Raw genomic sequence first — 57,671 nt, 5'->3', positions numbered from 1 at the left:
TCGGTGCTCCACTCGCCGGCGAGGAACCCCGCGGCCAGCGCCCTCGCGAGGTCGGGTCTCACCGGCCCGACCCGGTGGCGGCGCTCGAGGAGCCGGGGTGCGGCAGCGTGGCTCGACCTGTCCCGTCGTGCGCGCGGGGTCCTGCAGCGGAGCGCAGCGACTCGCGCGCGGTGCCGTGCCCGGACGTGCCGGTGGTCCCCGGGGTAGCCCCGGGGAGGCGGGCCGGTGTCACGCACCGGTCCACCGTCTCGAGGTCACGCTGCCGCACGCCGCGACCCTAGCCGCGACGCCCCGGGGGCTGGCTCAGGCGTGCCCGTCGAACATCGAGGTGACCGAGCCGTCCTCGAAGACCTCGCGGATGGCGCGCGAGACCAGCGGGGCGATCGAGAGCACCGTGAGCTTGTCGAAGTGTCGGTCCTCGGGGATCGGCAGGGTGTTGGTGACGATGACCTCGGCGGCCGGGCTGTTCTTGAGCCGGTCGACGGCGGGGTCGGAGAGGATCGCGTGGGTCGCGGCGATGATGACGCCGGCGGCCCCGTCGGCCATGAGGGCCTCGGCGGCCTTCACGATGGTGCCGCCGGTGTCGATCATGTCGTCGGTGAGCACGCAGATCTTGCCGGCGACCTCGCCGACGACGCGGTTGGCGACGACCTCGTTGGCCACGTCGGTGCGGCGGGTCTTGTGGATGAAGGCCAGCGGGGCCCCGCCCAGCTTGGCCGACCAGCGCTCGGCGACCTTGATCCGCCCGGCGTCGGGCGAGACGACGCACAGCTGCTGGTCGCCGTACTTCTCCATCACGTAGTCGGTGAGGATCGGCAGCGCCATGAGGTGGTCGACGGGGCCGTCGAAGTAGCCCTGGATCTGGTCGGCGTGCAGGTCGACGGCGATCAGCCGGTCGGCGCCGGCGGTCTTGAAGAGGTCGGCCATCAGGCGCGCCGAGATCGGCTCGCGGCCGCGGTGCTTCTTGTCCTGGCGGGCGTAGCCGTAGAACGGCATGACCACGGTGATCCGCTTGGCCGAGGCGCGCTTGAGCGCGTCGACCATGATCAGGTGCTCCATGATCCACTCGTTGATCGGCGCGGTGTGGCTCTGCAGCACGAACGCGTCGCAGCCGCGCACCGACTCCTCGTAGCGGACGTAGATCTCCGAGTTGGCGAACTCGTAGGCCGAGGTCGGCACGAGGTCGGTGCCGAGGATCTCGGCCACCTCCGCCGCGAGCTCGGGGTGGGCCCGCCCACTGAAGACCATCAGGTTCTTCTCGGTGGTCTTCTTCATTCCGGTCACGGCGCTGCCTTCGTCTCGCGGGAAGGGGGACGACGAGCAGTCTGGCCCAGACCGGCCCCGCTCCCCAACCCCGGGTCCATCGTGGTCCTCGGGCGTGTGCGACACCTCTCGTTCACCCCGGCGACGCCTCAGGGCCCCTCGGGCCGCGCCGCCTCCGCGGCCTCGGCCTGGGCGGTCCCGGCGCGGCGCTGCCGGGCCCAGCCCTCGATCACGCGCAGCGGCCCGGCGCTGACCGCGAGGGCGCCGGCGGGCACATCGCCGCGCACGACGGTGCCGCCGCCGGTGGCGGCGCCGTCGCCGATGCTCACGGGCGCGACGAAGGTGTTGTTGGAGCCCGTGCGGGCGTGGCGGCCCACGGTGGTGCGGTGCTTGGCCACGCCGTCGTAGTTGGCGAAGATCGTGCCGGCGCCGATGTTGGTGCCCTCGCCGATCTCGGCGTCGCCGACGTAGGACAGGTGGGGCACCTTGGCGCCGTCGCCGAGCACGGCGTTCTTGGTCTCCACGAAGGCCCCCACCTTGGCCTCGAGGCCGAGCCGGCTGCCGGGGCGCAGGTAGGAGAACGGGCCGACCGTGGCGCCGGCCCCGACGACGGCCAGCTCGCCGTGGGTGCGCACGACCCGGGCGCCCGTGCCGACCTCGCAGTCCTTGAGCGTGGTGTCGGGGCCCACCACGGCGTCCTCGGCGACGACCGTGGCGCCCAGCAGCTGGGTGCCCGGGAGGATGGTCACGTCGGGCTCGAGCACCACGTCGGCGTCGATCCACGTGGTCTCGGGGTCCATGACGGTGACGCCCTCGCGCATCCAGCGCTCCACGATGCGCCGGTTCAGCTCGCGGCCCAGGGCGGCCAGCTGCACGCGGTCGTTGGCGCCCTCGGTCTGGCGCACGTCGTCGATGGCGTAGGCACCGACCATCATCCCGCCGTCGCGGGCGATCTGGACCAGGTCGGTGAGGTAGTACTCCCCCTTGGCGTTGTCGTTGCGCAGCCGGGGCAGGGCCTCGACGAGGAAGTCGCCGTCGAAGGCCATGATCCCGGAGTTGATCTCGCCGATCTCGCGCTGCTCCGGGGTGGCGTCCTTCTCCTCGACCACCGCGACCACGTCGCCGAGCGCGTCGCGCACGACGCGGCCGTAGCCGAACGGGTCGGGCACCAGGCCCGAGAGGATGCTCACCGCGCGCTGGGCGGCCTCGTGGTCGGCGGCGAAGCGCCGCAGCGACTCCCCGCTCAGCAGCGGGGTGTCGCCGTAGGCGACCAGCACCGTGCCCTGCGGGCGCGCCTGCGCCGCGACCAGGGCGTCGACCGCGACCCGCACGGCGTGGCCCGTGCCGTGCTGCTCCTCCTGCACCGCCAGCACGGCGGAGGGGTGGATCGAGGTGATGTGGGGCCCGACCTGCTCGCGCTGGTGGCCCACCACCGCCACGACCTGGCGTGGCTCGAGCGCGCCCACCGCGGCCAGGACGTGACCGATCATCGAGCGACCCCCGATGGGGTGCAGGACCTTCATGGTCTTCGACCGCATCCGGGTGCCGCCGCCTGCGGCGAGGACGATGACGGTGACGTCGTTCAACGGTGCCTCCATGCTCCCCGGGTAGGAGTCGAACCTACGTCGCTAGTCCTGATTCAAAGTCAGGCGGGCCCTGCCGGCAGACCAACCGGGGATAGGTGCCACAGGGTAGGGCCCCCGCCGAAGAGCGTCACAACCTGCCGGTCTCGCTACGGTGGCCGGGTGGACCTGCCCGTGATGCCGCCCGTGCGGCCGATGCTCGCCAAGGCCGTCGACGGCGTGCCCGACCCCGCCGCCCAGGGCGGGCTCTCCTTCGAGCCCAAGTGGGACGGCTTCCGCTGCCTGGTCTTCCGCGACGGCGACGAGGTCGAGTTGACCTCGCGCAACACCAAGCCCCTCACCCGCTACTTCCCCGAGGTGGTCGCCGCGGCGCGCGAGCAGCTCCCGCCGCGCTGCGTGCTCGACGGGGAGCTCTTCGTCGCCTCCGGGGGCCGGCTGCAGTTCGAGGTGCTCCAGGAGCGCATCCATCCCGCCGCCTCCCGCGTCGAGCTGCTCTCGACGACCACCCCGGCCTCCTTCGTCGCCTTCGACCTGCTCGCCCTGGGCGAGGAGTCCTACGTCGACCGCCCCTTCCGCGAGCGCCGCGCGGCGCTCGAGCAGGCCCTCGCCGGCCTCGTCGGCGGCGGCGGGCCCTGCCACCTGACCCGCACCACCACCGACCGCGCCGAGGCCCAGGGCTGGTTCGAGCAGTTCGAGGGCGCGGGCCTCGACGGCGTGGTGGCCAAGCCGCTCGGCGCGGCGTACGTCGAGAACGGGCGCACCATGCTCAAGGTGAAGCATGTGCGCACCGCCGACGTGGTGGTGGCGGGCTACCGCGAGCACAAGACCTCCACCCCCGAGGCGCCGCTGCTGGGCAGCCTGCTGCTGGGCCTGTGGCACGAGGGCCGCCTCCAGCACGTCGGGGTCAGCGCCAGCTTCACCGCGGCGCGCCGCGCCGCGCTGGTCGAGGAGCTGCGACCGCTCGTGTGTCCCGTCGAGGAGCACCCGTGGGGCGAGTGGCAGGAGTGGGCGGTCGCCAACCCCGACCGGGTGCCCGGCACCCAGAGCCGCTGGAGCGCCGGCAAGGACCTGTCCTTCACCCCGCTGCGCCCCGAGCGGGTGCTGGAGGTCAAGTACGACCACATGGAGGGCAGCCGCTTCCGCCACACCGCCCACTTCCTGCGCTGGCGCCCCGACCGCGACCCGGCCTCCTGCGGCTACGACCAGCTCGAGGAGCCGGTCGGCTACGACCTCGACAGCGTGCTCCAGGGCTGAGCGGGGACCACTCCCGCGGACCACTAGAGTCGCAGGATGACGCAGACCCCGGGCGGCGCACCCGCCGACGAGACCGTCCACCCCGACTACGACGTCGTGCTGCTCGTCGAGCAGGCGCTCAGCGCCGCCGACGCCGCCCAGGTCAGGTCGCTGCACGAGGCCCTCGAAGAGCCGGTGGTCTACCACGTGCTGCTCCCCGTCGACGACGCCCCGGCCCGGGTGCAGGCGGCCATGGGCTCCCTCGGCGGCGCCGAGCCGCTCGCCTCGCCCGCCGTGGTGCTCGACGAGGACGACCTCGAGGTCGTCGAGCAGGAGGCGCTGGGTCGCAGCGAGCGCGAGCTCGCCGACACCCTGGCCCACCTGCGGGCCTCCGGGGTCACCGTGCACGGCGAGCTGGTCACCGCTCCCCCGGTCGACGCCCTGGCCGCCAAGGTCGCGGCCGTCGACGGCCGCGAGGCCATCATCCTCACCAGCTCCCACGTCGTCGCGGAGTTCTTCCACGTCGACTGGTCCTCCCAGGCCCGCCGCAAGCTGGGGGTGCCGGTGCTGCACCTGCTCGAGCACGAGACCTTTGACGAGCAGGCCGGCGGCGGCGAGGGCGCCACCCTCATCTGAGCCACCCCTCCCCCGCCCGACCCCCGATTTTGTTGCCGAACTGTGGATTTCGCTTGGACGTCCTGTTCGCCCGCCGGCCGTAGTGTTCTTCTTGTCGGAGCGGTCCGGGGGGACCGACACCGACAACCACGATCCGAAGCGACGCAGCACCGCGATTCTGGGGGGAACGCGGTCACGACGCCGAGGTGAACAGGTCCGGGACTCCGGGGGGAGTCCGACAGGTCGCCGGGGGGCGACCAGGACCAAGATCAGAAGACCCGCTCGGCCACCGGCCGAGCGGGTCTCTGTCTTCTCAGGGGCCTGTCTCTCCAGGGGCCTGTCTCTCCAGGGGCCTGTCGTGTCAGGGGAGCACCGCGGCCCGGACCACCATCACGTCGGGCAGGTCGCTGACCACCGGGCGCCACGTCTCGCCGCAGTCGAGCGACCCGAAGACGGTGCCGTTGCGTGCGCCGACGTAGAGCCCGGCGCGCTCGTGGGTGTCGGTGCACATCGCGTCGCGCATCACCGCGACCCAGAAGGGCGCGGGCAGGCCCTGGCCGTGACCGGTCCAGGTCTCCCCCGCGTCGCGCGAGCGCCACACCAGCGCGCGGCCCTGCGGCGGGAAGCGGCCGTCGCCGCCGCCGAGGGGGAAGACGAAGAGCGTGTCGGGGTCGTGGGGGTGCACGACCACGGGGAAGCCGAAGTCGGAGGGCAGCCCGTCGGCGATCGAGGTCCACCGGGTGCCCTCGTCGTCGGAGCGGTAGACCCCGCCGTGGTTCTGCAGGTAGAGCCGATCGGGGCGCGCCGGGTGGCGGGCCACCTTGTGGACGCACTGGCCGAACTCGGGGTACTGCTCGCCCTCGGGCAGGAACTCCGCGCGCAGCCCCTCGTTGGCCGGCACCCACGAGGCGCCGCCGTCGCGGGTGCGGTAGACCCCGCCCGTCGAGATCGCGGCGACCAGGGAGTCGGGGTCCTCGGGGTGCGGCAGCAGGGTGTGGAAGGCCTGGCCGCCGAAGCCGGCCCCCCACCGCTCGCGGTGGGGGTGGTCCCACAGCGCGTCCACGAGCACGAAGCTCTCCCCGCCGTTCTGCGAGCGCCACACCGCCCCCGGCTCGGTGCCGGCCCAGACCACGCCGGGTGCGCTGCCCGCCACCAGCTGCCAGACCCGCTCCACGGCGGCCTCGCGCCGCTCCTCGAACCGCACGCCCCCGTCGGGACCGGCCTGCCAGGTGGCACCCAGGTCGTCAGACCAGGTCACGCGGGGACCCAGCCACATCGAGGAGGCGCCGGCGAGCAGCCGCACCCGGCCCTCACGGGTGTCGACCAGGCAGGAGTAGACCTCGTCGGTCTCGACGTGCGGCCCCGTGAAGCGCCACTCCTCGCGCTCGGCGTCGGAGCGGCCGATCCACAGCCCCTTGCGCGTGCCCACCATCAGGACGGTCTCGGACATGCTCGGATTCCTCTCGTCGACGGGTCGGTCACTACCGTGACCCGGTGAGCGGGCGGAAGTCATCGGTGCGGCGCGTGTCGACCTCGCCCGTGCTGCTCGTCCTGGTGGGCATCGCCTCGGTGCAGCTGGGCGCAGGGGTGGCCAAGAGCCTCTTCGACGAGGTCTCCCCCACCACGCTGGTGTGGCTGCGCCTGGCCTCGAGCCTGCTGATCTTCGCCGCCGTCGTGCGCCCGCGCCTGCGCGGCCACAGCCGCGGCGACTGGCTGGTGGTGCTCGGCTTCGGCCTCGCGCTCGGCACCATGAACTGGGCGATCTACCAGTCCTTCGCGCGGATCCCGCTCGGGATCGCGGTCACCATCGAGTTCGTCGGGCCGCTCAGCCTCGCGCTGCTCGGCTCGCGGCGGGTGCGCGACCTGGCGTGGGTGGGCCTCGCCGCCGCCGGCGTGGCGCTGCTCGGCCTCGACACCGACGGCGTCACCTGGGCGGGCGCCGGGTTCGCGCTGCTGGCCGGCGCCGCGTGGGCGGCGTACATCCTGCTGAGCGCGCAGACCGGACGGCGCTGGGAGGGCGTCGACGGCCTGGTGGTCGCCAGCCTCGTCGCGACCCTGCTGCTCACGCCGTACGTCGTGGGACCGGGGCGCGGCGACCTCGACAGCGCCTGGGTCCTCGCCGTCGGCGCGGCGGTGGGGCTGCTCAGCTCGGTGGTGCCCTACAGCTGCGAGCTCGTGGCGCTGCGCTCGCTGCGCCCGGCCGTCTTCGGGATCCTGATGAGCCTGGAGCCGGCCGCGGCGGCGCTCGCCGGCATCGTGGTGCTCGGCGAGCTGCTGAGCGCACCGCAGTGGCTGGCCATGGCGTGCGTGGTCGTGGCCAGCATCGGCGCCACCCGCAGCGGGCGCCCGCTGCCGGCGCCCGTGCCCGACTGAGGTCTGACACGGTGTCGCGGGCACGGTTCATCCCCCCGACACACGGCCTTGACGTGGTCGTCGCGCCACCGCACTAGGGTCGGGGCCACCGCACCACCCAGGATTCGTCAGCAGGAGCCGCCCATGCGCACCCGGATCCCCCACCAGGTCCTCCAGCCGCTCGCCCGCGCCCGTCGCTGGCCGGTCGAGGCCCAGCAGCGGGCCTGCCGCAACGCGATGGTCGCGAGCACCGCCCTGGCCCGCACCCGCGCCGAGCGCGACGACGTCGAGGAGTTCTTCGCCGCCCGCGCCCGGGCCGCCGAGCCCGACCCCGACGCCCGGCACGCCTGACCGCGCGTCGCACGTCACGCCCCGCGCCGCGCGATCCTGCGGCATGATCGGGTCATGCCGATCTCCCGCGCCCGCACCGGGACCGCCTCCTCGCTGAGCTTCCACGAGGTCCTCTCAGACGACGGGACGCGCCTGCGGGCGTGGACCAACGACCCCGAGGGCGCCTTCCCGGGGCCCACCGTGCTGCTGTGCAACGGCCTGGGCACCAACCCCTGGTCGTGGCCGGCGCTGCTCGAGCCCGACTGCGGCGTGCGGGTCATCTCGTGGAACCACCGCGGCACCGGTGGCTCGGCCCGCCCCGTCGACACCGACCGCGTCGGCATCGAGGAGTTCGTCGAGGACGGGCTGTCGGTGATGGACCACTTCGGCGTGGACCGCGCGGTGCTCATGGGGTGGTCGATGGGCGTCAACACGATGTACGAGCTCGCCTTCCGCCACCCCGAGCGGGTCGCCGGGCTCTTCGCCGTCGCGGGCGTGCCCGGCGACACCTTCGCGACCATGCTCGGCCCGCTGCACCTTCCCCACCCGCTGGCGCGCCTGCTCACCGTCAACGTCTCGCGCGCCATGCGCCTGGCCGGCCCGCTGCTGACCCCGATCTCGACGCGACTGCCGATCGGCGAGAGGGCCGTGGCGCTGCTCAGCCACAGCGGCTTCATGCTGCCGGTGCACGACCTCGAGGCGACCGCGCTCACGGTCAAGGAGTTCCTCACCACCCCGCTGGGCTGGTACTTCCACCTCGCCCTGCGCACCTCCGAGCACGGGCGGGTCTCGCTGCGCAACATCCGCGTGCCCGCCGCCTTCGTCGCCGGCACCTGGGACGTGCTGGCCGGCGCCCGCGACATGGCCAGCGCCGCCGCCCGCATCCCCGGCGCCACCTACACCGAGATCGCCGGCAGCCACTTCCTGCCCCTCGAGCACCCCGACCGGGTCCACACGCTGCTGCGGGAGTTCCTCGCCACCGTCGAGGGCAAGGCACCGCGGCGCTGAGCGGCCACGTGCCGATCTGGCTCCAGGCCGGGGGGTGGGGGCTCGTCGCGGGCGGGGCCCTCGTGCTCGGCGCGGCGATCGCGTGGTTCGTCACCGTGCCCCGCGCCGTGGTGGCCACCGTCATGGCCTTCGGCTCCGGCGTGCTCATCTCGGCGCTGGCCTTCGACCTCGTCGAGGAGGCCGAGGCGGGCGGCGGTCTGGGGGCCACCGTGCTCGGCTTCCTGGGCGGCGCCGCCGTCTACACCCTCGCCAGCGCCGCCCTGGCCCGGCGGGGTGCTCGGCACCGCAAGCGCTCCGGTGACCAGCAGCCCAGCGAGGAGGAGCAGCAGGGCAGCGGTGCGGCCATCGCCGTCGGCGCCCTGCTCGACGGTGTGCCCGAGTCGGTCGTGCTGGGCCTGAGCCTCCTCGGCGGCCAGGGCGTCGGGGTGCCCGTGCTAGCCGCGATCGTCATCTCCAACCTGCCCGAGGGCCTCTCCAGCGCGTCGGGCATGCGCCGCAGCGGGCGCTCCGCGCGCTACGTCTTCGGGGTCTGGGGCGGCATCGCCGTGGCCAGCGGAGTCGCGGGCCTGCTCGGCGCGCTCCTGCTGGGAGGGGCGCCCGCAACGCTGATCGCGGTCATCACCGCGCTGGCCGCCGGGGCCATGCTCGCCATGATCACCGACACGATGATCCCCGAGGCCTTCGAGAGGGCGGGCACGTGGACGGGCGCCGTGGCCACCCTCGGCTTCGTCGTCGCCTTCGTCCTCGACCGCGTCTGACCCGGTCCGGTCAGCCCTGCGGTGCCACCTCGGCAGGGGCGACCCGGCCGGTGACGAGGCTGCGCCGCGCGGCGCGGCGCAGGGTGGTCAGCACGGCGGGACCTAGCACCAGCACGGCGACGACGTTGGTCACCGCCCGCACGGTGTCCCACCCGGCCGTGGAGGTGAGCAGCGTGTAGACCACGAAGGTGTGCAGGTTCTCCAGCACCGGGGCGCCCGGCTCGAAGGCCAGCTGGAGCTCCTGGCCGGGCACGTAGACGCCGGTCAGGAAGGGCCAGCTGGAGAGGTTCATCAGCAGCCCGTAGACGTACGCCGCGACCGCGGCGTAGACCGCCAGCAGCACGAGCTCGCCGCGGCCCGTCACCCGTCGTGGCAGCAGCCCCGCGCCCATGCCCACCCAGGCCGAGCAGATCATCTGGAAGGGCAGCCACGGCCCGACGCCCGCGGTGAGCAGCGCGGAGGCGAAGAGCGAGGTGCAGCCGAGCACGAAGCCGAAGCCCGGCCCGAAGACCCGCCCGGCCAGGATGATGAGGAAGAAGACCAGCTCCACGCCGCCGGTGCCCGGGGAGACCCCCCGCACCACGGCCACCACCGCGCTCAGCACGCCGAGCACCGCCAGCACCCGGGGGTCGAGACCGCCCTCGCTGACCTCGGCGAGCACCACGGCCACCACCACCGGCAGCAGCACCAGGAACACGAACGGCGGGTCGACCCGCTCGCCCGCGGGGGCGTCGAGCAGCAGCGGCCACAGCAGCATGAGCAGCCCGGCGACGCCGGCCACGACCAGGACCGCCGCCGTGCGCCGCGAGACCGGCACCGCGGCGGGCCGCGCCGGCTGCGGGGCGCGCACCCGCGGGGTCGTCGAGGAGCTCACGCCGTCACCGGCTCGCCGGGGCCGGCGGCCAGCGCGGCGACGACCTCGTCGACGCGCAGCCAGGGCGCGCCGAGCACCTTGGTGACCTGCGGGGCGAAGGCGGGCGACTCGGCCACGACCCGGCGCACGGGGCCGGCCGAGACGACCTCGCCCTCGGCCAGGACGACCACGTCGTCGGCGGCCTGGGCCACGAACTCGACGTCGTGGGTGGCCACCAGCACGGCCTGACCGCCCGCGGCGAGGTCGCGCAGCACCCGGGCGAGCACGTGCTTGGCGGCGTAGTCGAGACCGCGGGTGGGCTCGTCGAGCAGCACGACGCGGGGCCGGGCCACCAGCACCACGGCGAGCGCGAGCGCGAGGCGCTGGCCCTCGGAGAGGTCGCGCGGGTGGGAGTCGTCGGGGATGCCGGGCACGAGGCGGTCGAGCAGCGCGCGGCAGTCGCCCGGGGCGCCGTCGACGTCGGCGGCCGCGCACTCCTCGGCCACGGTCTCGAGGTAGAGCAGGTCGGCGGCGGTCTGGGGCAGCATCGCGACGTGCCCGCGGCGCCGGTCGGCCGGCAGCCGGCCGGTGTCGACGCCGTCGACCTCCAGGTCGCCGCCGCGGCGGGCGCGGCTGCCCTGGAGGGTCCACAGCAGGGTCGACTTGCCGGCGCCGTTGCGCCCCATGAGGCCGACCACGCGTCCGCCGAGCAGGGTGAGGTCGACCTCGCGCAGGGCGACGGTCTGGCCGTGGGCCACGGTCACCCCGCGGGCCCGGGCGGCGCGCGCGGCGTCGGGGGCGACCGGGGCCGGCGCGGCCGGCGGCTCCGCGAGGCGCTCGCGCAGCGCCCGCACCCGCCGCCGGGCGTCGCGCACGCTCAGCGGGAGCGGGTCCCAGTCGGCGGCGCGGCCGAGCTCCACGAGCGGGGGCGCGACGGGCGAGGTGGCGAGCAGCTCGGAGGGCTCCCCCACCCGCACCCCACCGTCGCCGGTGAGCAGCACCATCCGGTCGGCGAAGGGCACGACCCGCTCGAGGCGGTGCTCGGCCAGGAGCACCGAGACCCCCAGGTCGTGCACGAGGCGCGTGAGGGTGGCCAGCACCTCCTCGGCCGCCGTGGGGTCGAGGGCGGAGGTGGGCTCGTCGAGCACCAGCAGCCGCGGGTGCATCGTGAGCACCGCGCCGATGGCGACGCGCTGCTGCTGGCCGCCCGAGAGGGTGCGCAGGTCGCGCCCGCGCAGGTCGGCGATGCCGAGCAGGTCGAGGGTCTCCTCGACCCGGCGGCGCATGGTCTCGCCGGGCAGGCCGAGCTGCTCCATGCCGTAGGCCAGCTCCTCCTCGACGGTGTCGGTGACGAAGCCGGCGGCCGGGTCCTGCCCGACGTAGCCGATGGCGTGGGCGCGCTCGCGGGGCGGGTCGTGCACGATCGAGCGGCCCTCGAGCAGCACGTCGCCGGAGAGCACCCCGCCGGAGAAGCGCGGCACCAGGCCGGTCACCACCCCGAGCAGGGTCGACTTGCCCGCGCCGGTCGGGCCCGAGACCAGCACCAGCTCGCCCTCCTCGACCTCCAGGTCGACGCCGTGGAGCACGGGCCGGGCGGCGCCGTCGTAGGCGAAGCCGATGTCGCGCAGCGCGATCACGCCGTCACCACCCGGGGGGCGGTGACCCGCGTCGGCGGGCTCGCCACGGCGCCCAGCAGCGCCACCCCGGCGCCGAGGAGCACCGCCAGGCTCACCGTCGGCACGGCGTCGAGGCGGGGCAGCGCCACCAGCGGCTGGTGGCGCGCGACCCACTGGCCGAGCACGGCCACGACCACGCCCGCGGCGACCACGAGCAGCTCGGGGGTGCGCCAGCGGTCGGGGCGGTAGCGCGAGCGCTCCACGCGCCGGCCGGCGCTGACCGTGCCGAGCACGGCCACCGCGACGCCGAGCAGCAGCATCGGCGTGGCCAGCCAGCGGGGCGCCTCCTGGTCGAGGCCGGCGTAGACGCCGACGCAGACCCCGCACAGGCCGGTGAGCATGAGCGCACCCGTGACCCGGCGACGCGCCGGCGAGGCGTCACCGGAGCGGCCGTAGCCGCGGGTGTCCATGCCGGCGGCCAGGGCCAGGGAGCGCTCGAGCGCGTCCTCCAGCACCGGCACCAGGAAGCGGCGCAGCGACCCCACCCGCCCGGCCGCGGGCGCCGCGCGCAGCGACTGCGCGGCGCGCACCCGCTGCACGCTGTCGGCCAGCTGGGGCAGCACCGAGACCGCGACCACGAGCGCCGTGCCGACCTCGTAGAGCGCCGGGGGCACCGAGCGGAGCAGCCGCTTGGGGTTGGCCAGGGAGTTGGCCGCGCCCACGCAGATGACGATCGTGGCCAGGCGCAGGCCCTCGTAGGCGCCGGCGAGCAGCGACTCCAGCGTCACCGGCCCGAGCAGGACGATGCCGGCCGCGGCCTCGGGCAGCGGCACCGCGGGCAGGTCGAGCAGCACCGTGCCGTTGGACCCGCCGCCGAAGACGACCCGGAACACCACGCGGATGACCACGATGGCGACGCCGAGCCACACGTAGAGCCGGAACGACGCCCCCCACGGCTGGTCGGAGCGGCGCAGGCCCACCGCCAGGGCCGCGACCCCCACGAGCAGCAGCAGGCTGAGCGGGTTGGTGGTGGCCGAGGCCGCCACGGCGAGACCGATCGCCCACAGCCACCAGGCCACGGGATGGAGGTCGCGCGCGAGACGGCCGCGGCTCACGCCTGCGGCCCCCCGGCGGAGCGGCGGCGTACGGCGAGCACGACACCGGCCACGGCCAGCAGCCCGGCCACGGCGCTCAGCCCCACCCACGCGGGCAGGCCGTCCGCGTCGGCGGCCGCATCGGCGTCGTCGGCGGAGTCGGCGGCGGCGTCGGCCAGCACCTCGGCGCCCGAGGGCTCGGCCGAGCCGCTCGCCGAGGGGCTCGGCGACGCGGAGGCGTCGTCGCGCTCGCCCCGCCCGCCGCGACTCTCGCGCCCGGGACGGTCCTCGTCGCGGGCGCGCTCGTCGGGGCGCCGGTCGCCCGATCGCGCGGAGCGGTCGGACCCGGCCGCGCCGGTCGTCTCGGACGGGCCATCGGGGTCGGCCGTGGCGCTCGGCGCCGGGGTGGCCGCGGGCGCTGAGGGCGCGGGGCCACCCGCGCCGCCGTCGGCCGAGCCGCCGCCGGAGCCCCCGGAGCCGCTCCCGCCGGAGCCGGCGCCGCCTCCGGAGCCACCCGCGGGCTCGTCGTACCGGGCCGGGGCGACACCGGGCTGGTCGCTGCCGCTGCCGTCGACCCACGCGAAGGCGACCGAGCCGCCCTCGGGCACGGTGAGGCCGGAGACGCCGCGGGTCGCGTAGGTCCACGAGCCCGACGTGCCGTCGGAGACCCACAGCGACCAGTAGGCGGTGGCCGGCGGGGTGCGCTGGCAGGTCTGCTCGGCGGGCTTGCCCTGCACGGTGCAGACGAAGTCGCCCTGGCCGGCGACGTAGGCCAGGTCGACGCCGGCGGCCTCGAAGACCTCCTGGGCCGAGTCGCCCCCGCCCCCGGGCACGCAGAGCTGGGCGATGCCGCCGCCGAGCTCCTTGAAGTCGACGACGGCGCTGGCGCCCTCGCCGCCGGTGCACGACGCGGCCGAGGCCGGGGCCGGCACCAGCGCGGGGCCCGTCGCCACCGCCGTCAGGACGGCGGCGGCGACGGCACGCAGGACGGTGTGGGCGCGCACGGTCAGCGCACGACCCGGACGGTGGCCTCGCCCGTGCGGTCGGCGAACTGACCCTTCGCCCGGAGCGTCGCGAGTCCCAGCGCCCCGCTGACGCGCACCTCGGTGACGACGCGGCCCTCCTCGTCGGCGCGGGCCACGCTCTTGGAGCCGCGGAACGTCACCACGGTGCGCTCCCCGGGCACGAGACCGGAGACGGTCACGACGTGGGACCCACCCCGCTCGGCGCGCCGGGCGGTGTCGACGCCGAGGGTCTTGGGGCCGAGCACACGCACGTCGACGGAGCCGACGACGCCGCTCTCGCCCCGCACCTCGTAGGTGGCGGTGCCGGCGCGCTCGGGGCTGACGGTGAGGCCGACCGAGCCGTCGCGACCGGCGGTGGCGCCCGCGGTCTCGCCGCGGCCGGCGCCACTGCCGGTGAGGCAGAGCTTGGCGCCCGGGGCCAGCCCGGTGACCTCCACGGTGAGGGCGCGGCCCTTGCGGGCGAGGTCCTTCGCGGCGACGGCGTCCTCGCCGGTGTCGGTGGAGGAGGCCAGCGCGGGCGCGGCCTGGGCGGTGGCGCGCAGGAACTGGCCGCGGTCGGCGGGGCGGACGCCGTCGGTGCGGGCGCCCTTCAGGGCCGTGTCGTCGTAGGCCACGGCGCCGAGGTCGGCGTCGTCGAAGCGGTTGCAGTCGCCGACGCCGGCGACCTGGCGAGCCCGCAGCCAGGCCGCGGCGTCGGCGGCGGCGCCGGCGCTGGCCGCGCCCACGCCGAGGTCGGCGAGGTCGCCGAGGGCCCAGCCGGCCAGGCCGGTGCTGTTGGCGTTGCCGGGGAAGGCGGTGGCGTCGGTGCCGGAGTCGAAGGAGCCGTTGGCGTTCTGGAAGCCCGCCAGCCAGGCGGCGGCGTCGGCCAGCGCGGCGTCGACCTCGGCGTCACCCGCCTGGGGCAGCAGCGACAGCACCGCCTGCGCGGTGGCGTCGACGCTGGCGTCGGCCCCGCTCCCGCAGGCCTGGTCGGTCGCGGTGGCCGGCGCGAAGTCCTGGCGGAAGAAGCCGGCCCCGCACTGCTGGAGCAGCAGGAAGTCGGTGGCGGCGTCGGCCTCGTCGCTGCCCGCGGCCTGGAGGCCGCGCACGGCGAAGGCCTGGCCCAGCGTGTTGGCGAAGTCGCCGGTCGGGTCGGGCTCGCCGTCCTTCGTGGCGACGTCGGCGATGCGCCCGGCGGTGGCACCGGTGTCGGCGGTCTGGGCCTCCAGCGCGCCGACGAGGTCGATCTGCTCGACGGTGGCCGGGTCGACGCCCGCGGCCTGGAGGCCCACGAGGGCCTTGGCCACGGCGCCGGCCGCGCGCCCGGCGTACTGGGCGCCGTCGAAGGGGTAGGCGTAGTCGGTGTAGACCGTGGGGTCCTCGGCGACGGCCGCGGCGATCGCGTCGACGGTGGCGTCCTGCCCGCCGACGGCGGCCAGCGCGAGCTCGGCGTCGATGGACAGGCCGTAGTCGGTGAACGGCGCGCCGAAGCTGCGGTAGGTCAGCAGCCCGTCGTCGACCTGGCCCGCCAGCCAGTCGCCGGCGCTCTGCGCGGCGACGGGGTCGAGGTCGCCGGCGGCGGCCTGGGCCGGGGTGGTGAGGCCGGGCACCGCCAGCAGGGCCAGGGACAGGACGGGGGCGGCGGCGAGGGCGCTCGCGCGGCGCAGGGGGTGACGCATGGGGTTTCCTTCCCGCTGCGCACGGCGGGAGGCGCCCCGGCTGATCCGGGGCGGGCCACCCGCCGTGTTCCTCGACAGCGAATGATCAGGACGCGTCGCAGCGGGTGCTCCGGCTCGCCGCCCCGGGAGGACCCGGCACGGCCTACGGTTGCGGGTCAGCGCCGGACTCCGACCGGCTTCCCCCACGTGCGGGCGTGATGAGTGGTGCGGGGGCAGCGTAACCCGGGTCCGCCCCCGCCGCCGCCTCAGGACAGCTTCTCGAGCACGAGCTCCTTGACCCGTGCGGCGTCGGCCTGGCCGCGCATCTCCTTCATCACGGCACCGATGAGCGCACCGGCCGCGGCGACCTTGCCGTCGCGGATCTTGTCGGCGATGGCGGGGTTCTCGGCGATGGCCTTGTCGACCGCGGCCGACAGGGCGCCCTCGTCGGAGACCACGGCCAGGCCTCGGGCCGCGACGACCTCGTCGGGGGTGCCCTCGCCGGCCAGCAGCCCGTCGAAGACCTGGCGGGCCAGCTTGTCGGTCAGCTCGCCGGCGTCGACCATGGCCTGCACGCGTGCGACGTGCTGCGGGGTGACGCCGAGGGCGCCGATCTCGACGCCGGAGTCGTTGGCGCGCCGCGCCATCTCGCCCAGCCACCACTTGCGCGCGGCCTGGGGCGCGGCGCCGGCGGCGATGGTCTCCTCGACCAGGCCGAGGGCGCCCGCGCCCACGGTGTCACGCATCTCCAGGTCGGTGAAGCCCCACGACTCCTGCAGCCGGGCCAGGCGGGCGCGGGGGTTCTCCGGCATGGTGCCGCGCAGCTGCTCCACCCACTCGCGCGACGGTGCCACCGGCACCAGGTCGGGCTCGGGGAAGTAGCGGTAGTCCTCGGCGTCGGACTTCTCGCGACCCGACGTCGTCACGCCGGTGTCCTCGTGCCAGTGGCGCGTCTCCTGCAGGATGGAGCGGCCCTCCCCCAGCACGGCGGCGTGGCGCTGCATCTCGTAGCGCACCGCACGCTCGACCGAGCGCAGCGAGTTGACGTTCTTGGTCTCGGTGCGGGTGCCGAGCGCACCGGAGCCCTTCGGGGCCAGGGAGAGGTTCACGTCGGCGCGGATCGAGCCCTGGTCCATGCGGGCGTCGGAGACACCGAGGGCGACGATCAGCTCGCGCAGCTGCGCGACGTAGGCCTTGGCGACCTCGGGGGCCTGCGCACCGAGCCCGGTGATGGGCTTGGTGACGATCTCGATGAGCGGGATCCCGGCGCGGTTGTAGTCGACCAGCGAGTAGTCGGCGCCGTGGATGCGGCCGGTGGAGCCGCCGACGTGCAGCGACTTGCCGGTGTCCTCCTCCATGTGGGCGCGCTCGATCTCCACGCGCACCGTCTCCGTGCCGCCGTCGGCGGTCGGCACCAGGACGTCCATCCAGCCCTCGAACGCGATCGGCTCGTCGTACTGGCTGGTCTGGAAGTTCTTCGGCATGTCGGGGTAGAAGTAGTTCTTCCGCGCGAAGCGGCACCACTCGGCGATGTCGCAGTTGAGCGCGAGGCCGATGCGGATCGCCGACTCCACCGCCTTGGCGTTGACCACCGGCATGGCGCCCGGCAGGCCCAGGCAGGTCGGGCAGACCTGGGTGTTGGGCTCGGCTCCGAACTCGGTGGGGCAGCCGCAGAACATCTTGGTCGCGGTGTTGAGCTCGACGTGGACCTCCAGGCCCATCGCCGGGTCGTAGGCGGCGAGGACCTCGTCGTAGTCGACGAGGACGTCGCCGGTGGTGGAGGTGCTCATGCGGAGGCTCCGTTCGCGTCGGTCGGGCCGGCCTGGGCGGCCAGGGCGGGCGCGCGGTCGAGCAGCGGGCCGCCCCACCGCTCGTGGAGGGCGGCCTCGAGGGCCGCGCCCACGCGGTACATCCGGTCGTCGGCCAGGGCCGGCGCCAGGATCTGGAAGCCGGCCGGCAGGCCGTCCTCGTCGGCCAGGCCGCTGGGCAGCGACATGCCGGGCACGCCGGCCAGGTTGGCCGGGATGGTGGCGAGGTCGTTGAGGTACATCGCCAGCGGGTCGTCGAGCTTCTCCCCCAGCTTGAAGGCCGTGGTCGGCGCGGTCGGTGAGACCAGGACGTCGACCTTCTCGAACGCGGCGGCGAAGTCGCGGGCGATGAGCGTGCGCACCCGCTGCGCCGTGCCGTAGTAGGCGTCGTAGTAGCCGCTCGACAGGGCGTAGGTGCCGAGGATGATGCGGCGCTTGACCTCGTCGCCGAAGCCGGCGTCGCGGGTGGCCCGCATGACCTGCTCGGCGCTCGGCGAGTCGACGCCCTCGGGCAGCACCCGCAGGCCGTAGCGCATCGCGTCGAACTTGGCGAGGTTGGAGGAGGCCTCGCACGGCATGATCAGGTAGTAGGTCGCCAGGGCGTGCACGAAGGTCGGGCACGACACCTCGACGACCTCGGCCCCCGCCTTGACCAGCAGCTCCAGCGACTCCTCGAAGCGCGCCTGCACCCCGGCCTGGTAGCCCTCGCCGGAGAGCTCGCTGATCACGCCGACGCGCACGCCGGAGAGGTCGCCCTCGGCGCCGCGGCGGGCGGCGTCGACGAGCGACGGCAGCGGCTGGTCGACCGAGGTGGAGTCGAGCGGGTCGTGCCCGCCCACCAGCTCGTGCAGCAGCGCGGAGTCGAGGACCGTGCGCGTGACCGGGCCGACCTGGTCGAGGGAGTTGGCCATGGCCACGAGGCCGTAGCGCGAGACCCCGCCGTAGGTCGGCTTGACGCCCACGGTGCCGGTGACGGCGCCGGGCTGGCGGATCGAGCCACCGGTGTCCGTGCCGAGGGCCAGCGGAGCCTCGAAGGCGGCCAGGGCCGCGGCCGAGCCGCCGCCGGACCCGCCGGGGATGCGCTCGAGGTCCCACGGGTTGCGGGTCGGGCCGTAGGCGGAGTGCTCGGTGGAGGAGCCCATCGCGAACTCGTCCATGTTGGTCTTGCCCAGGATCGGCAGACCGGCGGCCCGGAGCCGGGCGACCACCGTGGCGTCGTAGGGCGGGACCCAGCCCTCGAGGATCTTCGAGCCGCACGTCGTGGGCAGCCCCCGGGTGGCCAGGACGTCCTTGACCGCGATCGGCACGCCGTCGAGCGCCGAGGCCGGCGACCCCGCCGCGCGACGCTCGTCGGAGGCGGCGGCCGCCGCCAGCGCACCCTCGGCGTCGACGTGGAGGAAGGCGTGCACGCCGGCGTCGGGTCCGCCGTCGACCGCGGCGATGCGGTCGAGGTGGGCCTGGGTCAGCGCGACGGAGGTGGTCGTGCCCGCGGCGAGGTCGGCGGCCAGGTCGGCGGCCGTGCGGCGGGTCGGGTCGGCGCTCACTGCTCGTCCCCGAGGATGCGCGGCACCATGAAGCGCTGCTGCTCCGACTCGGGGGCGCCGGCCAGCGCGGCCTCGGCGCCCAGCCCGGGCACCACGACGTCCTCGCGGAAGACGTTGGTGAGCGGGAGCGCGTGGGAGGTCGGGGGCACGTCGTCACCGGCCACGCCGCTGATCGAGGCGACCGACTCCAGGATCACCGACAGCTGCGGGGCGAGGTGGTCGAGCTCGGCGTCGGACAGGTCGATCCGGGCGAGGTTCGCCAGGTGCTCGACCTCGTCTCGGGTTATCTCAGGCATGGCGCTCATCCTAGGGCCGTCGCCCCGGGTCACCCGCAGGGACCTTGTGGGGCGCCGGGCGATGGCTACCGTGGAAGTTGAACGGTCAACCGACTCGCGATCCCACGGAGGTACCACCCGTGCCCAGCAAGCTCTCGATCATCTACTACTCCGGCTTCGGCAGCACCCACGCCATGGCCGAGCGCCTGGCCCAGACCGCCGAGGGACTCGGCGCCGAGGTCCGGCTGCGCCACGTCGCCGAGACCGCGCCCCGCGAGGCCGTCGAGTCGGTCGACGCCTGGAAGCAGCACGTGGAGGAGCAGGCGAGCAAGCCCACCGCCAGCCCCGACGACCTCGACTGGGCCGACGCCGTCCTCTTCGGCTCGCCCACCCGCTACGGCCACGTCACCAGCCAGCTCCAGTCCTTCATCGACACCCTCGGCCCGCTGTGGGGCCAGGGCAAGCTGGCCGACAAGGTCTACGCCGCCTTCACCTCCAGCCAGACCCTCCACGGCGGCCAGGAGACGACGCTCGAGGCCATGCACACGACCTTCGCCCACTTCGGCGGCATCATCGTGCCTCCGGGCTACACCGACCCGGTGAAGTTCGCCGACGGCAACCCCTACGGCGTCGGCAAGGTCACCGGCCAGACCAGCGAGCTCGACGACACCGACCGCAGCGCGCTCGACCACCTGGTCACCCGCGTGCTCTCGGTCAGCGACAAGCTCAACGCCTGAGCCTGCGCTCCACCCGCTCGCGAGCGCCGTCCCACAGCCGTGGGGCGGCGCTCGCTGCGTGTCGGGGCATCTGCCCCAGTGCGGTCGGCCAGTGCGGTCGGCCAGTGCGGTCGGCCAGTGCGGTCAGTCGTCGGCGTCGGTGAGTGGCGGGAGCCGGCACCGTCTGCGGCCCTCGACCGGTCGTGTGCCGCCACTCCTCGGGCGGGCCGGCCGGGGACGGGACGTAGCCCCGCGTGGCGGGGCCGGTGCTGGCGTCGCTCGCGGGGACCGACCGTGCGAAAAGTGGCGGGAGACGACACCTGCAGCGGCCGTCGAGTCGTCGTACGCCGCCACTTCTCGGCGGGCGGGCCGGCGACGCGAGGCGCCCCCGGCGTGGCCCGCCGGTGCTGGCGTCGCTCGCAGGGAGCGACCGTGCGGTGAGTGGCGGGAGACGACACCTGCAGCGGCCGTCGAATCGTCGTACGCCGCCACTCTCGGGCGGGCAGGCCGGCGACGCGAGGCGCCCCCGGCGTGGCCGGCCGGTGCTGGCGTCGCTCGCGGGGACCGACCGTGCGAAAAGTGGCGGGAGACCACACCTGCAGCGACCGTCGAGTCGTCGTACGCCGCCACTTCTCGGGCGGGCGGGCGGGGACGCGAGGCGCTTCGCCCGCGTGGCGGGTCCGAGCGGGTCCTCGTGCGGGTGTCGGTGGTGTCCACACGATCGCTGGCGTGGCTCCTGAGGAGCGAGCGCAGCGAGCGTCTCGAAGGCCTCCCGCCTCGACCACCACGTGGCGCCGTGGTTTCGAGACGGTCGCTGGCGCTCCCTCCTCAACCACCGGGGGGCTGGCGCTCCCTCCTCAACCACCGGGGAAGGTGGCGCTCCCTCCTCAACCCCCCCGGGGGGGGTGGCGCTCCCTCCTCAACCACCGGGGGGGGCTGGCGGTCCCTCCTCGACCACCCGGGACTCGGCGCCGGAGCACCGGCCTCCGGGGCTCAGCCAGCGTCGTCGCCGGCATCCGCAGGAGCCTGGGACGTCGCGTCCTGGTCGTCGGCCGGGGGTGGCGGTCCCTCGGCGAGCAGGCGGGCGAAGCCCTCCTCGTCGAGGACGGGGAGGCCGAGCTGCTCGGCCTTGTCGGCCTTGGAGCCGGCGTTGGCGCCGACGACGACGAAGTCGGTCTTCTTCGACACCGACCCGGCGGCCTTGCCGCCGCGCGAGAGGATCGCCTCCTTGGCCGAGTCGCGGCTGTAGCCCTCCAGCGACCCGGTGACGACCACGGTGAGCCCCTCGAGGGTGCGGGGCACGGACTCGTCGCGCTCGTCGGCCATGCTCACGCCGGCCTGTTCCCAGCGGTCGACGATGGCGGCGTGCCACGGCACCTCGAACCACTCGATGACGGCCTCCGCGATGGTGGGCCCCACCCCCTCGGCCGCGGCGAGCTGCTCCTCGGTGGCGGCGCGCAGCGCGGCCATCGAGCCGAACTCCTGGGCCAGCGCCCGTGCGGCGGTCGGGCCGACGTGGCGGATCGAGAGGGCCACCAGCACCCGCCACAGCGGGACCTGCTTGCGCTCGCCGAGGTGGGCCAGCAGCCGCTGGCCGTTGGCCGACAGCACCCGCTCGCCCTCCTCGCCCTTCTTCGCCGCGCGCGTGAACAGGTCGGTGCGCAGCAGGTCGTCGGGCCCGAGGGAGAACACGTCGCCCTCGTTGGCGATCACCCCGGCGTCGAGCAGCGCGGAGGCCGCCTCGTAGCCGAGCCCCTCGATGTCGAAGGCGCCACGGCCCGCGACGTGGAAGACCCGCTCGCGCACCTGCGCCGGGCAGTGCTCGTGGTTGGGGCAGCGCAGGTCCTTGTCGCCCTCCTTCTGCTCCGCCAGCGGGGTCTCGCAGGCGGGGCAGTGCGTGGGCATGACCCACTCCGCCAGACCCTCGGGCCGCAGCGCGAGCACGGGCCCGAGGATCTCGGGGATGACGTCGCCGGCCTTGCGCAGGATGACGGTGTCGCCGGGTCGCACGTCCTTGCGGCGCACCTCGTGGGCGTTGTGGAGGGTGGCGTTCTCGACCGTCGAGCCGGCCACCCGGGTCGGCACCATCACGCCGTACGGCGTGGCGCGCCCGGTGCGGCCGACGTTGACCCGGATGTCGAGCAGCTCGGCGTTGACCTCCTCCGGGGGGTACTTGAACGCGATGGCCCACCGCGGCGCCCGGCTGGTCGAGCCGAGGCGTCGCTGCAGCGAGACGTCGTCGACCTTGACCACGACCCCGTCGATCTCGTGCTCGACGTCGTGGCGGTGCTCGCCGTGGTGCTCGATGAAGGCGCGGACCTCGGCGAGCCCGGGCAGCACCCGCACCCGCGGGCTGGTCGGCAGCCCCCAGGCGGCGAGCGCGTCGTAGGCCTGCGACTGCGAGGCCGGCTCGAAGCCGCGCCGCGCGCCGATGCCGTGGCAGACCATGCCGAGCGCCCGGGTGGCGGTGACCCGCGGGTCCTTCTGGCGCAGCGACCCCGCGGCGGCGTTGCGCGGGTTGGCGAAGACCGGCTTGCCCGCGTCGGTCATCGCGGCGTTGAGCCGCTCGAAGGCCGCGGTGGGCAGGAACACCTCGCCACGGACCTCGACGAGCTCGGGCACCGCGAACCCCTCGGCGGCGACCAGGCGGTGCGGGATGGAGTCGATGGTCTTCACGTTGGGGGTGACGTCCTCCCCCGTGCTGCCGTCGCCGCGGGTCAGCGCCCTGACCAGGCGGCCCTGCTCGTAGAGCAGGTTGATGGCCAGCCCGTCGACCTTCAGCTCGCACAGCAGCGCCGGGTCGTCGACGCCGTCGCGGGCCAGACGGGCGTGCCAGGCCTCGAGCTCGTCGTAGGAGAAGGCGTTGTCGAGGCTCTCCATGCGTTGGAGGTGGTCGACGGCGGTGAACTCGGTGCTGACCGCGCCGCCCACCCGCTGCGTGGGCGAGTCGGGGGTGCGCAGCTCGGGGAACTGCTCCTCCAGCTCCTCCAGCCGGCGCATCCGGGAGTCGAAGGCGGCGTCGTCGAGGGTCGGCGAGTCGAGCACGTAGTAGCGCCAGCGGGCGTCCTCGACCTCCTCGCTGAGCCGGCGGTGCTCGTCGCGGGCGTCGTCGCTCACGGGGACAGGCTCGGTCATGGGAGCCATCCTGCCGGGTCGCGCCGACAGCGGCGCACCCCCTTCCGGTCCGGGGTGCTCCGGGCCCATCCACCCCCCGCCGCGGCACCGAAGAAGCACCGTGACCACCCCGCACGCCGAGCGCCCCGCGCCCTCGCTGACCCGGCTCGACGTCGAGGGCGCTCCCCGGGCGCTCGTGCTGATGCTCCACGGCGGCAAGCCCACCTCGCAGCAGGTGGTCGACGGTCGCAGCGCGTCGTGGCGCCGCGTGGCGGCCCTGCAGCGGGCCATCACCCCCGCCCTGCACGAGGCCGGCGCCTCGACCTGGCTGCTGCGCTACCGCGCCCGCGGGTGGAACCTCGACGGCGCGGGCGCCATCGCCGACGCCCGGTGGGCCCTCGCCCAGGCCCGCGCCGAGCTCCCCGACACCCCCGTCGTGCTGCTCGGTCACTCCATGGGCGCGCGCACCGCCGTGCACGTCGCCGACGACGACCGGGTCGCCGGCGTGGTCGCGCTCGCGCCGTGGCTCCCGCCCGACGAGCCCGTGCGCGCCCTCACCGGCCGGCACCTGCTCGCCGCCCACGGCCGCAGCGACAAGATCACCTCGGCGCGCCAGACCGCGGCGTACGTCGAGCGCGCGGCCCACGTCGCGGCGTCGGCCCGCCTCGTCGACATGGGCCGCGTGGGGCACTACATGTTCCGCCGCGTCGAGGACTGGAACCGCGTGGCCACCGAGGGCGTGCTCGACCTCCTCCCGCACGAGCCCCAGCGCCGGGCCGACCGGCCCGAGCACCGCCGCGCCGACTGAGCGCGCACCCCGCCCCTCCCCCCCGCGGGACGCCGGACCGACATCCGCGCGTTGGCGCGGGAACACCTGAGCGTGCCATGCTGTTCGGGATGGAACGGAACCGTTTCGTTTCATCCAGGTACACGGACCGCACGACCAGACGTGGAGCAGCCATGACCCCCGCCGAGACCCGCCCGCGCGTCGAGGGAGACCGCGAGCAGGAGATCCTCGACGCCACCCTCGAGCTGCTGAGCGAGGTCGGCTACGACCGCCTCACCATGGACGCCGTCGCCACCCGGGCCAAGGCGTCGAAGGCGACGCTCTACCGCCGCTGGGGCGGGGGCAAGGTGGCCCTGGTCATCGACGCCCTCAAGGCGGCCAAGCAGCAGCCCGACCTGCCCGACACCGGGAGCCTGCGCGAGGACCTGCGGGCCACCTTCTGCGGCATGGGCGGCCTGACCGACGGCGAGACGGTCTCGCACTTCACCAGCATCCTCACCGCGATCAGCGTCGATCCGGAGTTCGCCACCGCCTTCCGCCGCGACGTGCTCGAGGCCAAGATCGCCGGCTCCCGCACCATCTGGGAGCGGGCCCGCGCCCGGGGCGAGCTGCGCGAGGACATCGACCTCGAGCTCATCGAGCCGGCCCTGGCCGGCATCGTCATGCACCGCGTCTTCCTGCTCGGCCGAGCGCCCGACGCAGACACCATCACGCGGGTGATCGACCAGATCATCCTCCCCGCGGCGACCCGCCGACCCTGACCGGGCCCGCCCGCTCCACCACGTCTCCACCACGTCTCGACCAGACCAAGGACATCCCATGACCGACACCGCACCGCCCGACCAGCAGGCAGGGGCGCACGAGCCGCGCCAGCTCCGCCTCGGCTGGGCCCTCGTCGTGATCTCGATCGCGCAGCTGATGGTCGTGCTCGACGCCACCATCGCCAACATCGCGCTGCCCTTCATCGGCGCCGACCTCGACATCGACCAGGCCAACCTCACCTGGATCGTCACCGGCTACGCCCTGGCCTTCGGCGGCCTGCTGCTCCTCGGCGGCCGCCTCGGCGACCTCTACGGCCGCCGCCGCGTCTTCATGATCGGCCTGGTCGTCTTCGCGGTCGCCTCGCTGCTCGGCGGCATCGCCACCAACGAGCCGCTGCTGCTCGCGGCCCGTGGCCTCCAGGGCCTCGGCGCGGCGCTCGCCTCGCCCGCCGCCCTGGCGCTCATCACCACGACCTTCCCGGCCGGCCCCGCGCGCAACCGCGCCTTCGCCGTCTACGCCGCCATGTCGGGCGCCGGCGCGGCCGTGGGCCTCATCCTCGGCGGCTGGCTCACCGGCATCTCGCCGCAGCTGCTCGGCGTCGACGTCGACGGCTGGCGCCTCACCTTCCTCATCAACGTCCCGATCGGCCTGGTGGCCGCCGCCCTCGCCCCGCGCTTCCTCAACGAGTCCGAGGGCACCGAGGGCCAGCTCGACGTGCCCGGTGCCGTCACCGGCACCCTGGGTCTGCTCGGCCTGGTCTACGGCCTGACCCGCGCCGGCGAGGAGGCCCACGGCTGGGGCGACACCTGGACCATCGCCTCGCTGGTCGCCGGCGTCGCGCTGCTGGTGGCCTTCGCCTTCGTGGAGTCGCGCGCGGCGCACCCGCTGCTGCCGATCCGCATCTTCCAGAACCGGACCCGTGCGGCCAGCTTCCTGGTGATGATGCTCGTGCCGGCCGCGATGTTCGCGATGTTCTTCTTCCTCAGCCTCTTCATCCAGCAGGTCGTGGGCTACAGCCCGCTGCACACCGGTTTCGCGTTCCTGCCGTTCTCGGTGGGCATCGTGATCGGCGCAGGCCTGTCGTCGAACCTCGTCAACCGCATCGACCCGCGCTTCATCGCGGGCACCGGCACGCTGCTCGCCGCGATCGCGCTCTTCGGCTTCTCGCGGCTCTCGGTCGACGAGTCGAGCGCCAACCTGCTCCAGGCCGTGATGCCGGGCGGCCAGCCCGTGGGCGAGGACCTGAACTACTGGGCCTCGATCTTCCCCTTCATCGTGCTGATGAGCTTCGGCATGGGCATGGTCTTCGTGCCGCTGACCCTCACCGCCGTGCACCACGTGCGCGCCGAGGACAGCGGCATCGGCTCGGGCGTGCTCAACACCATGCAGCAGGTCGGCGGCGCCCTCGGCCTCGCCGTGCTCGCCACCGTGTCGCTGCACTTCGCCAGCGGCCGGGGCGAGGAGCTCTCCCCCGACCTGCTCGCGGCCGCGCAGCAGCAGGGCCTCAGCGGCGACCAGATCCCGCAGGTCGTCGGCGCCGCCACGCAGCTCGGCTCCTTCACCGACGGCGCGACCGCGGCCTTCCTCGTCGGCTCGGCGATGATCCTGGTCGGCTCGCTCATCGTGTGGCTCTTCCTCGACGTCAAGCACGAGGAGCTCGCCACCGACGGCCCCGAGGGCGCCCCGGTGCACATGGGCTGACGCCCGCACCCCACCGCTCGACGCCACGGGCCCGGTCACCTCGGTGACCGGGCCCGTGGCGTCGGTGCCCGTGCGCCCCAGGTGCGGCGGCCCGGGTACGGCGGAGCCCTCAGCTCAGGCGGCGCGCGGTGTTGCTCGACAGGGCCAGCGCGCGGCGCGACCACGCGACGTCGGCGCCGGCGAGGCCGCAGGCCGGGCTGACCAGCAGCTGCCCGGAGACGGTGCCGGGGTCGATCCCCAGCATGTCGAGCCAGCGCTCGACCCGCTCGACGAGCGCCCTCTCCCCCGCCTCGGGCCCGGCGGCGGCCGTGGTCGGCACGACCCCGAGCACGACGCTGTCGCCGGCCTCGAGCGCCTCGCCGAGGGCGTCGTGGTCGGCGGCGGTCATCAGCGACAGGTCGACGGCGAGGCCGCGGGCCCCGGCGCCGCGCAGGAGTCCGAGAGGTGTGCCGGCGGCGCAGGTGTGCACCCACGCCTCGCCGCCCGCCTCGGTCGCGGCCCCGAGCACCCAGCCGAGGGCGTCGGAGGCCTCGGGCGGGTGCACGGTGCGGTGGCGGCCGAAGCCAGAGGCGGTGGGCACCCGGGCGTCGAGCACCGCGGCCAGCGCGGGCTCGTCGACCTGCACGACGAGCCGGGTGACGTCGGGCAGGCGCCGCCGCACGTCGCGCACGTGGTCGCGCACGCCCTCGGCCAGCGCCTGGGCCAGCTCGCGGCGCGCACCGGCGTCGGCCAGCAGCTTGTCGCCGCGGGGACGCTCCACGGTCGCGGCCAGGGTCCACGGCCCGGCCACCTGGATCTTGAAGGCGCCCGTCAGGCCCTGGGCCTGCTCCTCCAGCACGTCGAGGTCCTGGGCGAGCAGGCTGCGGGCGCGCCGGTGGTCGACCCCGGCGCCGCCGCCGGTCAGGCGCCAGCCGGCGGGCTGGAGGTCGGCCCCCAGCTCGGCCAGCACCGCGAGGCCGCGCCCGGTCATCGAGGCGGTGGCGCCGCGGCCGGGCAGCTCCACGAGGTGGGGCAGGTCGGGGAGGCTGTCGAGCACGGTGCGCGTCGCCTCGGCGACGGCGGCGGCGTCGTCGCCGGGCATCGAGCCGATGCCGGTGGCGGCGGTCATGCGGCGACCCGGGTCGTGGCGGTGATGGTGGCCGAGCCGACGACGCGGGTGCCGTCGTAGAAGACCGCGGCCTGGCCGGGGGCGATGCCGGAGGCGTGGTCGAGCAGCTCGACGCGCACCCGGTCGCCGTCGTGCACCTCGACCCGGGCGCGGTGCTCGGCGCCGTGGGCGCGCAGCTGCACGGTGACCTCGGGGCCCTCCAGCACCCGCGGCACGGTGCCGCACCAGCGGGGGCGGTCGGCCTCCAGGGCGCTCACCGCGAGCCGCTCGCGCGGCCCGACTCGCACCGTGCCCTCCACCGGCTCGATGTCGAGCACGAAGCGCGGCCGCCCGTCGGGGGCGGGCACCCCGAGCCGCAGTCCCTTGCGCTGGCCGATGGTGAAGCCGACCGTGCCGTCGTGGCGGCCCAGCTCCTCCCCCGTGGCGTCGTCGACGATGGCGCCGCCGTGGTTGGGCGCGCGGTCGCCGAGCTTCTCGCGCAGCCAGCCGGCGTTGTCGCCGTCGGCGACGAAGCAGATGTCGTGGCTGTCGGGCTTGTCGGCCACGAGCAGACCGCGTCGCTCCGCCTCGGCGCGCACCGCGGGCTTGGGGGTGTCGCCGAGGGGGAAGAGGGAGTGGGCCAGCTGCTGCTGGTCGAGCACCCCGAGCACGTAGGACTGGTCCTTGCCGGCGTCGGCGGCGCGGTGCATCTCCACCAGCCCGTCGGTGCCCGTGCGCAGCTGCGCGTAGTGGCCGGTGGCGACGGCGTCGAAGCCCAGCGCGAGGGCCCGGTCGAGCACGGCGGCGAACTTGATCCGCTCGTTGCACCGCAGGCACGGGTTGGGCGTGCGGCCGGCGGCGTACTCGTCCATGAAGTCCTCGACCACGTCGGCGTGGAAGCGCTCGGAGAGGTCCCAGACGTAGAACGGGATGCCGATCACGTCGGCGGCGCGGCGGGCGTCGTTGGCGTCCTCGATGGTGCAGCAGCCGCGCGCGCCCGAGCGGTACGACGCCGGGTTGCGCGACAGCGCGAGGTGGATGCCGGTGACGTCGTGGCCCGCCTCGGCCGCGCGGGCCGCGGCCACCGCGGAGTCGACGCCGCCCGACATGGCGGCGAGGACCTTCACAGCCGCGCCGCCCGGGCCCGCGCCACGACGGGGCCGATGGCCTCCAGCACCGCGTCGACGTCGGCGTCGGTGGAGGTGTGGCCCAGGGAGAAGCGCAGCGAGCTGCGGGCCTCGTCGTCGGGGTGGCCCATGGCCAGCAGCACGTGGGAGGCCTGCGGCACGCCGGCCGAGCAGGCCGAGCCGGTGGAGCACTCGATGCCGCGCGCGTCGAGCAGCATGAGCAGCGAGTCGCCCTCGCAGCCGGGGAAGGACAGGTGGGCGTTGCCGGGCAGCCGCTCGACCGGGTCGCCGTTGAGCACCGCCTCGGGCACGGCGGCCAGCAGGCCGGCCACGAGACGGTCGCGCAGGGCCGCCACCCGCTCCGCGTGGGCGGCCTGGTGCTCCACGGCGTGCGCGACCGCGGTGGCGAAGCCCGCGATCGCGGGGGTGTCGATGGTGCCGCTGCGGATGTCGCGCTCCTGCCCGCCGCCGTGCACCAGGGCGGTCACCTCGACCTGGCGGCGCACCAGCAGCGCGCCCACGCCGTAGGGGCCGCCGACCTTGTGACCCGTGACGGTCATCGCGTCGAGCCCGGAGGCCGCGAAGTCCAGCGGCACCGCGCCGAGGGCCTGCACGGCGTCGCTGTGCACGGGGATGCCGTGGGGCGCTGCGAGCGCGACGACCTCGGCCACCGGCTGCAGGGTGCCGACCTCGTTGTTGCCCCACATCACCGACACCAACGCCACCGAGGCGGGGTCGCGCTCGATGGTGGCGCGCAGGGCGTCGAGGTCGACCCGGCCCTCGCGGTCGACCGCGAGCAGCTCGACCTCGGCGCCCTCGTGCTCCCCCAGCCAGTGCACCGGGTCGAGCACCGCGTGGTGCTCCACCGCGGTGGCCAGCACCCGCACGCGGCGCGGGTCGGCGCTGCGGCGCGACCAGAAGATGCCCTTGACCGCGAGGTTGTCGGCCTCGGTGCCGCCGGAGGTGAAGACGACCTCGCCGGGCCGGCAGCCCACCGCGTGCGCGATCTGCTCGCGGGCCTCCTCCACCACGCGCCGGGCGTGGCGGCCCGAGGCGTGCAGCGAGCTGGGGTTGCCCACGTCGGCCAGGTGCCGCGTCATCGTCTCGATCGCGGCCGGCACCATCGGGGTGGTGGCGGCGTGGTCGAGGTAGACGGGAGTGGCGGTCATGTCCCTCCCAGGGTACGGCGGGGCCGCTCAGCCCACGACCACGAGGTCGGCCACGAGGGCGAGGTGGTCGGTGCCCCCGATCTCCACGGTGCGGGTGTCGAGGGCCAGCACGTCCTCGCCCACCAGCACGTGGTCGATCGCCACCGAGGTCGGCAACGGCACCCCGAGCACCGGGAACAGCCCGTTGGCCGGCCAGGTGGGCTGCCAGCCGGCGTTGGTCTCGGCGGCCGCGTCGGCGTAGCCGTCGTCGAGGAGGCGGCGCATCGGCGCGTGGTCGAGGGTGGCGTTGAAGTCGCCGACGACGACGTCGGCGTCGGCGTCGCGGGCGACGTCGCGCAGCAGGTCGAGGTCGGCGTGCCAGCGCTCGGGGTCGACCGGGGCGGCTGGGTGCACGGCCAGCAGCCGCACGGTCGCGGCCCCGAGGTCGACCTCGACGCCCCAGGTCTGGGTGAAGGTGTCCGCCGCGGTCGCCTCGCCCAGCGGCGCCCGCGACAGCACCATCGTGCCGTCGATCGAGGCACCGGTCTCGCCGATCCGCTCGGGCAGCAGCTCGTCGAGCCCGGCGCGCTCCATGTCGGCCAGCGCGTCGTCGGTGACCTCCTCCAGCACCAGCACGTCGACGTCGTTGTCGACCGCCGCGCGCACGACCTCGGCACCGTCGGCCCGCCCCTTGAGCAGGTTGGCCGTCATCACCGTCACCCGCGCACCGTCGCCCGCGTCGGGCGGCGTGCCCGCGACCAGCGGCGACCACCACCAGGCGTGCAGCCCCCCGAGGCCGAGCACCACGAGGGCCGCGACCACGGCCGGGCCGCGGCGGCCGCTGCGGCCGCCGGTGAGCGCCCGGCCCAGCAGGAGCAGCAGGGCTGCGGCGTACAGGGGCAGCGCGACGGGGGTGAAGGCGACCGCCTGCACCGCCCAGCCGGGGCTCGGGTCGGTGGACCTCAGCGCGGTGAGCAGCAGGGCGGGCCCGAGGGTCGCCACCAGCAGGAGCCACCACACCGCGCCTCGCCACCGCACGGGGCCGAAGGTAGCAACGGCCCCCAGCCCGACCTGAACCGGCGACGTGGGCCGGTGGGTGCTCAGAGCACGACGAGGGCGTCGCGGTGCACGAGCTCGCGCTCGTAGGAGCGTCCGAGCAGCCCGGGCACCTCCGTGGCGTCGAAGTTCACCAGCCCGCGGGCCACCGGGCGGCCCTCGGGGTCGACGAGGTCGACCGGGTCGCCGGCGTGGAAGACCCCGGTGTGACCGGTGACCCCGGCGGCCAGCAGCGAGGCGCGGCGCTCGACCACCGCGCGCACGGCGCCGGCGTCGAGCACGAGGGTGCCGCGGGGCTCGGTGGCGTGGGCCAGCCACAGCAGCCGGGTCGGGCGGCGCCTGCCGGTGCTGTGGAAGAGCGTGCCGACGGGCTCGCCGGCGACGGCCTCGCCGGCCCGGGCCGCGGAGGTCAGCACCACCGGGATGCCGGCGCCGGTGGCGATGCGGGCGGCCTCGACCTTGGTCTCCATGCCGCCGGTGCCGACGCCCGCGGCGCCGGTGGACCCGATCCGCACCCCGCCGAGGTCGTCGAGTCCGTGGACCTCCGGCACCAGCGCGCTGCCGGGCTCGCGGGGGTCGGCGTCGTAGAGCCCGTCGACGTCGGAGAGCAGCACGAGCAGGTCGGCGTGCACGAGGTGGGCGACCAGGGCGGCGAGGCGGTCGTTGTCGCCGAAGCGGATCTCCGAGGTCGCCACCGTGTCGTTCTCGTTGACGATCGGCAGCACACCGAGCTCGAGGAGCTTGGCGAAGGTCTGGTAGGCGTTGCGGTAGTGCGAGCGCCGGGTGACGTCGTCGGCGGTGAGCAGCACCTGGCCCGCGGTGAGGTCGTGGCGGCGCAGCTCCTCGGTGTAGCGGTGCACCAGCAGGCCCTGGCCGACCGCCGCGGCGGCCTGCTGGGCCGCCAGGCCGCGCGGACGACGGGCCAGGCCCAGCGGCGCCAGGCCGGCGGCGATGGCCCCTGAGGACACCAGCACCACCTCGGCGCCGCGGGCGCGGGCGGCGGCCAGCGCGTCGACCAGGGCACGGACCCGCTCGGGGTCGATCCCGCCGGCGGCGGTGGTCAGCGACGACGAGCCGACCTTGACCACGATCCGGCGCGCGGCCAGCACGACCTCGCGACCGGCGCCGCTGCTCACCGGCCGGGGTCCTGCTCGGACCAGTCCGGGTCCTCGCTCCCGCCGATCTCGTACGACGAGGGCCCGTAGGTCTGGCCCTTGCGCTCGGCGTCGAGACGGCGCGCCACGTCGGCGCGGGTCTCGCCCTCGGCGCGGTGCTCCATGGCCTCGTCGATCTCGCGGCGGCGGCTGGCCGCCGGGCGGGAGTGGTCGATGCGCTGGTCCTCGCCGCGGCGACCGAGCATCTCGGCGCCGGCGTCCATGCCGGGCTTGAAGTCGAAGACGACGGCGTTGTCGGGGTCGCCGATGAGCACGGCGTCGCCCTCCTGCGCGCCCATCGACAGCAGCTTCTCCTCCACGCCGAGCCGGTCGAGGCGGTCGGCGAGGAAGCCGACGGCCTCGTCGTTGCTGAAGTCCGTCTGGCGCACCCACCGCTCGGGCTTCGTGCCGCGCACGCGCCAGCCGTCGACGGTCTGGGAGACGGTGAAGTCGCCGCTGCCGTCGGCGCCCTGGGGCCGCAGCACGATGCGGGTGGTCTCCACCGCGGGCTTCGCGGCGCGCGCGGCGGCCACGATCTCGGCCATCGCGAAGGTCAGCTCGCGCAGGCCCTCGCCGGAGGCGGCGGAGATCGGGATGACGCGCAGGCCGCGCTCGCGCAGGTCGTCGATGGTGATGTCGGAGAGGTCGCGCCCGTCGGGCACGTCGATCTTGTTGAGCGCGACCAGGCGCGGGCGGTCCTCGAGGCCGCCGTAGCGGCTCAGCTCGTTCTCGATGACGTCGAGGTCGTCGACGGGGTTGCGACCCGGCTCGATGGAGGCGGTGTCGATGACGTGCACGAGCGCCGCGCAGCGCTCGATGTGGCGCAGGAAGTCGTGGCCCAGGCCGCGGCCCTCGCTGGCGCCCTCGATGAGGCCGGGCACGTCGGCGACGGTGAAGGTGGTGTCGCCGCCGGTGACGACGCCCAGGTTGGGCACCAGGGTGGTGAAGGGGTAGTCGGCGATCTTGGGCCGCGCCCGCGAGATCGCGGCGATCAGGCTCGACTTGCCGGCGCTGGGGAAGCCCACGAGGCCGATGTCGGCGACGACCTTGAGCTCGAGCACGATCTCGAGCTCGTCGCCGGGCTCACCGAGCAGCGCGAAGCCGGGGGCCTTGCGCTTGGAGGAGGCCAGCGCGGCGTTGCCGAGACCACCGCGCCCGCCCTGAGCGATGACCAGCTCGGTGCCGGGTCCGACCATGTCGGCCAGCACCTCGCCGCGCGGGTCGGCCACCACGGTGCCGTCGGGCACCGGCAGCACGAGGTCGGCGCCGTGGCCGCCGTTGCGGTGGGCGCCGGCGCCGTGCCCGCCGTGCTCGGCGCGACGCTTGGGGCTGTGGTGGTAGTCGAGCAGCGTGGTCACGTCGGGGTCGACCCGCAGGATCACCGAGCCGCCGGGGCCCCCGTTGCCGCCGTCGGGGCCACCGAGGGGCTTGAACTTCTCACGGTGCACCGAGGCCACACCGTTGCCTCCCCGGCCTGCGCTGATGTGCAGCGTGACCCGGTCGACGAACGTGGGGACAGCCATGGTGCCTTCTCTCGATGGTGCTGCTCAGGGGTGGTGCTCAGGGGTGGTGCGGACGACGAAGGGCGCCCCGGAGGTCCGGGACGCCCAACGTGGAAGAGCCTGGTGTGCCAGGTGGGAGCGTCAGCTCACTCGCCCGGGACGATGTTGACGACGCGACGGCCACGGCGCGTGCCGAACTCGACCGCACCGGCCTGCAGCGCGAACAGGGTGTCGTCGCCGCCGCGGCCGACGCCGCTGCCCGGGTGGAAGTGGGTGCCGCGCTGGCGCACGATGATCTCGCCGGCGTTGACCAGCTGGCCGCCGTAGCGCTTGACGCCGAGGCGCTGGGAGTTGGAGTCGCGACCGTTCTTGGTGGACGCCGCGCCCTTCTTGTGTGCCATGTCGAATCCTTTGGTGTGCGCTGCAGGAAGCCTGAGACCGGGAAGGCTCAGAGGGAGATGTCGGTGACCTTGACCTGGGTGTACTTCTGACGGTGACCCTGGCGCTTCTTGTAGCCGGTCTTGTTCTTGTACTTCTGGATGATGATCTTGGGGCCCTTGGTGGCGCCGAGCACCTCGACGGTCACCGAAGCCTTGTCGAGGGCCGAGGAGTCGGAGGTGACGCTCTCGCCGTCGACGGCGAGGACGACGGGCAGCGTCAGCGTCTCGCCGACCCCGGTCGTCACCTTGTCGATCTCGATGACGTCGCCCACGGCAACCTTCTGCTGCTTGGCGCCTGCGCGCACGATCGCGTACACCGCGGTCTCCTTCGTCGGGTTGTGCTGTGTCAGTTGACAGGTAAGTCGGTGGTCTGGGGCTCCCGTGCCGCCGCACCGGGCCTGACCGGCCGGGCGTCGTGGGTGGTGCCACACAGAAGGGCACGCATCAGCGCACCGAGGACCCATAGTACGGACCCGCCGGGGCGACAGCAATTCGGTGTCGCCCCGGCGGGCCGTGGCGCCGGACGGGCCGGCTCAGCGCTTGCGGGTGCCCTTCTTCTTGACCGGCACGTGCGCGGCCGAGCCCTCCTCCGAGGACTCCCCGGCCTGCTCACCAGCGGCCTCACCGGCGGTCTCGCCGGCAGGGGGGCCGGCAGGGCGGGTGGCCCGGCGGGTGCGCGTGCGGGTCACGACGGTCGGCTCGGCCGGCGCCGCGGGCGGCTCCGGGTCGGCCTCCGACGCGGGCTCCGGGTCGGGGTCAGGGGCCGACTGCGGTGCGGGCTCCGCCGCCGGCGCCGGCTCGGGCGCTGAGGCGGGCCGCGTCGCCGTACGACGACGGGTGCGGGTCACCACCGTGGTGGCGGGGGCCTGCGCGGCCTGGGCCTCGCTCACCGCGTCGGGCTCCGGCGGGGCCACCGGCTCGGGCGTCGGGGCCGGCGTCGGCTCCACCGGCGCGACCACGGGGTCCTCGGCCGCGACCGGCTCGGTCACCGTGGGCGCCGTGCGGCTCGCACCGCGCCGACGGCTGCGGGTGACCACCGTCGTCTGTTCGGCCGCGGGCTGCTCGGCGCCTGCCTGCTCGGCGGTCGCCGACTCGGGTGCGGGCTGCTCGGGTGCGGGCTGCTCGGGTGCCGCGGCGACCGGAGCCTCGTCCGTCTCGGTGGGCTCCGGGCGCGCCATGGCCGCGATGTCCTTCGGGGAGGGCGGGGTGGGGGGCTTGGAGGCTCCCCCGTCGCCCTGGCCGCCGCTCTGCTCGGCCTGGTCGTCCTGGCCGCGGCCGCGACCGCCGCGCGAGCGACGTCCGCCCTGGCCGCCGCCGTCGTTGCCGCCGCCGTTGCCACTGCCACCGCCGCCGTTGCCGCCACCGCTGCGGTTGCCACCGCGCCGACCCTCGTCGTCGCGCTTGGGCTCGACGGGCTCGTCGTGGGTGACGATCCCGCGACCCTGGCAGTGCTCGCAGTTGTCGCTGAAGGCCTCGAGCAGTCCGGTGCCGATGCGCTTGCGCGTCATCTGCACCAGGCCCAGCGAGGTCACCTCGGCGACCTGGTGGCGGGTGCGGTCGCGCCCGAGGCACTCCACGAGACGTCGCAGCACGAGGTCGCGGTTGGACTCCAGCACCATGTCGATGAAGTCGACGACGATGATGCCGCCGATGTCGCGCAGCCGGAGCTGGCGCACGATCTCCTCGGCCGCCTCGAGGTTGTTCTTGGTGACGGTCTCCTCGAGGTTGCCGCCCGAGCCGGTGAACTTGCCGGTGTTGACGTCGACGACGGTCATCGCCTCGGTCCGGTCGATGACCAGCGAGCCGCCGGAGGGCAGCCAGACCTTGCGGTCGAGGCCCTTGGCGATCTGCTCGTCGACGCGGTAGGTCGTGAAGAGGTCGTGGCCGTTGTGCTCGGCGGGCTCGTAGCGCTGCAGGCGGTCGGCGAGGTCGGGGGCGACGTGCGAGACGTAGCTCTGCACGGTGTCCCAGGCGTCGTCGCCCTGGATGACCAGGGTCGCGAAGTCCTCGGTGAAGAGGTCGCGGACCACCTTGAGGGTCAGGTCGGGCTCTCCGTAGAGCAGCTGGGGGGCGCTGCCCTTGGACTTCTTCTCGATGTCCTCCCAGCGCGCCTTGAGCCGCTCGACGTCACGGGTCAGCTCGTCCTCGGAGGCACCCTCGGCCGCGGTGCGGACGATGACGCCGGCGCCCTCGGGCACGATCTCCTTGAGCAGCGTCTTGAGGCGGTTGCGCTCGGTGTCGGGCAGCTTGCGGGAGATGCCGCTGGTCGTGCCGTCGGGCACGTAGACCAGGAAGCGGCCGGCCAGGCTGATCTGGCTGGTGAGCCGGGCGCCCTTGTGGCCGATCGGGTCCTTGGTGACCTGCACGAGGACCGGCTGGCCCGAGGACAGCACCGACTCGATCTTGCGGGGCTGGCCGTCGCGGTGGCCCAGCGCGGACCAGTTGACCTCGCCGGCGTAGAGGACGGCGTTGCGGCCCTTGCCGATGTCGATGAAGGCGGCCTCCATCGAGGGCAGCACGTTCTGCACGCGCCCGATGTAGACGTTGCCAATGATCGAGGTCTGCGACTCACGGGCGACGTAGTGCTCGACGAGCACCTTGTCCTCGAGCACGCCGATCTGGGTGAGGTCCTCGCGCTGGCGGATGACCATGGTGCGGTCGACCGCCTCGCGACGGGCCAGGAACTCGGCCTCCGACACGATCGGCGCGCGGCGCCGACCGGCCTCGCGGCCGTCGCGGCGGCGCTGCTTCTTGGCCTCGAGGCGCGTGGAGCCCGAGATCGCGGTGATCTCGTCCTCGGCCGAGCGCGGCTTGCGGACCCGGGTCACGGTGTTGTCGGGGTCGTCGCCGTGCTCTCCCCCGTCGTCGCCCGAGCGGCGCCGGCGACGACGCCGGCGCGAGGAGCCCTCGCCGGACTCGGTGTCGTCCTTGGCGTCCTGCTCCTGGGGGCCGGTGTCGCCACCCTGGCGCTGACCGCCGCGGCCGCCTCCCTGGTTGCCGCCCTGGTTTCCGCCCTGGTTGCCGCCGCGGTTGCCCTGGCGACCCTGGCCGCCGTCACGGGCGGAGCCCTGGTCGGCGTCCTGGTCGGAGTCCCTCTCCGCGTCGCCGCTGGCGTCCTGGCCCTCGGAGTCGTCGTCGGAGTCGTCCTCGGAGCGGCCGGAGCCCCCGTCGCCGGACTTGCGGCGCCGACGGCCACCGCGGCGGCGACGACGTCGGCCGCCACCGCCCTCGGAGCGGTCCTCGTCGGAGTCCTCGGACTCGTCCGAGTCGTCGGTGCCGTCGTCGTCGGTGTCGTCGGCCGACGCGTCGGCGCCGCCCCGGGCGGTGTCGGCCTCGTCGGCGGGCCCGGTGGTGGGAGCCACGCTGGCGGCGACGGCCTCGAGCTCGTCCTCCGCGGGTGCCGCCTCCTGCGGCGCGGCGGTGCGGGTGCCGCCGGCCGAGCGGCTGCGACCGCGGCTGCGCGTGGTCGTCGTGGTGCGGGTGCGCGCGGAGGCGTCGGTGCCCGCCTCGTCGGGGGCCTCGGCCACGACCTCGGCCGGGGTCTCCGCGACCGGGGTCTCCGCGTCGGTGGGCCCCGCGACGGTGGGCTCGGCAGCGGGCTCGGGGGTGGGCTGGGTCCGCACGGGAGCCGCGGCCCTGCCACGGGTGCGGCGGGTCACGGTCGCCTTGGTGGCCTTCGCGGCGTCGGGGGCCTGGAAGAGCACGGCCGGCGCCGCGGCCACCTCGGTCTCGGCGGCCGTCTCGGCGGGCGTCTCGGCGGGCGTCTCGACCGGGGCCTCGGTCACGACGGCCTCGGGCGCCGGCGCCTCGGCGGCGGCCGCCTCCGCGGCCCTGGTCGCCGCGCTCTTGCGGGTGCGGGTCGTGGTGGTGGCCTTCTTCGCGGCCGGCGCCTTCTTGGCGGCGCTCTTGCGGACGGCGGCCTTCTTGGCCGGCTTCTCCGCGGGCGCCTCGCCCGGAGCCTCGGCAGGCGCGTCGACCGCCACCTCGGCGGGCACGTCCGGGGCGACGTCGGCGGGTGCCGGGTCCGAGGTCGACGGCTCGGCGGCCGCCGCCTTCTTCGTGGTGCGCTTGGCCGGCGCCTTCTTGGCGGCGGCCTTCTTCGCGGGGGCGTCGGCGGCGGTCTTCTTGGCGGCCGTCTTCTTCGCGGTCGTCTTCTTGGCCGCGGCCTTGCGGGTCGTCACGGTGACGGTGGGGGCCGTGTCGGCGCCCGTGTCGGTGGTGACGTCCTCGCCCAGGTTCTCGTCGGGCATGTGGTGCTCCTCTGCCCGGGCGGCGCACTGGCGACCCGGACGTGTCAGACGTCGGCCCGCAGGAGGTCCGGGGCACGACGCGTAAGCCTTCGGTGGCGGCGACACCCTCCGCGGTGCGTCACTGGACGCGTCGTCGTCGCCTGCCGCGGTCGCTGGGCCTGCCCCGGGAGGATCCCGGGGCCGGGGGCCGACTCGCTGTCACCGAGCCTGCCGGGCCGCGTCGCGGTCTGGCGCCGACGTCGCACCCACTGTGCCGACCCCGAGAGTGCGGGCCGGCGAGAACGTCGTCGGGTCGTCGTCCGCGGCAGGTTCCACCGGTGCGACGACCGTGGCGAGTATCGCACACGGGCCGTCGATCCAGGTCATGTCCGCGCTGCGAGCGGGTCGCCGACCGTGCCGGTCGACTCCTCCAGCGGACCCTGGGCCAGCCGGGTCAGCAGCGGAGCGGGCCCCGCCTGGAGGCCGCCGACGGCCGCCAGGCCGGTGAGCACGTCGTCGGGCCGCACCGAGGGCACGCCGTGGCGCAGCACCAGGTCGAGCGTCGAGCGTGCCCCCACGCCCGCACCCGTCACGGGGCCGGCCTCGAGGCTGAGCACGGCGGCGCGGCAGTCGAAGGTGCGCAGACCCTTCTTGGTCATCCGCTCGACCTCCACCGACTCCTGCCCCAGGAAGTCCTCGACCGCAGCGCGGGCGTCCGACTCCTCCGCGGCGACGTCGAGGCGCCAGTGGCTGGCCTGGAGGAGGTCGGCGAGCGATCCCCCGGGAGAGACCGCGACCTCGAGGATGTCGAGCCCGTCGGGCAGCGCCTCCTCCAGCGACGCCCGCACCGCGGCGACGTCGACGACCTCGGCGAGCCCGATCTCGAGGTACTCCGCCTCGCTCGCGGAGCCCGTCGGCGCTGCCCCTGCGTAGGAGATGCGGGGGTGGGGGTTGAAGCCGGAGGAGTAGGCCATCGGCACGCGGGCGCGGAAGACGGCGCGCTCGAAGGCGCGGCTGAAGTCGCGGTGGCTGGTGAAGCGGAGGCGTCCGCGCTTGGCGTAGCGGATGCGCAGGCGCTGGACCGGAGGGGCTTGCTGCTCGGGCTGCTCTCGCACCCGCACAGGCTACGAGAGGTCAGGCCGGTGCCCGCATCGCCGGCGAGGGGTAGACCGTGCCGACGCGCTCACCGGCGAGCCAGTCGGACAGCCGGTCGGCCTCGGTCCCCAGCGCGGCGCGCCCGGCGGCGGGGACCTCCTCGAGCAGGCGCACGAGCACGCGGCCCGCCTCGTCCTGCACCCAGCAGCCCACGACGCGACCGTCCCACCACGCGGTGGTGCCGGCGTTGCCGTTGCGGTCGAAGAGCGCGTCGCGGTGAGGGCCGAGGTAGAAGGCGCGCTCCTTCCAGCCCATGACCGTGGGGTCGAGCACGGGCAGCAGCGCCGCCCAGGGCCCGACCTCCTGGCCCCGGGCCCCGTCGAGCGGGTGGTCGAGGAGGTCGTCGTCGGGGAGCAGCCATCCGGTGGCCCCGCCGTCGAGCGCGACCTCCACGGCCTCGAGGCGCGCGAGCGCCGCCCGCACGATGCCCTTGGTCGCGCCCAGCCACCACACCAGGTCGGCCTCGGTGCCCGGCCCGAAGGCGCCGAGCCAGCGGCGCACCAGCTCGGCCCAGCCGTCGGAGGCCGACCACGGTCGGGGCTCCTCCCCCAGCCACGCCGCCATCGGCGCCCAGCGCGGCCGGGAGACGCGCCAGTGACCCGTGTTGACCCCCCGCACCACCTCGGCCTCGGCGCCCAGCAGGGTCAGGAGCCGGCTCACCGTCGGGGACACCGACGACGAGGGCGCGCCCGCCACGGGCGACGGCGCCGCCAGCGCCGGCACGGCGGACCTGACCTCGGCCGCCTGCCGACCCTCCACGGAGCCCGCCACCACGCCGAGCACCTCCCGGCGTGCACGCTCGACCCAGGCGGCGCCCGCGCCCGGGTCCGCCAGGCCGTGGGCCTCGGCGTCCTTGGCCAGGCGCGCCCGCTCGGTGCCGGCCACCCGTGCGGAGGCGCTCCCCCAGGCCGCGGGGAGCAGGTCGCGCGGCAGCACGAAGAGGGTCCGGCGCATCGCCAGCTGCTTGACCAGCACGCGCTCCTCGTGGAGCGCGCGCTCCACGTCGGAGCGACGCAGCCCGTCGACCCGCGCCTGCAGCGACAGGTGCACCGTGGCGGGCTCGGTGGCGTGGAGCACCGCGACCGCACGGGTGGCGTCCTCGGCGTCGGCGCGACGCCGCACCGGGTCGATGCCGTGGCGCAGGGCGATGCGGTCGCGACGCTGCCGGTCGCTCACGTGGAGCACGACCCCATCCTGCCCCCACCGCCCGTCGTACGTCGTGGGTGCGGTGCCAGCATGGGCCCGGTGAGCAGCCCCGGACCCGTCACCCGCACCGTGCCCCTCGTCCTCGTGGGCGTGCTGCTGCTGGCGCTCAACCTGCGCCCCGCCGCCGTGAGCGTCGGCCCGGTGCTGGCCGAGGTCAGGAGCGGTCTCGGCCTCGGGGCCGGCGAGGCCAGCCTGCTCACCTCGCTGCCGGTGCTGGCCTTCGCCGTGCTCGGTGCCCTCGCACCGGCCACGGCGGCGCGCGTCGGACTGCACCGCACCACCCTGCTCACCCTGCTCGCCGCGGCGGCCGGGCTGGTGGCGCGGGTGCTGACCGACGACGACGTGGTGTTCCTGGCCGCCTCCCTGCTCGCGGTGGGCGGCATGGCGATGGCCAACGTGCTGCTGCCGTCGCTGGTCAAGCTGCACTTCCCCGACCGCATCGGACCGGTCACCTCGCTCTACACCGCCGCCCTCGCCGTGGGGCTCACCCTCGCGCTGACCCTCACCGTGCCGATCTCCGAGGCGGGCGGCGGCTTCCGCTGGGGCCTGGGCACGTGGGCCCTGCTGGCGGTGATCGCGACGCTGCCGTGGGTCGCGCTGGTGCGACGCGACCGCGCGGTCGAGCGCGTCGGCTCGCGCGTGTCCTTCCTCGACGTCGCCCGCACGCGACTGGGCTGGGCGATGGCGGGCTGCTTCGGGCTCCAGGCGCTCCAGGCCTACGCGATCTTCGGCTGGTTCGCCCAGCTGTGGCGCGACGCCGGCTGGTCGCCGACCGCCGCGGGGGCGCTGGTGGGCCTGCTGGCCGGCACCGGCATCCCGCTGTCGCTGTGGCTGCCGCGGCTGATGGCGACCACCTCCCGACCGCGCACCCTGCTGCTGGGGGTGATCGGCACCTACCCCGTCGCCTACCTGGGCATGGTGCTGAGCCCGTGGTGGACCGCGCCGCTGTGGGCCGTCGTCGCCGGCGTCGGCGCCTGCACCTTCCCCCTCGTGCTCACGCTCATCGGGCTGCGCGCCCGGACCCCCGAGGGCACGGCGGCGCTCTCGGCCTTCAGCCAGTCGGTCGGCTACCTGCTCGCCGCCCTCGGCCCCTTCGCCGTGGGGCTGCTCAACGAGGCCACCGGGGGCTGGACCGTGCCGCTGCTCGTGCTCACCGCGCTCGTGCTCCCCATGGCCGTCCTGGGGGCCTACGTCGCCCGTCCGGTGTTTCTCGAGGACGCCCTCCCGCCGGCGCGCCGCGCCCTACAGTGAGCGCGTGACGACACCTCCCCACGGCCCCGGCGACCAGGGCGGCGCCGACGGCGACCCGGCCGGCCCGCCGTCGCCGTACGGCCAGCCCACCCCCTACGGCCAGCCCGGGGGGTCGCCGTACGGCCAGCCTGCGGGGTCGCCGTACGGCCAGCCCGGGGCCCAGCCCGCGGGCCCCTACGGCCAGAGCTACCCCGGCGGTCCCACCCACCCGAGCGGCTCGCAGGGCACCGACACCCTCTCCGTCGTGGCGCTGGTGCTGAGCTTCACCTGCTGCCTGTCCTTCGTCGGCGCGATCCTCGGCCTCGTCGGGCTGGGCCGCACCAAGGAGGGCCGCGCCAGGGGCCGCTGGGCCGCGGTCACCGCCATCGTCGTGGGCCTGCTCGGCACCCTCGCGCTCATCGGAGGCATCGTCGCCCTCGTCACCGTGGGCACCAGCCTGACCACCCTCGACGACCTCGAGGCCGGCACCTGCCTCACCGCCGACGGGCTGACCGACGACTCCGAGGAGAACGTCACCGACATCCGCGAGGTCGACTGCACCGAGGCCCACGACGGGGAGGTCGTGGCCACCGAGGTCGTCGACGGCGAGCCCACCGGCTGCGCCGAGCTGGCCAGCGCCGAGGGCTACGACGGCACCGAGGTCGACATCTCCCGCATGACCCTCATCCCGATCTCCGAGCAGGTCCCGCCGCAGGACGGCGACCGGGTGGTCTGCGTGGCCTACAACACCGACGGGTCCTCCCTCGACGCCCCGCTCCTGGGCGCCGCCTCCTGACCCCGCTCCCGAGGACGCCGGGTCGGACGGCGGGTCAGACGACGGCGAGCGGCAGCAGCTGGCGCCCGGTGGGGCCGATCTGGATCTCGGTGTCCATCTCGGGGCACACGCCGCAGTCGTAGCAGGGGGTCCAGCGGCAGTCCTCGACCTCGACGTCGGAGGAGGGGTCGATGGCGTCCTCCCAGTCGGCCCAGAGCCAGTCCTTGTCGAGGCCGGAGTCGAGGTGGTCCCACGGGAGGGTCTCGTCGTAGCCGCGCTCGCGCACGGTGTACCAGTCGACGTCGACGCCGGTGCCCGCCAGCGCCTGCGCGGCGGCCTGCATCCAGCGGTCGTAGGAGAAGTGCTCGCTCCAGCCGTCGAAGCGGCCTCCGTCGCGCCAGACCTGCTCGATGACGGCGCCGACGCGGCGGTCGCCGCGGGAGAGGAGTCCCTCGACGATGCCGGGCTTGCCGTCGTGGTAGCGGAAGCCGATGGCGCGGGCGAACTTCTTGTCGGCGCGCACGGTCTCGCGCAGCTGGCGCAGCCGGTCGTCGGTGGTCTCGTGGTCGAGCTGCGCGGCCCACTGGAAGGGGGTGTGCGGCTTGGGCACGAACCCGCCGATGGAGACCGTGCAGCGGATGTCGTTGCGCCCGGAGACCTCGCGGCCCTTGGCGATGACCCGCTTGGCCAGGTCGGCGATCTGGAGCACGTCCTCGTCGGTCTCGGTGGGCAGGCCGCACATGAAGTAGAGCTTCACCTGCCGCCAGCCGTGGGAGTACGCCGCCGCGACGGTGCGGATCAGGTCCTCCTCGGTGACCATCTTGTTGATCACCTTGCGCAGCCGCTCCGAGCCGCCCTCGGGGGCGAAGGTCAGGCCCGAGCGCCGGCCGTTGCGGGAGAACTCGTTGGCCAGCGAGATGTTGAAGGCGTCGACGCGCGTCGAGGGCAGCGAGAGCGAGACGTTGGTGCCCTCGTAGCGGTCGGCCAGGCCCTTGGCGACCTCGCCGATCTCGGTGTGGTCGGCGCTGGAGAGCGAGAGCAGGCCGACCTCCTCGAAGCCCGTCGTGCGGATGCCGTTCTCGACCATCGCGCCGATGGTCTCGATGGAGCGCTCCCGCACCGGGCGGGTGATCATGCCGGCCTGGCAGAAGCGGCAGCCGCGGGTGCAGCCGCGGAAGATCTCGACCGAGAAGCGCTCGTGGACGGTCTCGGCCAGCGGCACCAGCGGCTTGGCGGGGTAGGGCCAGGCGTCGAGGTCCATGAGCGTGTGCTTGCGCACGCGGTGGGGCACGCCGGGCACGGTCGGCACGACGGCCTCGAGCGTGCCGTCGGCGGCGTAGGAGACGTCGTAGAAGCGGGGCACGTAGATGTTGCCGCTCACCGCGAGCCGGCGCAGCAGCTCGTCGCGGCCCGAGGCCATGTCGCCGGCCGGGCGGCCCTGGGCCTTCCAGTCGCGCACGACCTCCGAGATCGCCAGCACGACCTCCTCACCGTCGCCGAGCACGGCGGCGTCGATGAAGTCGGCGATGGGCTCGGGGTTGAAGGCGGCGTGGCCGCCGGCGAGCACGATGGTGTCGCCGTCGGTGCGGTCGGCGGCGTGCAGCGGGATGCCCGCGAGGTCGAGGGCGTTGAGCATGTTGGTGTAGCCCAGCTCGGTGGAGAAGCTCAGCCCGAGCACGTCGAAGTCGCGCACGGGGCGGTGGGCGTCGACGGTGAACTGCGGGATCGGCCCCTGCGCGTCGCCGCGCCGCATGATCTCCTCCAGGTCGGGCCACACCGCGTAGGTGCGCTCCGCGACGATCCAGTCGCGCTCGTTGAGCACCTCGTAGAGGATCTGGACGCCCTGGTTGGGCAGGCCGACCTCGTAGGCGTCGGGGTACATCAGCGCCCAGCGCACGGTCTCGCCGCCGTCGGCGCTCTCGGCCGCGCAGTCCCACGCCTTGACGGTGGAGTTGAGCTCGCCGCCGACGTACTGGATCGGCTTCGACACGCTCGGCAGGAAGGGCTCGAGACGGGAGAAGACGCTCTCGCCGAGCACGCGGCTCCCGGCGGAGCCCAGGGTCGGGGACATGCAGCAACCTCACAGCGGGTCGTGGTGGCGTCCGGGGGTCCCCGGACGCGCTCCGGACAAGGTCTCAGGGTACGTCAGCCCCGCGGAGCCGACCGAGTCCGCGCGTCTAGGCTCGTGCCATGACCGACACGAGCGTCCGCGGCCGGTTCCAGTGGACGGTCGTGGTGCCCGTCCTCGCCCTGGTGGTGCTCGCCGCCACCTGGGCCAGCCACGAGGCGTGGCCGGTGCTGGTGCTCATCGCGGTCGTCCTCGTCGGGGCGATCGTGGCCGCCGTGCACCACGCCGAGGTCGTCGCCCACAAGGTCGGCGAGCCCTTCGGCTCGCTCATCCTGGCCGTCGCGGTGACCGTGATCGAGGTCGGGCTGATCGTCATGCTGATGACCAGCGGCGGCGAGGGCACGAGCACCTACGCCCGTGACACCGTCTTCGCCGCCCTCATGATCACCCTCAACGGCATCGCCGGGATCGCCCTGCTGGTGGGGGCGGTCAAGCACCACCTGGTCAGCTTCAACGCCTCCGGCACGGGCTCGGCCCTCTCCACCGTGGTGGCGCTCGCCGCGGTCTGCCTGGTGCTGCCCAGCTTCACCACCTCCGGCGCGGGTCGGGAGTACTCCGCCTCGCAGCTGGGCTTCGCCGCGGTCGCCTCGCTCGCGCTCTACGGCGCCTTCGTCTTCACCCAGACCATCCGCCACCGCGACTTCTTCGTGCCGGTCACCAGCGACGAGCAGGGCCGTGTCACCGGCCTGGTCGACGAGGACGAGGACGGCCACGCCGACCCGCCGCCGGCCCGGGAGGCCTGGCTGAGCCTGGGCCTGCTGGTCGGGGCCCTGGTCGCGGTGGTCGGCCTGGCCAAGCTGCTCTCCCCCACCATCGAGGACACCGTCTCGGCCCTGGGCTTCCCCTACGCCGTCGTCGGCGTGGTCATCGCCCTGCTCGTGCTGGCCCCGGAGTCGATCGCCGCCGTGCGCAACGCCGCGCGCGACCGGGTGCAGATCAGCCTCAACCTCGCCTACGGCTCGGCGATGGCCTCCATCGGCCTGACGATCCCGACCATCGCGGTGGCGATGATCTGGCTCGACGGCCCGCTCGTGCTCGGCCTCGAGCCGACGCAGATGGTGCTGCTGGCCATCACCGTGGTGGTCTCGAGCCTCACCATCGCGCAGGGCCGGGCCAAGTCGCTCCAGGGCTTCGTGCACCTGGTGCTGCTCGCGACGTTCCTGTTCCTGTCCGTGCAGCCCTGAGCCGCACCGCCCCAGGGGTGCACCGGGCTCAGCGGACGGCGCGCACCCGGGGCGAGGCGGTGTAGCGCTGCGGCTGGGGCGCGCTGGCGCGCAGGTGGATGTTCTGCAGCAGGCCGACGGCGAGCATGCCGGCGAACATCGAGGAGCCGCCGTAGGACACGAAGGGCAGCGGCACGCCGGTGACAGGCATGATCCCCAGGCACATGCCGATGTTCTGGAAGGCCTGGAAGCCGAACCAGCAGGCGATGCCGGCGGCGGCGACGCGGCCGAACACGTCCTCGGTGCGGGTGGCGATGACCAGCGCCCGCCACAGCACGACGAGCAGCAGGGCGATGACGAGGCCGGCGCCGAGCAGGCCGAGCTCCTCGCCGGCCACGGTGAAGACGAAGTCGGTGTGCTGCTCGGGCACGAAGCCCGAGCGGGTCTGCGAGCCGTCGAAGAGGCCCTCGCCGACGAGGCCGCCGTTGCCGACCGCGATGCGGGCCTGCTCGACGTTGTAGCCGGCGCCGCGGGGGTCGAGGTCGGGGTTGGTGAAGGCCATGAAGCGGTCGACCTGGTAGTCCTTGAGCACCCCGGCCGCCACCGCGACCGCGGCGGCGGTGACGCCGCCGCCGGCGAGCAGGGCCAGCCACCGGCGCGGGGCCCCGGAGACCGCCAGCACCCCGAACACGGTCGCGGTCAGCACGAGCATCGTGCCGAGGTCGGGCTGGAGCAGGATGAGCGCGGCGGGCACGGCGGCGATGAGGAGCATCAGCCCCACCTCGACCCCGCCGACGCGCGAGCGCCAGCGGCCGCGGGCCCGGCCGGCGAGCACGAGGCCCATGCCGATGACCACGGCGAGCTTGGCGAACTCCGAGGGCTGCACCGACATGCCGCCGAGCATCAGCCACGAGCGCGAGCCGTTGATGGTCGTGCCCATGACGAGCACGAGCACCAGGCCGAGGACCGAGCCGAGGTAGACCAGCGGCGCCGCGACGCGGACCCAGCGGTGGTCGGAGACGGCCACCCCGGCCATCAGCACCAGGCCGATGGACACGTTGACCAGCTGCTTGTCGCGGTAGGCCGTGGGGTCGCCCCCGGTGAGGTCGTCGCGACCGATCGTGGCCGACCAGACCAGCAGGGTCCCGAGGGTGACCAGGCCGAGCACGGCGCCGAGCAGGACCCAGTCGACGCCGGCCCAGCGCAGCCGGGGACGCGTGGTCGCCGACACCGGGGCCGGGCGCAGGCCCGGACGCGTGCTCGGTCGGACGGTCGGGCGGACGGTGGTGCTCACCGGGACTCCTCCGTGGTCGGCCGCACCGGCGGCAGGATCGAGCCGTCGTCGGCGAAGGTGGGCAGGCCCGCGGGCGGGGTGGTGCCGGGGATCGCGGCGTCGTCGGCCACGACCGACTCGCCGTCCACGCCGTACAGCGCCTCCCAGATCTTGCGCACCGCCGGGCCCGAGGTGCCCGAGCCCGTGCCGCCCTGGCTGACCATCATCACCACGACGTAGTCGTCGGAGTAGGAGGCGACCCACGAGGTCGACTGCTTGCCGTAGACCTCCGCGGAGCCGGTCTTGGAGCGGATCGGCACCTCGTCGAGGGGGAAGCCGACCATGCGCCAGGCCATCGTGCCGACGCGGGTGACGTTCTTGAGGGCCTCGTCGACGTAGCGCAGCGTCTCCTCGGGCAGGTCGACGCGACCCTGCACCTTCGGCGGGATCCGCTGGATGACCTTGCCGTCGGGGCCGACGACGGCCTTGCCCACGCGCGGGGCGTAGAGGGTGCCGCCGTTGGCCAGCGCGCCGTAGGCGCGGGCCAGCTGGAGCGGGGTGACGATGGTGTCGCCCTGGCCGATGGCGAAGTTGACCGCGTCGCCGGCGCGGTAGGCGAAGCCCTCGACGCAGAACTCCCCGGCGAAGGTGTAGACGAAGTCGGAGGTCTCCGCGTCCTGCGGCTTGTCGGCGATGCCGCAGTAGTAGTCCTTCATCGACTCGTAGTAGGCGAGCTTCCACTTCCGGTCCGCGATGCGGCCCGAGGCCTCGCCGGGCAGGTCGATGCCGGTCTCGGAGCCGAAGCCGAAGGCCTGCGCCTCGGCCACGAGCGGGTCCTTGGCGTCGACGTCGCTGACGTCGGAGCCGAAGCGCTGCCAGTAGTCGTAGCCCACGCGGTAGAAGAAGGTGTTGCAGGAGACCTCGAGGGCCTTGGCGAAGGAGATGAAGCCGTAGGCGCCGGACTCGTAGTTCTTGAAGTCGCGGTTGCCGACGCGGAAGGAGGAGGAGCAGTTCAGCGACGTGCTCGGTGAGTAGCCGTGGGTGAGCGCACCCGCGGTCATGAACGGCTTCCACGTCGAGCCCGGGGCGAACTGGCCCTGGGTGGCGCGGCCCAGCAGCGGGGTGCCGGCCGCCTCGGAGAACAGCCGCGAGAGCTGCTTCTGGGTGATGCCGCCGACCCAGACCTCGGGGTCGTAGGTGGGCTGGCTGGCCATGGCCACGACGCGGCCGGTGTCGGCCTCGAGCACCACGGCGGCGCCGGAGTCGGCGACGTAGTTCTTGCCCGTCACGGTGTCGAAGGTCGAGCGGGCGGTCGTGATGGTCTGGGCCAGCTGGCGCTCCACCACGCCCTGCACGCGCGCGTCGATGGAGGTGACGAGCGTGTCGCCGGGGCGGGCCTGCACCTCGCCGTCGTCGCCGAGCACGCGGCCCATCGAGTCGACGGCCACCGACTTGTAGCCGGGCATGCCGCGCAGCCAGGCGTCGTACTGCTTCTCGACGCCGGCGCGGCCGACCGAGGAGGCGCCGTTGACCGAGCTGTCGTCGTCGGCCTCGGCCTGGTCGAGCTCGTCCTCGGTGATCGGGCTGAGGTAGCCCAGCACGTGGGCCAGGTTCACGCCGTACGGCGAGGGGTAGGAGCGCACGGTCTGCTGCTCGGCCAGCACCGCGGGGTAGTCCTCGGGCTGCTCGAGGATCATCAGCGCGGTGCGCTTGGGCACGTCCTCGGCCACGGGCACCGGCTGGTAGGGAGAGCCGTTCCAGCACGAGCCCTCGATGCTGCCGGGGTCGCCGCAGGTCAGCAGCGCGCGCCGGATGTCACGGACCGGGGTGCGGCTGACCTCGGCGACCCGCTCGAGCACGGTGCGCTGGTCGCGCGCGCGCAGCTTGCCCAGCAGCGTGCGGTCGACCGAGACCACCCACGAGGTGCGGTTGCTCACCAGGGGTCGGCCCATGTCGTCGACGATGAGGCCGCGCTGGGGCTGCACGACGATGTCGCGCACCGACTGGGAGGCGGCCTGGGTCCGGTACTGCTCGCCGCTGACGACCTGGAGGTAGTAGAGGCGCACGCCGAGGGTCGCGAAGAGGGAGAAGACGAGGGCCTGGATGACCACGAGGCGCAGCCGGCTGCGCCGGGTGCCGGCCTGCTCCTCGCCGTTGACGGTCAGGCCGGTGGGCCGGCCGGTGCGCACGCTCACAGCAGGGCCGCCCGGCCGGGCTCGAGGCGGCGGAAGGCGGCCATGAGGGGAGGCAGCACGAAGGGGGTGAGCAGGACGTCCCAGACCAGGGCGACGCCGATGACCTGGATCATGTCGCCGACCCCGAGCACCGGGTCGCGCAGCAGCAGGCCGCTGATCGCGAAGACCGACGTGCCGACGAAGGACGAGGCGGCGACGGTGCCGACCACGGTGACCGCGGTGGGTCGCACGTCCTGGCGCACGAGCCCGGCGACGTAACCGACGACGAGCAGCGCGAGGGCCCAGCGGCCGGCGACGTGGTCGGCCGGCGGGGCCAGGTCGAGCAGCAGGCCGGCGGCGAAGCCGAGCACCATCGCGAACTGCGGGCCCCGCGTCAGCGCCGCGGCCACGACGACCAGCAGGCACAGGTTGGGCACGATGCCCTGCCAGGCCAGGTGCGGGAAGAGGGCGACCTGGAGGGCGAGGGCGACCAGCACGGCCAGCCCGGCCACCGCCGCGCGCAGCGCGCTCATCGCAGCTCCCCCTCGGCGTCGATGACGGCGCGGTCGCTGTCGGTGCCGGCGGGCACGATGACGCCCACCAGGTCGAGGGAGCTGAAGTCGACGAAGGGCTCGACCACGGCGCGCTGCGAGGTGTCGCGCAGCGAGCTGTAGACCTGCGTGACACGTCCGACCGGGATGCCGGAGAGGTACGGCGCGCCCGCGTCGCTGCCCCACGTGACGACGTTGTCGTCGCGCGCCGGCACCGACTGGTCGTCGACCAGCTCGAGGTCGAGCCGACCGCCGTCGCCGAAGGAGCCGCGTCCGCGCAGGAAGCCGACCTCCATGCTCTCCCCCGCGCGGGCGCCGACGGTCGACTCGGAGTCGATGATCAGCACGACCGTGGCGGTGGTGCGGGTGACCCGCAGGACGCGGCCCACGAGCCCGTCGTTGTTGACGACCGTCATGTCGGGGGCGAGCCCGGCCTGCGAGCCGGCGTCGAGGGTGACGGTGCTGGAGAAGGACTGGGCGGGTCCGACGCCGACCACGCGTGCCGGGACGAGGGTGTGGCCCAGGTCCTCGGCGGTGCGGGTGAGCCCGTCGTACTCCGCCAGGCGGTTGGCGTCGAGGCCGGCGGTCGCCAGCTCGCCGCGCAGCAGCGAGTTCTCGGCCTCGAGGGCGTCGAGGTCGTCGCGCAGCGATCCCTGCGTGCGGAACCACTCCGGGATGCTCGCGAAGGGGCGGACCACCGCAGTGGCCCCGGTCTCCACGGGGCCGAGGGCCTCGCCCACGACGCGGCGTGCCGGCTCCAGCGGGGAGTCCTCGCCGCCGGTGCGGTCGAGCACCATCAGGCTGGTGCTGGCCAGCACCAGCGCCAGCAGCAGGGCACGGGAGGGACGGCGCTGCGGCCCACGGCCCGCGCTCCAGCGACGCTCGCGCTCGGAGCGGGAGCGGACGGTCGAGCCGGAGCGGCCGGGCAGGCCGGAGGCTCCGGGCTGGCCGGAGCCGTCGGGGGTGCGCACGCGCTCGAGCAGGCTCATCAGTAGCGCCTCGGGTCGCTCACGAGCACCTGCTGGAGGGCCTCGAACTCCTCGACGCACTTGCCGGCGCCGAGGGCCACCGAGGTGAGCGGGTCCTCCGCGACGTGGACCGGCATGCCGGTCTCGTGGCGCAGCCGCTCGTCGAGGCCGCGCAGCAGCGCGCCGCCGCCGGTGAGGACGATGCCGCGGTCCATGATGTCGCCGGCCAGCTCGGGCGGGGTCTGGTCGAGGGTGGCGCGCACCGCGTCGACGATCGCGTGCAGCGGCTCCTCCAGGGCCAGGCGCACCTCGGCGCTGGACACGACGACGGTGCGCGGCAGGCCGGAGACCATGTCGCGGCCCCGGATCTCGGCCTCGGGCTCGTCGGGCAGCGGGAACGCCGAGCCGAGGGTCATCTTGACCTCCTCGGCGGTGCGCTCGCCGAGCATGAGCGAGTACTCCTTCTTCATCCACGCCACGATCGCGGCGTCGAGGTCGTCGCCCGCGGTGCGGATCGACAGGCTGGTCACGATGCCGCCCAGCGAGATCACGGCGACCTCGGTCGTGCCGCCGCCGACGTCGACCACCATGTTGCCGGTGGCCTGGTGCACCGGGAGGCCCGCGCCGATGGCGGCGGCCATGGGCTCCTCGACGATGTAGACCCGGCGGGCGCCGGCCTGGTAGCCCGCCTCCTTCACCGCACGCTGCTCGACCGCGGTGATGCCGCTGGGCACGCAGATCACCATGCGGGGCTTGGCCCACGACCGGCGCCGGTGCACCTGCTGGATGAAGTAGCGCAGCATCTGCTCGGTGGCCTCGAAGTCGGCGATGACGCCGTCCTTGAGGGGGCGGATGGCGGTGATGTTGTCGGGCGTGCGCCCGATCATCCGCTTGGCCTCGTGGCCGACCGCGAGGATCTCGCCGGTCGAGGCGTTGAGGGCCACCACGCTGGGCTCGTCGAGCAGGACGCCCCTGCCGCGGGCGTAGACCAGCGTGTTGGCGGTGCCGAGATCCACGGCCATGTCCCGGCCGAAGAAGCTGTTCGCCATGACTCGTGCCTCGCAGTGCGCTCGTGCCGTGCAGGGGAAGGAGGGCACGACGGACGGGTCGACCCTCACCCGAGGGTAAGGACGTCCCCGCCCGGTTCGGCGCAGGCACGCCGAGGCGCGTGGTGCGTGTGTGACTCGTGGGGTGCGCCGTCGAACGGTCCGGTTTTGTGCGCGTTGGGCAGCCACTCAAATCAATGCCTCGGCCCACGCGTTCTTTACTTAACGTCCTCGCGAGCGGTGATGGACCTCGTCAGCGCCGTCCCGATGCTCGTGATCCGGGGGGATCCATGCACCCACGCGCCTCCAGCAGACTTGCCCATCTCGCCGTCGTCCTCGGCCTGGCACTGAGTGGCGCAGCCGTCGTCACTGCTGCTCCCGCTGCAGCCGAATCCAGCGGCACCGTCGTGTCCGGCGCCCTGACCGAGGACACCACCTGGAGCGCGGCGAACGGTCCCTTCACCTTCACCGGCACCGTCGATGTGCCCGCCGGGGTCACGTTGACGATCGAGGAAGGGGTCGACCTCGTCCGAGACCAGGCGTTCTATTTCGGCCCACTCCTCAGGGTCGCCGGCAGCGTCGACGTCGACGGGACCGCGGAGGAGCCGGTGACGACGGCCGCCGGGGTCTTCTTCGACCAGGGCTATGGCGGGGGTCTGTTCGCAGGAGCACCGGGTGAGCAGTCGGCGTCCATCGACGTCACCGGCCTGCACACCCTCGGTCCTACATCATTGTGGGACCGTTCGGACCGGTTCTCCGACCTGAGCATCACGGACTCCGCACTGGTCGAGTCAGACTTCCACGTCGACAACGCACTCGGCGACGTCGTCTTCGCCCGCAACACCGTGGTCCGCTCCAGCCGCTATGGCGGAGCGCGGGACGTGACGGTCGCCAATCCCCGGGTCGGACACGTCAACCTCACCGACAACCGCTTCCGCTCGAGCGGCTTCGGGTGCAGTGGCGCTGGCCGACTCTCGGCACCGGGGAACGTGCTCGAGCGCTTCGACGACTACGACGGCAGCGGCGTGAGCAGCGCCGATGACTGCCTCCTCGACGTCTCCGGCTCCTACTGGGAGCAGGTGGACGGCGCACTGGGCAATCGCATTCGGGGTGCGGCGCGTGTGGTGGTGACGCCGCTCGCGGAGGGGCCGACCGCAGACACACCACCTCTCGTGCCACGCATCGGTTACCTCAGCTACTTCACGTCACCTGAGGGCTATCCGGTGGCCCAGGTCACGACCGGCACCGCCGGCGGTAGATCAGCCACGGTGGTCGTGAGGGCCACCGACCGGGAGACCGGGGAGGTGGTCGAGACCCAGCGGCGCCCCCAGGCTTCATGGCAGGCCTCGACGCTCGAGCAGTTCACGTTCACCCACCTGACCCCCGGGCGGCTCTACCGTCTCTCCGCCGCCGCGGAGAACGCCCTCGGGTCAGGTGTCGCGATCGAGACCGAGTCGTTCATCGCCCCCACCCCGACCTCGCCGACGCCCACCGACCCCACCCCAGGTGATAGCGACCCGAGCGCCGGCGGAACGCTCACACACGACACCACATGGACAGCTTCGGCGGGGCCCTACAACCTCACGCGACCCGTCGTGATCCCCGCAGGCATCACTCTGACGCTCGAGGCCGGTGTCGTCGTGAGGCAGGCGGACTCCTTTCCTGATCGCTACCGCCAGGCCATGTTCCACAACGCCGGCACCCTCGTGGCCCGAGGCTCCCGCGACGCACCTGTGGAGATCGTCCGACCAGGGGATCCGAACGGCATTTATGCGCGCCTGTTCGCCGGGACGTCGCCGACCGCCGTCTTCGACCTCGATGGCCTGACCAGCGATGTGGGAGGAGCGCTGTGGGGCGTCGACAGCGACTACGCCCCTGTCGACGACTACGCGTCCTTCACCTTGACCGACTCTCGTGTGGTCGCACACCTGGCGATCGACAACGCGCGAGGCGAGGTAGTCCTGGCTCGCAACACCTTCCCCGGCGACACCATCAACGGCAGTGGGCTGTCCCTCGACAACCCCCGTGTCGGCCACGTCACCATCGAGAACAACCGGTTCCGCGAGGCCGATCTCATCTGCGCCGGCTCAGGACGCCTCGCTCTCAGCGGCAACACCTTCGAGCGCACCAGCAGCCTGTCGAGCCGCGACGACTGCGTCATCAACGCTGCGGGCAACCACTGGGAGGCGAGCGACAGCGAGGCCGCCCACCGCATCGGCGGTCGCTCCCGGGTGTCCTACCTGCCGACGCTGGACGCCTCGGCGGCCCCGACACCGACCCTGCCCCCTGGACAGCACTACCAGGCGGACGGGATCGATGAGGCCGGTCGAGCCACCCTCACCGTCCACCCCGGGTCCGACGGCGGACTGGGCAGCACGGTCGTGGCCTACGTGACGGACCGTGAGACCCGAGAGGTCGTCGCGTCCTTCACACGGCCCTTGCGCTCATGGCGCACCGACAACTCCGAGAGCTTCGTCTTCGACGACCTGACCCCAGGAGCCCTTTACCGCGTCTCGTCCTACGTCGAGAACGCCCTCGGTCGGTCGCCACTGCAGGAGAGCGAGTCCTTCCTGGCTCCGGAACCGGGCCTGGGTGCTCCCGGCGAGGTCGCCGCGACGGTCTCGGGCACGACGGCCACCGTCACTTGGTCGGCGCCAGCCACCGCCGGTGGTCGGACGGTCACGGGCTACAAGGTCACCGCCTCACCAGGAGGCCGCAGCATCGCTGTCGGCGCAGACAGTCGTCGCGCGGTCCTCAGTGACCTGTCCCACGCCACCACCTACACCTTCACCGTGACCGCCGACTCCGCGGACGGGTCGGGCCCAGCGTCAGAGCCCTCCCCGCCTGTCACCACTGCCGACGCGCCCAGCTCGGGCGGAGGCGGCGGCGGAGGAGGCGGCGGAGGAGGCGGCGGAGGAGGTACGACGCCGACCACCCCGGCCCCGCCCGCGGCGGCGCCCGAGGCTCCGACCGGCGTCACCGCCACCGCCGGCGACGGGTCGGCCACCGTGGCGTGGACCCCAGGCAAGGACAACGGCGACGCGATCACGGGTTACACCGTGACCCAGTTCCCCGGCGGGGGCCGCAGGAGCGCCGGCCCCGGAGCCACCTCGCTCGCGGTGACCGGTTTGGAGAACGGGACGGCCTACACCTTCACCGTGTCGGCGACCAACGCGACCGGCACCAGCCCGGGCTCAGCACCCAGCTCCCCCGTCGTCCCGGCGGGCACCCCTGCGGCGCCGCGCACGGTCTCCGCCGTCGCCCACGACCAGCGGGCGGTGGTGTCATGGGCACCTGCCTCCGACAACGGCGCTCCGATCACCGGCTACACCGTGACCACGTCCCCCGGCGGACTCACCACCACGGTGACAGCCAACCGCTCGAGCGCGGAGGTGGTTGGCCTCACCAACGGCGTGCCCTACACGTTCACGGTCACCGCACTCAACCGAGCCGGTGAAAGCGCGTCGTCCAAGCCCTCGGCTGCCGTCACCCCCGCGGGCGCGCCACTCGCGATCGCACGACCTACGGCGCGACTCAGGGGCACCGGCGTCGTCGTGCGCTGGGAAGAGCCCCTCGCCAACGGCGCAGCGCTCACCCACTACGTCGTGGAGTGGCGCAGCGGCCGCACGGTCGAGGTCTCGGCCGACAAGGCCCGGCTGGTCGTGGAGCGCGTGAAGCCGGGCCGTGGCTACAGCTTCCGGGTGCAAGCCGTGAACGCCGTAGGCGCCGGCGAGTTCAGCGGGTGGAGCAAGACAGTGCGGCGTACCCGCGACTGACGGCAAGAGCACCGGCCCCGACCCTCGCCGCCACGGCGACGGTCGGGGCCGTCGGGCTCAGAGGCCGGGGAACCAGATCGCGATCTCGCGCTCGGCGGACTCCGGGGAGTCGGAGCCGTGCACGAGGTTCTCGCGGTTCGACAGCGACAGGTCGCCGCGAATGGTGCCGGGGGCGGCCTTGCGGCCGTCGGTGGCGCCGTTGAGGGCGCGCACGACCTCGATGGCCTCGTCGCCCTCGAGCACGAGCGCGACGAGCGGGCCGCTGGTGACGAAGGTGCGCAGCGGCGGGTAGAAGTCGCGCTCGACGTGCTCGGCGTAGTGCTCGTCGGCCTTCGCGGCGTCGATGAGGCGGTGCTCCATGGCCACGATGCGCAGGCCCTTGGCCTCGAAGCGGGAGAGGACCTCCCCGACCAGTCCGCGCTTGACGGTGTCGGGCTTGAGCAGGACGAGGGTGCGCTGGGTCATGCTCCGCACCCTAGCGAGGCCCGGCCCGCCGCGACCCGCCGGAGCACGTCGGCGGGCACCGGGGCGTCGGTGAGGGGGTCGCTGACGGCCTCCCCCAGCCGGCGTACGACGGGCACGTGCCCGCCCCACGTGCCGGCCTCGACGTCGGCCTCGTCGTCGACGGGCCCCTCGGCGCGCACCTTCATCGAGGCCTCGTGCAGCGGCACGGCGAGCACCGCGGTGGCGGCGACCTCCTTGCGGGTGCTGGGCCGCAGCGTGGCCGCGCGACCGGGCACCATGTGGTCCACGGTGAGGTCGAGGGCACGCGCCTTCTCGGCGGGGTCGGTGACGATCCGGGCGGGGCCGACCACGACCACGGAGCGGTAGTTCATGGAGTGGTGGAAGGCCGAGCGGGCGGTGACGAGGCCGTCGACCTCGGTGACCGTGACGCAGACCGTCGCCCCCCCGGAGCGGGTGAGCCAGCGGGCCGCGACCGAGCCGTGCACGTAGAGGGTGCCGTCGCGGTCGGGCCCGTCGAGGTCGACGGCGAAGGCGACCGGCAGCACCAGCGGGTGGTCGCCCACGTCGACGCCGAGGTGGGCGACGAGGGCGTCCTCGAGCAGCGCGTGCATGGCGGCACGGTCCTCGACCGCGCGGCTGCGACCGCGGGTCACGCTGGTGCGCGGCGTGGGCGAGAGCGGGGTGGGCGAGCGCGGGGCGGCAGGGGCAGGTGTGGACACGGCGTCCAGCCTCGTCGTTGAATGGCCCGCGCGCACGTGCCACTCCTCGACCAGATCGGCAGGCCACTCGTGACGACCGCACTACCCGTGCACCTCGACCGTCGCGCCGCCGACCCGCTCGGGGTGCAGCTGGGCGACCAGGTGCGGGCCCTGGTCGCGCGGGGAGCCCTCTCCCCCGGCGACCGGCTGCCCAGCAGCCGCGCCCTGGCCGCCGACCTCGGGGTGGCGCGCGCGGTCGCCGAGCAGGCCTACGCCCAGCTCGTGGCCGAGGGCTGGCTGGAGGGACGCCACGGGTCGGGCACCTTCGTCACCGCCCTCCACGCACGGGTCGCACCGCCGGCCGCGCGGCCGGCTCCCGCACCAGCCGGCGCGGCGCTGGTGCGCCTCGACGCCGGCACCCCGTGGATCGACCCGCGCCACCGGGCGGCCTGGCGGCGCGCGTGGCGCGAGGTGTCGGCGAGCGTCCCGCCCCGCGGCTACGACGACCCGCGCGGCCTGCCGGAGCTGCGGGAGGCCCTGGCCGAGCGGCTCGCCCGCACGCGGGGCCTCGTGCTCGACCCTGACGAGGTGCTCGTCACCGCCGGCACCACCGACGGGCTCCGCCACCTCCTGGGCGTCCTCCCGCCCGGCCCGGTCGGCGTCGAGGACCCCGGCTACCGCGCCGCGGTCGAGACGGTGCGCGGGACCGGCCGCGAGGTGCGCGACCTCCCCGCGCTCGCCCCCGTCGACGACCTCGCCGGCTGCGCCGCCGCCTACGTCACCCCCGCCCACCAGCACCCGCTCGGCCCACCGATGCCCGCCGCGCACCGGCTGCGCCTGCTCGAGGCCGCGCGGCGCGCCGACGCGGTGGTGGTGGAGGACGACTACGACTCCGAGTTCCGCTACGACGTCGCACCCATCCCCGCCCTCGCCGCGCTCGACCGCGACCGGGTGGCCTACCTCGGCACCACCAGCAAGACCGTCGCCCCCAGCCTGCGCCTGGGCTGGCTGGTGCCGCCGGCCCACCTGGTCACCGCCGTGTGCGAGCGCCGGGCCACCACCCACGACGCGGCCTCCTGGCCCGCCCAGCGGGCCCTGCTCTCGCTGCTGCACGACGGCTACGTCGACCAGGTCGTCCGCTCCGCGCGCCGCACGTACGCCGAGCGCGCGGCCCGCGTCGTGGCCGCGCTGGCGCCCCTCGGGGAGCCGGCCGGCCCCCCGGCGGGCATGTACGTCACGGTGCCGC

The 57,671-nt window shown here is 74.5% G+C and carries 47 protein-coding genes, 1 tRNA gene and 1 riboswitch (1 of these 49 running past the window's edge); of the genes, 15 read left to right on the top strand and 33 right to left on the bottom strand.

What is annotated here, in order from left to right:
- From LPA27_RS10335 to LPA27_RS10320, 4 genes are all read right to left on the bottom strand, one after another.
- Positions 1 to 62, bottom strand: the start of a protein-coding gene (locus LPA27_RS10335) for a reverse transcriptase family protein (RefSeq protein WP_228942362.1). The gene continues 1,249 nt to the left of window position 1, outside the view; only the first 62 of its 1,311 coding nucleotides appear in the window; its start codon is at positions 60 to 62; the stop codon falls past the left edge of the window.
- Positions 63 to 303: 241 nt separating this feature from the next.
- On the bottom strand, positions 304 to 1,275 hold the full coding sequence (locus LPA27_RS10330; RefSeq protein ID WP_056863781.1) for a ribose-phosphate diphosphokinase: 972 nt from the start codon (positions 1,273 to 1,275) through the stop codon (positions 304 to 306).
- Between the two features lie 137 nt (positions 1,276 to 1,412).
- The gene (gene glmU, locus LPA27_RS10325; RefSeq protein ID WP_056903634.1) at positions 1,413 to 2,861 is read right to left on the bottom strand and encodes a bifunctional UDP-N-acetylglucosamine diphosphorylase/glucosamine-1-phosphate N-acetyltransferase GlmU; all 1,449 of its coding nucleotides are present in this window, start codon (positions 2,859 to 2,861) and stop codon (positions 1,413 to 1,415) included.
- A 1-nt stretch (position 2,862) separates the two neighbouring features.
- Positions 2,863 to 2,941, bottom strand: a tRNA-Gln gene (locus LPA27_RS10320).
- 67 nt (positions 2,942 to 3,008) lie between these two features.
- Here LPA27_RS10320 and LPA27_RS10315 point away from each other — a divergent pair.
- The gene (locus LPA27_RS10315) at positions 3,009 to 4,100 is read left to right on the top strand and encodes an ATP-dependent DNA ligase (protein WP_200920033.1); all 1,092 of its coding nucleotides are present in this window, start codon (positions 3,009 to 3,011) and stop codon (positions 4,098 to 4,100) included.
- Positions 4,101 to 4,136: 36 nt separating this feature from the next.
- Positions 4,137 to 4,715 (top strand): hypothetical protein, encoded by a 579-nt coding sequence (locus LPA27_RS10310; RefSeq protein WP_056863779.1) that lies wholly within the window; start codon positions 4,137 to 4,139, stop codon positions 4,713 to 4,715.
- Between the two features lie 340 nt (positions 4,716 to 5,055).
- Here the strand turns inward: LPA27_RS10310 and LPA27_RS10305 are convergent, their stop codons facing one another.
- On the bottom strand, positions 5,056 to 6,144 hold the full coding sequence (locus LPA27_RS10305; protein ID WP_228942361.1) for a WD40/YVTN/BNR-like repeat-containing protein: 1,089 nt from the start codon (positions 6,142 to 6,144) through the stop codon (positions 5,056 to 5,058).
- Positions 6,145 to 6,188: 44 nt separating this feature from the next.
- Here LPA27_RS10305 and LPA27_RS10300 point away from each other — a divergent pair, with 44 nt between their 5' ends.
- From LPA27_RS10300 to LPA27_RS10285, 4 genes are all read left to right on the top strand, one after another.
- The gene (locus tag LPA27_RS10300) at positions 6,189 to 7,067 is read left to right on the top strand and encodes an EamA family transporter (protein ID WP_056863777.1); all 879 of its coding nucleotides are present in this window, start codon (positions 6,189 to 6,191) and stop codon (positions 7,065 to 7,067) included.
- A gap of 123 nt (positions 7,068 to 7,190) precedes the next feature.
- Entirely contained in the window at positions 7,191 to 7,397 is a 207-nt protein-coding gene (locus tag LPA27_RS10295; protein WP_056863776.1) for a hypothetical protein, read from the top strand.
- Positions 7,398 to 7,451: 54 nt separating this feature from the next.
- Entirely contained in the window at positions 7,452 to 8,384 is a 933-nt protein-coding gene (locus tag LPA27_RS10290; protein ID WP_056863775.1) for an alpha/beta fold hydrolase, read from the top strand.
- Between the two features lie 8 nt (positions 8,385 to 8,392).
- Positions 8,393 to 9,142, top strand: a complete 750-nt coding sequence (locus tag LPA27_RS10285; protein ID WP_228942360.1) for a ZIP family metal transporter — start codon at positions 8,393 to 8,395, stop codon at positions 9,140 to 9,142.
- 10 nt (positions 9,143 to 9,152) lie between these two features.
- Here the strand turns inward: LPA27_RS10285 and LPA27_RS10280 are convergent, their stop codons facing one another.
- From LPA27_RS10280 to gatC, 8 genes are all read right to left on the bottom strand, one after another.
- Positions 9,153 to 10,016, bottom strand: coding sequence for an ECF transporter S component (locus tag LPA27_RS10280; RefSeq protein WP_228942359.1), 864 nt, complete (start codon positions 10,014 to 10,016; stop codon positions 9,153 to 9,155).
- Positions 10,013 to 11,632: an ABC transporter ATP-binding protein gene (locus tag LPA27_RS10275; protein ID WP_056863773.1), complete on the bottom strand. Its 1,620-nt coding sequence runs from the start codon at positions 11,630 to 11,632 to the stop codon at positions 10,013 to 10,015. The genes LPA27_RS10280 and LPA27_RS10275 overlap by 4 nt, the downstream gene beginning before the upstream one ends.
- The gene (locus LPA27_RS10270; RefSeq protein ID WP_228942358.1) at positions 11,629 to 12,726 is read right to left on the bottom strand and encodes an energy-coupling factor transporter transmembrane component T; all 1,098 of its coding nucleotides are present in this window, start codon (positions 12,724 to 12,726) and stop codon (positions 11,629 to 11,631) included. Before LPA27_RS10270 ends, LPA27_RS10275 begins: the two co-directional genes overlap by 4 nt.
- Positions 12,723 to 13,709, bottom strand: coding sequence for a hypothetical protein (locus tag LPA27_RS10265; protein ID WP_228942357.1), 987 nt, complete (start codon positions 13,707 to 13,709; stop codon positions 12,723 to 12,725). The genes LPA27_RS10270 and LPA27_RS10265 overlap by 4 nt, the downstream gene beginning before the upstream one ends.
- A 2-nt stretch (positions 13,710 to 13,711) precedes the next feature.
- Complete coding sequence (locus LPA27_RS10260; RefSeq protein ID WP_228942356.1) at positions 13,712 to 15,388, bottom strand: hypothetical protein; 1,677 nt, start codon at positions 15,386 to 15,388, stop codon at positions 13,712 to 13,714.
- A 102-nt stretch (positions 15,389 to 15,490) separates the two neighbouring features.
- Positions 15,491 to 15,571: riboswitch (cobalamin riboswitch) on the bottom strand.
- Positions 15,572 to 15,633: 62 nt separating this feature from the next.
- Entirely contained in the window at positions 15,634 to 17,157 is a 1,524-nt protein-coding gene (gene gatB, locus LPA27_RS10255) for an Asp-tRNA(Asn)/Glu-tRNA(Gln) amidotransferase subunit GatB (protein WP_056863769.1), read from the bottom strand.
- The gene (gatA, locus tag LPA27_RS10250) at positions 17,154 to 18,719 is read right to left on the bottom strand and encodes an Asp-tRNA(Asn)/Glu-tRNA(Gln) amidotransferase subunit GatA (protein ID WP_228942355.1); all 1,566 of its coding nucleotides are present in this window, start codon (positions 18,717 to 18,719) and stop codon (positions 17,154 to 17,156) included. The genes gatB and gatA overlap by 4 nt, the downstream gene beginning before the upstream one ends.
- Positions 18,716 to 19,015, bottom strand: coding sequence for an Asp-tRNA(Asn)/Glu-tRNA(Gln) amidotransferase subunit GatC (gatC, locus tag LPA27_RS10245; RefSeq protein ID WP_056863767.1), 300 nt, complete (start codon positions 19,013 to 19,015; stop codon positions 18,716 to 18,718). Before gatC ends, gatA begins: the two co-directional genes overlap by 4 nt.
- A 119-nt stretch (positions 19,016 to 19,134) precedes the next feature.
- Between gatC and wrbA the strand changes: the two genes are divergently transcribed.
- A complete protein-coding gene (wrbA, locus tag LPA27_RS10240; RefSeq protein WP_228942354.1) occupies positions 19,135 to 19,731 on the top strand; it encodes an NAD(P)H:quinone oxidoreductase in 597 nt (198 codons plus the stop codon).
- Positions 19,732 to 20,703: 972 nt separating this feature from the next.
- Here the strand turns inward: wrbA and ligA are convergent.
- Positions 20,704 to 22,845 (bottom strand): NAD-dependent DNA ligase LigA, encoded by a 2,142-nt coding sequence (gene ligA, locus LPA27_RS10235; protein ID WP_228942353.1) that lies wholly within the window; start codon positions 22,843 to 22,845, stop codon positions 20,704 to 20,706.
- A 100-nt stretch (positions 22,846 to 22,945) separates the two neighbouring features.
- Here ligA and LPA27_RS10230 point away from each other — a divergent pair, with 100 nt between their 5' ends.
- The 3 genes from LPA27_RS10230 to LPA27_RS10220 all read left to right on the top strand — a co-directional run bounded on the left by LPA27_RS10230 (position 22,946) and on the right by LPA27_RS10220 (position 26,074).
- Positions 22,946 to 23,632 carry an alpha/beta hydrolase gene (locus tag LPA27_RS10230; RefSeq protein WP_228942352.1) on the top strand — a complete coding sequence of 229 codons (687 nt, stop codon included), beginning with the start codon at positions 22,946 to 22,948 and terminating at the stop codon, positions 23,630 to 23,632.
- A 152-nt stretch (positions 23,633 to 23,784) separates the two neighbouring features.
- Positions 23,785 to 24,372, top strand: a complete 588-nt coding sequence (locus LPA27_RS10225) for a TetR/AcrR family transcriptional regulator (protein WP_056863766.1) — start codon at positions 23,785 to 23,787, stop codon at positions 24,370 to 24,372.
- Positions 24,373 to 24,430: 58 nt separating this feature from the next.
- Entirely contained in the window at positions 24,431 to 26,074 is a 1,644-nt protein-coding gene (locus LPA27_RS10220) for an MFS transporter (RefSeq protein ID WP_056863765.1), read from the top strand.
- 109 nt (positions 26,075 to 26,183) lie between these two features.
- Here the strand turns inward: LPA27_RS10220 and LPA27_RS10215 are convergent, their stop codons facing one another.
- From LPA27_RS10215 to LPA27_RS10165, 11 genes are all read right to left on the bottom strand, one after another.
- Positions 26,184 to 27,182: a methionine synthase gene (locus LPA27_RS10215; protein WP_228942351.1), complete on the bottom strand. Its 999-nt coding sequence runs from the start codon at positions 27,180 to 27,182 to the stop codon at positions 26,184 to 26,186.
- On the bottom strand, positions 27,179 to 28,288 hold the full coding sequence (gene mnmA, locus LPA27_RS10210) for a tRNA 2-thiouridine(34) synthase MnmA (protein WP_228942350.1): 1,110 nt from the start codon (positions 28,286 to 28,288) through the stop codon (positions 27,179 to 27,181). The genes LPA27_RS10215 and mnmA overlap by 4 nt, the downstream gene beginning before the upstream one ends.
- A complete protein-coding gene (locus tag LPA27_RS10205) occupies positions 28,285 to 29,457 on the bottom strand; it encodes a cysteine desulfurase family protein (RefSeq protein WP_056903622.1) in 1,173 nt (390 codons plus the stop codon). The genes mnmA and LPA27_RS10205 overlap by 4 nt, the downstream gene beginning before the upstream one ends.
- A 27-nt stretch (positions 29,458 to 29,484) precedes the next feature.
- On the bottom strand, positions 29,485 to 30,474 hold the full coding sequence (locus tag LPA27_RS10200) for an endonuclease/exonuclease/phosphatase family protein (RefSeq protein ID WP_228942349.1): 990 nt from the start codon (positions 30,472 to 30,474) through the stop codon (positions 29,485 to 29,487).
- Positions 30,475 to 30,536: 62 nt separating this feature from the next.
- Positions 30,537 to 31,628, bottom strand: a complete 1,092-nt coding sequence (gene proB, locus LPA27_RS10195) for a glutamate 5-kinase (protein WP_228942348.1) — start codon at positions 31,626 to 31,628, stop codon at positions 30,537 to 30,539.
- Positions 31,625 to 33,169: a GTPase ObgE gene (obgE, locus tag LPA27_RS10190; RefSeq protein WP_056863760.1), complete on the bottom strand. Its 1,545-nt coding sequence runs from the start codon at positions 33,167 to 33,169 to the stop codon at positions 31,625 to 31,627. The genes proB and obgE overlap by 4 nt, the downstream gene beginning before the upstream one ends.
- Before the next feature lie 125 nt (positions 33,170 to 33,294).
- The gene (rpmA, locus tag LPA27_RS10185; RefSeq protein WP_056863759.1) at positions 33,295 to 33,549 is read right to left on the bottom strand and encodes a 50S ribosomal protein L27; all 255 of its coding nucleotides are present in this window, start codon (positions 33,547 to 33,549) and stop codon (positions 33,295 to 33,297) included.
- 47 nt (positions 33,550 to 33,596) lie between these two features.
- Entirely contained in the window at positions 33,597 to 33,905 is a 309-nt protein-coding gene (rplU, locus tag LPA27_RS10180) for a 50S ribosomal protein L21 (RefSeq protein ID WP_056863758.1), read from the bottom strand.
- Between the two features lie 216 nt (positions 33,906 to 34,121).
- On the bottom strand, positions 34,122 to 37,838 hold the full coding sequence (locus LPA27_RS10175) for an Rne/Rng family ribonuclease (RefSeq protein ID WP_267477204.1): 3,717 nt from the start codon (positions 37,836 to 37,838) through the stop codon (positions 34,122 to 34,124).
- A gap of 362 nt (positions 37,839 to 38,200) precedes the next feature.
- The gene (locus tag LPA27_RS10170; RefSeq protein ID WP_228942347.1) at positions 38,201 to 38,932 is read right to left on the bottom strand and encodes a TIGR03936 family radical SAM-associated protein; all 732 of its coding nucleotides are present in this window, start codon (positions 38,930 to 38,932) and stop codon (positions 38,201 to 38,203) included.
- A 19-nt stretch (positions 38,933 to 38,951) separates the two neighbouring features.
- Positions 38,952 to 40,157, bottom strand: coding sequence for a winged helix DNA-binding domain-containing protein (locus LPA27_RS10165; RefSeq protein ID WP_228942346.1), 1,206 nt, complete (start codon positions 40,155 to 40,157; stop codon positions 38,952 to 38,954).
- Positions 40,158 to 40,208: 51 nt separating this feature from the next.
- Between LPA27_RS10165 and LPA27_RS10160 the strand changes: the two genes are divergently transcribed.
- Entirely contained in the window at positions 40,209 to 41,429 is a 1,221-nt protein-coding gene (locus LPA27_RS10160) for an MFS transporter (protein ID WP_416383239.1), read from the top strand.
- 4 nt (positions 41,430 to 41,433) lie between these two features.
- Positions 41,434 to 42,204 (top strand): DUF4190 domain-containing protein, encoded by a 771-nt coding sequence (locus LPA27_RS10155; protein ID WP_228942344.1) that lies wholly within the window; start codon positions 41,434 to 41,436, stop codon positions 42,202 to 42,204.
- Positions 42,205 to 42,238: 34 nt separating this feature from the next.
- Here LPA27_RS10155 and LPA27_RS10150 read toward each other — a convergent pair whose 3' ends face one another.
- Complete coding sequence (locus tag LPA27_RS10150; protein ID WP_056863754.1) at positions 42,239 to 44,254, bottom strand: TIGR03960 family B12-binding radical SAM protein; 2,016 nt, start codon at positions 44,252 to 44,254, stop codon at positions 42,239 to 42,241.
- 119 nt (positions 44,255 to 44,373) lie between these two features.
- On the opposite strand from LPA27_RS10150, the gene LPA27_RS10145 reads away from it, so the two are divergent.
- Positions 44,374 to 45,495: a calcium:proton antiporter gene (locus tag LPA27_RS10145; protein ID WP_056863753.1), complete on the top strand. Its 1,122-nt coding sequence runs from the start codon at positions 44,374 to 44,376 to the stop codon at positions 45,493 to 45,495.
- A 28-nt stretch (positions 45,496 to 45,523) separates the two neighbouring features.
- Here the strand turns inward: LPA27_RS10145 and rodA are convergent, their stop codons facing one another.
- The 5 genes from rodA to LPA27_RS10120 are packed head-to-tail and all read right to left on the bottom strand — an operon-like array spanning position 45,524 to position 51,489.
- Positions 45,524 to 46,768, bottom strand: coding sequence for a rod shape-determining protein RodA (rodA, locus tag LPA27_RS10140; RefSeq protein ID WP_228942343.1), 1,245 nt, complete (start codon positions 46,766 to 46,768; stop codon positions 45,524 to 45,526).
- The gene (gene mrdA / locus LPA27_RS10135; protein WP_228942342.1) at positions 46,765 to 48,942 is read right to left on the bottom strand and encodes a penicillin-binding protein 2; all 2,178 of its coding nucleotides are present in this window, start codon (positions 48,940 to 48,942) and stop codon (positions 46,765 to 46,767) included. Before mrdA ends, rodA begins: the two co-directional genes overlap by 4 nt.
- Positions 48,939 to 49,454 (bottom strand): rod shape-determining protein MreD, encoded by a 516-nt coding sequence (gene mreD / locus LPA27_RS10130; RefSeq protein ID WP_056863752.1) that lies wholly within the window; start codon positions 49,452 to 49,454, stop codon positions 48,939 to 48,941. Before mreD ends, mrdA begins: the two co-directional genes overlap by 4 nt.
- Positions 49,451 to 50,461 carry a rod shape-determining protein MreC gene (mreC, locus tag LPA27_RS10125; protein ID WP_228942341.1) on the bottom strand — a complete coding sequence of 337 codons (1,011 nt, stop codon included), beginning with the start codon at positions 50,459 to 50,461 and terminating at the stop codon, positions 49,451 to 49,453. Before mreC ends, mreD begins: the two co-directional genes overlap by 4 nt.
- The gene (locus LPA27_RS10120; protein WP_056863751.1) at positions 50,461 to 51,489 is read right to left on the bottom strand and encodes a rod shape-determining protein; all 1,029 of its coding nucleotides are present in this window, start codon (positions 51,487 to 51,489) and stop codon (positions 50,461 to 50,463) included. The genes mreC and LPA27_RS10120 overlap by 1 nt, the downstream gene beginning before the upstream one ends.
- A 287-nt stretch (positions 51,490 to 51,776) precedes the next feature.
- Here LPA27_RS10120 and LPA27_RS10115 point away from each other — a divergent pair, with 287 nt between their 5' ends.
- Complete coding sequence (locus LPA27_RS10115; protein WP_228942340.1) at positions 51,777 to 55,262, top strand: fibronectin type III domain-containing protein; 3,486 nt, start codon at positions 51,777 to 51,779, stop codon at positions 55,260 to 55,262.
- Positions 55,263 to 55,319: 57 nt separating this feature from the next.
- On the opposite strand, the gene ndk is transcribed toward LPA27_RS10115, so the two are convergent.
- Positions 55,320 to 55,727: a nucleoside-diphosphate kinase gene (gene ndk, locus LPA27_RS10110; protein WP_193661368.1), complete on the bottom strand. Its 408-nt coding sequence runs from the start codon at positions 55,725 to 55,727 to the stop codon at positions 55,320 to 55,322.
- Entirely contained in the window at positions 55,724 to 56,446 is a 723-nt protein-coding gene (locus LPA27_RS10105; RefSeq protein WP_228942339.1) for a pyridoxamine 5'-phosphate oxidase family protein, read from the bottom strand. Before LPA27_RS10105 ends, ndk begins: the two co-directional genes overlap by 4 nt.
- Positions 56,447 to 56,467: 21 nt before the next feature.
- Between LPA27_RS10105 and LPA27_RS10100 the strand changes: the two genes are divergently transcribed.
- Positions 56,468 to 57,671: PLP-dependent aminotransferase family protein (locus LPA27_RS10100; RefSeq protein WP_228942338.1), on the top strand; the 1,204-nt coding region annotated here is incomplete at its 3' end.

The organism is Nocardioides sp. Leaf374, assembly GCF_916862475.1.
Classification (GTDB): Bacteria; Actinomycetota; Actinomycetes; order Propionibacteriales; family Nocardioidaceae; genus Nocardioides; species Nocardioides kribbensis.
This window is presented reverse-complemented; position numbering and strand designations above follow the sequence as displayed.

Coding starts and splice junctions, on each gene's coding strand:
- gatC (WP_056863767.1), bottom strand. CDS start 19,015: ATGCCTGAGATAACCCGAGACGAGGTCGAGCACCTGGCGAACCTCGCC.
- gatB (WP_056863769.1), bottom strand. CDS start 17,157: ATGAGCACCTCCACCACCGGCGACGTCCTCGTCGACTACGACGAGGTC.
- obgE (WP_056863760.1), bottom strand. CDS start 33,169: ATGGCTGTCCCCACGTTCGTCGACCGGGTCACGCTGCACATCAGCGCA.
- LPA27_RS10120 (WP_056863751.1), bottom strand. CDS start 51,489: ATGGCGAACAGCTTCTTCGGCCGGGACATGGCCGTGGATCTCGGCACC.
- mreC (WP_228942341.1), bottom strand. CDS start 50,461: ATGAGCCTGCTCGAGCGCGTGCGCACCCCCGACGGCTCCGGCCAGCCC.
- LPA27_RS10205 (WP_056903622.1), bottom strand. CDS start 29,457: ATGACCGCCACTCCCGTCTACCTCGACCACGCCGCCACCACCCCGATG.
- ndk (WP_193661368.1), bottom strand. CDS start 55,727: ATGACCCAGCGCACCCTCGTCCTGCTCAAGCCCGACACCGTCAAGCGC.
- glmU (WP_056903634.1), bottom strand. CDS start 2,861: ATGGAGGCACCGTTGAACGACGTCACCGTCATCGTCCTCGCCGCAGGC.
- LPA27_RS10145 (WP_056863753.1), top strand. CDS start 44,374: ATGACCGACACGAGCGTCCGCGGCCGGTTCCAGTGGACGGTCGTGGTG.
- LPA27_RS10295 (WP_056863776.1), top strand. CDS start 7,191: ATGCGCACCCGGATCCCCCACCAGGTCCTCCAGCCGCTCGCCCGCGCC.
- rpmA (WP_056863759.1), bottom strand. CDS start 33,549: ATGGCACACAAGAAGGGCGCGGCGTCCACCAAGAACGGTCGCGACTCC.
- LPA27_RS10115 (WP_228942340.1), top strand. CDS start 51,777: ATGCACCCACGCGCCTCCAGCAGACTTGCCCATCTCGCCGTCGTCCTC.
- LPA27_RS10160 (WP_416383239.1), top strand. CDS start 40,209: ATGGGCCCGGTGAGCAGCCCCGGACCCGTCACCCGCACCGTGCCCCTC.
- LPA27_RS10260 (WP_228942356.1), bottom strand. CDS start 15,388: ATGCGTCACCCCCTGCGCCGCGCGAGCGCCCTCGCCGCCGCCCCCGTC.
- ligA (WP_228942353.1), bottom strand. CDS start 22,845: ATGACCGAGCCTGTCCCCGTGAGCGACGACGCCCGCGACGAGCACCGC.
- LPA27_RS10330 (WP_056863781.1), bottom strand. CDS start 1,275: ATGAAGAAGACCACCGAGAAGAACCTGATGGTCTTCAGTGGGCGGGCC.
- LPA27_RS10310 (WP_056863779.1), top strand. CDS start 4,137: ATGACGCAGACCCCGGGCGGCGCACCCGCCGACGAGACCGTCCACCCC.
- LPA27_RS10290 (WP_056863775.1), top strand. CDS start 7,452: ATGCCGATCTCCCGCGCCCGCACCGGGACCGCCTCCTCGCTGAGCTTC.
- LPA27_RS10220 (WP_056863765.1), top strand. CDS start 24,431: ATGACCGACACCGCACCGCCCGACCAGCAGGCAGGGGCGCACGAGCCG.
- mreD (WP_056863752.1), bottom strand. CDS start 49,454: ATGAGCGCGCTGCGCGCGGCGGTGGCCGGGCTGGCCGTGCTGGTCGCC.
- LPA27_RS10305 (WP_228942361.1), bottom strand. CDS start 6,144: ATGTCCGAGACCGTCCTGATGGTGGGCACGCGCAAGGGGCTGTGGATC.
- LPA27_RS10215 (WP_228942351.1), bottom strand. CDS start 27,182: ATGACCGCCGCCACCGGCATCGGCTCGATGCCCGGCGACGACGCCGCC.
- LPA27_RS10150 (WP_056863754.1), bottom strand. CDS start 44,254: ATGTCCCCGACCCTGGGCTCCGCCGGGAGCCGCGTGCTCGGCGAGAGC.
- LPA27_RS10175 (WP_267477204.1), bottom strand. CDS start 37,838: ATGCCCGACGAGAACCTGGGCGAGGACGTCACCACCGACACGGGCGCC.
- LPA27_RS10225 (WP_056863766.1), top strand. CDS start 23,785: ATGACCCCCGCCGAGACCCGCCCGCGCGTCGAGGGAGACCGCGAGCAG.